The 55,765-nt window shown below is 69.8% G+C and carries 53 protein-coding genes (2 of these 53 only partly in view); 32 read left to right on the top strand and 21 right to left on the bottom strand.

All coding sequences use genetic code 11. The features are described 5' to 3' along the window. The 5 genes from ACZ5LB_RS01250 to ACZ5LB_RS01230 all read right to left on the bottom strand — a co-directional run. Positions 1–1,752: the 5' portion of an MASE1 domain-containing protein gene (locus ACZ5LB_RS01250; RefSeq protein ID WP_464604348.1), read on the bottom strand. The gene continues 1,230 nt to the left of window position 1, outside the view; only the first 1,752 of its 2,982 coding nucleotides appear in the window; it begins with the start codon at positions 1,750–1,752; the stop codon falls past the left edge of the window. 125 nt (positions 1,753–1,877) lie between these two features. Further along, positions 1,878–2,444 carry an HD domain-containing protein gene (locus ACZ5LB_RS01245; protein ID WP_464604347.1) on the bottom strand — a complete coding sequence of 189 codons (567 nt, stop codon included), beginning with the start codon at positions 2,442–2,444 and terminating at the stop codon, positions 1,878–1,880. 335 nt (positions 2,445–2,779) lie between these two features. Continuing rightward, positions 2,780–5,578 carry a hybrid sensor histidine kinase/response regulator gene (locus ACZ5LB_RS01240; RefSeq protein ID WP_464604346.1) on the bottom strand — a complete coding sequence of 933 codons (2,799 nt, stop codon included), beginning with the start codon at positions 5,576–5,578 and terminating at the stop codon, positions 2,780–2,782. Positions 5,579–6,206: 628 nt separating this feature from the next. Then, on the bottom strand, positions 6,207–6,725 hold the full coding sequence (locus ACZ5LB_RS01235) for a helix-turn-helix domain-containing protein (RefSeq protein WP_464604345.1): 519 nt from the start codon (positions 6,723–6,725) through the stop codon (positions 6,207–6,209). Beyond that, a complete protein-coding gene (locus ACZ5LB_RS01230) occupies positions 6,722–7,630 on the bottom strand; it encodes a nucleotide-binding protein (RefSeq protein ID WP_464604344.1) in 909 nt (302 codons plus the stop codon). The genes ACZ5LB_RS01235 and ACZ5LB_RS01230 overlap by 4 nt, the downstream gene beginning before the upstream one ends. Positions 7,631–7,787: 157 nt before the next feature. Between ACZ5LB_RS01230 and ACZ5LB_RS01225 the strand changes: the two genes are divergently transcribed. From ACZ5LB_RS01225 to ACZ5LB_RS01200, 6 genes are all read left to right on the top strand, one after another. Continuing rightward, positions 7,788–8,756, top strand: coding sequence for a sensor domain-containing protein (locus tag ACZ5LB_RS01225; RefSeq protein ID WP_464604343.1), 969 nt, complete (start codon positions 7,788–7,790; stop codon positions 8,754–8,756). 522 nt (positions 8,757–9,278) lie between these two features. Continuing rightward, positions 9,279–11,624 (top strand): ATP-dependent DNA helicase, encoded by a 2,346-nt coding sequence (locus tag ACZ5LB_RS01220; protein WP_464604342.1) that lies wholly within the window; start codon positions 9,279–9,281, stop codon positions 11,622–11,624. A 3-nt stretch (positions 11,625–11,627) separates the two neighbouring features. After that, the gene (locus ACZ5LB_RS01215; RefSeq protein WP_464604341.1) at positions 11,628–12,659 is read left to right on the top strand and encodes a metallophosphoesterase; all 1,032 of its coding nucleotides are present in this window, start codon (positions 11,628–11,630) and stop codon (positions 12,657–12,659) included. A gap of 64 nt (positions 12,660–12,723) precedes the next feature. Beyond that, the gene (locus ACZ5LB_RS01210; RefSeq protein WP_464604340.1) at positions 12,724–12,987 is read left to right on the top strand and encodes an AbrB/MazE/SpoVT family DNA-binding domain-containing protein; all 264 of its coding nucleotides are present in this window, start codon (positions 12,724–12,726) and stop codon (positions 12,985–12,987) included. Further along, a complete protein-coding gene (locus ACZ5LB_RS01205) occupies positions 12,984–13,271 on the top strand; it encodes a hypothetical protein (RefSeq protein WP_464604339.1) in 288 nt (95 codons plus the stop codon). The genes ACZ5LB_RS01210 and ACZ5LB_RS01205 overlap by 4 nt, the downstream gene beginning before the upstream one ends. A 79-nt stretch (positions 13,272–13,350) precedes the next feature. Continuing rightward, positions 13,351–13,821 (top strand): FKBP-type peptidyl-prolyl cis-trans isomerase, encoded by a 471-nt coding sequence (locus ACZ5LB_RS01200; RefSeq protein ID WP_464604338.1) that lies wholly within the window; start codon positions 13,351–13,353, stop codon positions 13,819–13,821. Here the strand turns inward: ACZ5LB_RS01200 and ACZ5LB_RS01195 are convergent. From ACZ5LB_RS01195 to ACZ5LB_RS01185, 3 genes are read right to left on the bottom strand one after another with little or no spacing between them, the layout of a single operon-like run. After that, a complete protein-coding gene (locus ACZ5LB_RS01195) occupies positions 13,818–15,473 on the bottom strand; it encodes a methyl-accepting chemotaxis protein (protein WP_464604337.1) in 1,656 nt (551 codons plus the stop codon). The genes ACZ5LB_RS01200 and ACZ5LB_RS01195 overlap by 4 nt on opposite strands. Positions 15,474–15,500: 27 nt before the next feature. Next, positions 15,501–18,557 carry a BamA/TamA family outer membrane protein gene (locus ACZ5LB_RS01190; protein WP_464604336.1) on the bottom strand — a complete coding sequence of 1,019 codons (3,057 nt, stop codon included), beginning with the start codon at positions 18,555–18,557 and terminating at the stop codon, positions 15,501–15,503. A 9-nt stretch (positions 18,558–18,566) separates the two neighbouring features. Beyond that, the gene (locus ACZ5LB_RS01185) at positions 18,567–18,902 is read right to left on the bottom strand and encodes an STAS domain-containing protein (RefSeq protein WP_464604335.1); all 336 of its coding nucleotides are present in this window, start codon (positions 18,900–18,902) and stop codon (positions 18,567–18,569) included. Positions 18,903–19,045: 143 nt separating this feature from the next. Between ACZ5LB_RS01185 and flgB the strand changes: the two genes are divergently transcribed. The 18 genes from flgB to ACZ5LB_RS01095 all read left to right on the top strand — a co-directional run bounded on the left by flgB (position 19,046) and on the right by ACZ5LB_RS01095 (position 34,208). Continuing rightward, a complete protein-coding gene (gene flgB, locus ACZ5LB_RS01180) occupies positions 19,046–19,456 on the top strand; it encodes a flagellar basal body rod protein FlgB (RefSeq protein ID WP_464604334.1) in 411 nt (136 codons plus the stop codon). Then, positions 19,456–19,881 (top strand): flagellar basal body rod protein FlgC, encoded by a 426-nt coding sequence (gene flgC, locus ACZ5LB_RS01175; protein WP_464604333.1) that lies wholly within the window; start codon positions 19,456–19,458, stop codon positions 19,879–19,881. The genes flgB and flgC overlap by 1 nt, the downstream gene beginning before the upstream one ends. 88 nt (positions 19,882–19,969) lie before the next feature. Further along, complete coding sequence (fliE, locus tag ACZ5LB_RS01170) at positions 19,970–20,284, top strand: flagellar hook-basal body complex protein FliE (RefSeq protein ID WP_464604332.1); 315 nt, start codon at positions 19,970–19,972, stop codon at positions 20,282–20,284. 31 nt (positions 20,285–20,315) lie between these two features. Further along, positions 20,316–21,998: a flagellar basal-body MS-ring/collar protein FliF gene (gene fliF / locus ACZ5LB_RS01165; protein WP_464604331.1), complete on the top strand. Its 1,683-nt coding sequence runs from the start codon at positions 20,316–20,318 to the stop codon at positions 21,996–21,998. Position 21,999: 1 nt separating this feature from the next. Further along, positions 22,000–23,004, top strand: coding sequence for a flagellar motor switch protein FliG (fliG, locus tag ACZ5LB_RS01160; protein WP_464604330.1), 1,005 nt, complete (start codon positions 22,000–22,002; stop codon positions 23,002–23,004). Next, positions 22,994–23,734: a FliH/SctL family protein gene (locus ACZ5LB_RS01155; protein ID WP_464604329.1), complete on the top strand. Its 741-nt coding sequence runs from the start codon at positions 22,994–22,996 to the stop codon at positions 23,732–23,734. Before fliG ends, ACZ5LB_RS01155 begins: the two co-directional genes overlap by 11 nt. Next, the gene (locus tag ACZ5LB_RS01150) at positions 23,734–25,071 is read left to right on the top strand and encodes a FliI/YscN family ATPase (RefSeq protein ID WP_464604328.1); all 1,338 of its coding nucleotides are present in this window, start codon (positions 23,734–23,736) and stop codon (positions 25,069–25,071) included. Before ACZ5LB_RS01155 ends, ACZ5LB_RS01150 begins: the two co-directional genes overlap by 1 nt. A gap of 1 nt (position 25,072) precedes the next feature. Further along, a complete protein-coding gene (gene fliJ / locus ACZ5LB_RS01145; RefSeq protein WP_464604327.1) occupies positions 25,073–25,537 on the top strand; it encodes a flagellar export protein FliJ in 465 nt (154 codons plus the stop codon). A gap of 7 nt (positions 25,538–25,544) precedes the next feature. Further along, the gene (locus ACZ5LB_RS01140) at positions 25,545–26,063 is read left to right on the top strand and encodes a MotE family protein (RefSeq protein ID WP_464604326.1); all 519 of its coding nucleotides are present in this window, start codon (positions 25,545–25,547) and stop codon (positions 26,061–26,063) included. Positions 26,064–26,223: 160 nt separating this feature from the next. Next, entirely contained in the window at positions 26,224–26,676 is a 453-nt protein-coding gene (locus tag ACZ5LB_RS01135; protein ID WP_464604325.1) for a con-10 family general stress protein, read from the top strand. A gap of 94 nt (positions 26,677–26,770) precedes the next feature. Beyond that, a complete protein-coding gene (locus ACZ5LB_RS01130) occupies positions 26,771–28,498 on the top strand; it encodes a flagellar hook-length control protein FliK (protein ID WP_464604324.1) in 1,728 nt (575 codons plus the stop codon). A 40-nt stretch (positions 28,499–28,538) separates the two neighbouring features. Then, a complete protein-coding gene (locus tag ACZ5LB_RS01125) occupies positions 28,539–29,198 on the top strand; it encodes a flagellar hook assembly protein FlgD (RefSeq protein WP_464604323.1) in 660 nt (219 codons plus the stop codon). A 15-nt stretch (positions 29,199–29,213) separates the two neighbouring features. Then, entirely contained in the window at positions 29,214–30,509 is a 1,296-nt protein-coding gene (locus ACZ5LB_RS01120; protein ID WP_464604322.1) for a flagellar hook protein FlgE, read from the top strand. A gap of 55 nt (positions 30,510–30,564) precedes the next feature. Continuing rightward, the gene (locus ACZ5LB_RS01115) at positions 30,565–31,275 is read left to right on the top strand and encodes a response regulator (RefSeq protein WP_464604321.1); all 711 of its coding nucleotides are present in this window, start codon (positions 30,565–30,567) and stop codon (positions 31,273–31,275) included. A 38-nt stretch (positions 31,276–31,313) separates the two neighbouring features. Beyond that, a complete protein-coding gene (ispG, locus tag ACZ5LB_RS01110; RefSeq protein WP_464604320.1) occupies positions 31,314–32,414 on the top strand; it encodes a flavodoxin-dependent (E)-4-hydroxy-3-methylbut-2-enyl-diphosphate synthase in 1,101 nt (366 codons plus the stop codon). Further along, a complete protein-coding gene (yidD, locus tag ACZ5LB_RS01105; protein ID WP_464604319.1) occupies positions 32,411–32,725 on the top strand; it encodes a membrane protein insertion efficiency factor YidD in 315 nt (104 codons plus the stop codon). The genes ispG and yidD overlap by 4 nt, the downstream gene beginning before the upstream one ends. 34 nt (positions 32,726–32,759) lie before the next feature. Continuing rightward, positions 32,760–33,443 (top strand): hemerythrin domain-containing protein, encoded by a 684-nt coding sequence (locus ACZ5LB_RS01100; protein WP_464604318.1) that lies wholly within the window; start codon positions 32,760–32,762, stop codon positions 33,441–33,443. A 57-nt stretch (positions 33,444–33,500) separates the two neighbouring features. Next, complete coding sequence (locus ACZ5LB_RS01095; protein WP_464604317.1) at positions 33,501–34,208, top strand: lysophospholipid acyltransferase family protein; 708 nt, start codon at positions 33,501–33,503, stop codon at positions 34,206–34,208. Here the strand turns inward: ACZ5LB_RS01095 and ACZ5LB_RS01090 are convergent, their stop codons facing one another. From ACZ5LB_RS01090 to ACZ5LB_RS01070, 5 genes are all read right to left on the bottom strand, one after another. After that, complete coding sequence (locus ACZ5LB_RS01090) at positions 34,209–36,113, bottom strand: HAMP domain-containing methyl-accepting chemotaxis protein (RefSeq protein WP_464604316.1); 1,905 nt, start codon at positions 36,111–36,113, stop codon at positions 34,209–34,211. A 114-nt stretch (positions 36,114–36,227) separates the two neighbouring features. Next, on the bottom strand, positions 36,228–37,103 hold the full coding sequence (miaA, locus tag ACZ5LB_RS01085) for a tRNA (adenosine(37)-N6)-dimethylallyltransferase MiaA (protein WP_464604315.1): 876 nt from the start codon (positions 37,101–37,103) through the stop codon (positions 36,228–36,230). Then, positions 37,096–37,443, bottom strand: a complete 348-nt coding sequence (locus ACZ5LB_RS01080; RefSeq protein WP_464604314.1) for a hypothetical protein — start codon at positions 37,441–37,443, stop codon at positions 37,096–37,098. Before ACZ5LB_RS01080 ends, miaA begins: the two co-directional genes overlap by 8 nt. After that, positions 37,440–38,810: an amidophosphoribosyltransferase gene (purF, locus tag ACZ5LB_RS01075; RefSeq protein WP_464604313.1), complete on the bottom strand. Its 1,371-nt coding sequence runs from the start codon at positions 38,808–38,810 to the stop codon at positions 37,440–37,442. The genes ACZ5LB_RS01080 and purF overlap by 4 nt, the downstream gene beginning before the upstream one ends. Positions 38,811–38,849: 39 nt before the next feature. Then, positions 38,850–39,425: a hypothetical protein gene (locus ACZ5LB_RS01070; RefSeq protein WP_464604312.1), complete on the bottom strand. Its 576-nt coding sequence runs from the start codon at positions 39,423–39,425 to the stop codon at positions 38,850–38,852. 95 nt (positions 39,426–39,520) lie between these two features. Here ACZ5LB_RS01070 and ACZ5LB_RS01065 point away from each other — a divergent pair, with 95 nt between their 5' ends. Further along, positions 39,521–40,165 (top strand): HAD family hydrolase, encoded by a 645-nt coding sequence (locus tag ACZ5LB_RS01065; protein WP_464604311.1) that lies wholly within the window; start codon positions 39,521–39,523, stop codon positions 40,163–40,165. Between the two features lie 2 nt (positions 40,166–40,167). Here the strand turns inward: ACZ5LB_RS01065 and ACZ5LB_RS01060 are convergent, their stop codons facing one another. From ACZ5LB_RS01060 to ACZ5LB_RS01045, 4 genes are read right to left on the bottom strand one after another with little or no spacing between them, the layout of a single operon-like run. Next, positions 40,168–40,458, bottom strand: a complete 291-nt coding sequence (locus tag ACZ5LB_RS01060; protein WP_464604310.1) for a GIY-YIG nuclease family protein — start codon at positions 40,456–40,458, stop codon at positions 40,168–40,170. Next, positions 40,455–41,900, bottom strand: a complete 1,446-nt coding sequence (locus tag ACZ5LB_RS01055) for a methyltransferase (RefSeq protein WP_464604309.1) — start codon at positions 41,898–41,900, stop codon at positions 40,455–40,457. Before ACZ5LB_RS01055 ends, ACZ5LB_RS01060 begins: the two co-directional genes overlap by 4 nt. A 21-nt stretch (positions 41,901–41,921) precedes the next feature. Then, positions 41,922–43,064 carry a hypothetical protein gene (locus ACZ5LB_RS01050; RefSeq protein ID WP_464604308.1) on the bottom strand — a complete coding sequence of 381 codons (1,143 nt, stop codon included), beginning with the start codon at positions 43,062–43,064 and terminating at the stop codon, positions 41,922–41,924. Between the two features lies 1 nt (position 43,065). Continuing rightward, the gene (locus tag ACZ5LB_RS01045; protein ID WP_464604307.1) at positions 43,066–44,823 is read right to left on the bottom strand and encodes a two-component system sensor histidine kinase NtrB; all 1,758 of its coding nucleotides are present in this window, start codon (positions 44,821–44,823) and stop codon (positions 43,066–43,068) included. A 120-nt stretch (positions 44,824–44,943) separates the two neighbouring features. On the opposite strand from ACZ5LB_RS01045, the gene ACZ5LB_RS01040 reads away from it, so the two are divergent. Then, positions 44,944–45,774, top strand: a complete 831-nt coding sequence (locus ACZ5LB_RS01040; protein WP_464604306.1) for a sulfurtransferase — start codon at positions 44,944–44,946, stop codon at positions 45,772–45,774. 88 nt (positions 45,775–45,862) lie between these two features. Further along, positions 45,863–47,032, top strand: a complete 1,170-nt coding sequence (locus ACZ5LB_RS01035) for a hypothetical protein (protein ID WP_464604305.1) — start codon at positions 45,863–45,865, stop codon at positions 47,030–47,032. A gap of 1 nt (position 47,033) precedes the next feature. Here ACZ5LB_RS01035 and ACZ5LB_RS01030 read toward each other — a convergent pair whose 3' ends face one another. Beyond that, positions 47,034–47,429 (bottom strand): nuclear transport factor 2 family protein, encoded by a 396-nt coding sequence (locus ACZ5LB_RS01030; RefSeq protein WP_464604304.1) that lies wholly within the window; start codon positions 47,427–47,429, stop codon positions 47,034–47,036. Between the two features lie 221 nt (positions 47,430–47,650). On the opposite strand from ACZ5LB_RS01030, the gene ACZ5LB_RS01025 reads away from it, so the two are divergent. Further along, on the top strand, positions 47,651–48,130 hold the full coding sequence (locus ACZ5LB_RS01025; protein ID WP_464604303.1) for an Rrf2 family transcriptional regulator: 480 nt from the start codon (positions 47,651–47,653) through the stop codon (positions 48,128–48,130). A 6-nt stretch (positions 48,131–48,136) separates the two neighbouring features. Beyond that, entirely contained in the window at positions 48,137–48,952 is an 816-nt protein-coding gene (gene ttcA / locus ACZ5LB_RS01020) for a tRNA 2-thiocytidine(32) synthetase TtcA (protein WP_464604302.1), read from the top strand. A 50-nt stretch (positions 48,953–49,002) separates the two neighbouring features. Here the strand turns inward: ttcA and ACZ5LB_RS01015 are convergent, their stop codons facing one another. Then, positions 49,003–50,181, bottom strand: coding sequence for a class I SAM-dependent rRNA methyltransferase (locus ACZ5LB_RS01015; protein ID WP_464604301.1), 1,179 nt, complete (start codon positions 50,179–50,181; stop codon positions 49,003–49,005). Between the two features lie 84 nt (positions 50,182–50,265). On the opposite strand from ACZ5LB_RS01015, the gene ACZ5LB_RS01010 reads away from it, so the two are divergent. Next, a complete protein-coding gene (locus ACZ5LB_RS01010; RefSeq protein ID WP_464604300.1) occupies positions 50,266–52,374 on the top strand; it encodes a hypothetical protein in 2,109 nt (702 codons plus the stop codon). A 15-nt stretch (positions 52,375–52,389) separates the two neighbouring features. On the opposite strand, the gene ACZ5LB_RS01005 is transcribed toward ACZ5LB_RS01010, so the two are convergent. Both ACZ5LB_RS01005 and ACZ5LB_RS01000 read right to left on the bottom strand, forming a co-directional pair. After that, positions 52,390–53,232, bottom strand: coding sequence for an ABC transporter substrate-binding protein (locus ACZ5LB_RS01005; RefSeq protein ID WP_464604299.1), 843 nt, complete (start codon positions 53,230–53,232; stop codon positions 52,390–52,392). Between the two features lie 27 nt (positions 53,233–53,259). Beyond that, positions 53,260–54,300, bottom strand: a complete 1,041-nt coding sequence (locus tag ACZ5LB_RS01000; RefSeq protein WP_464604298.1) for a cysteine desulfurase family protein — start codon at positions 54,298–54,300, stop codon at positions 53,260–53,262. 65 nt (positions 54,301–54,365) lie between these two features. Between ACZ5LB_RS01000 and ACZ5LB_RS00995 the strand changes: the two genes are divergently transcribed. Further along, complete coding sequence (locus tag ACZ5LB_RS00995; protein ID WP_464604297.1) at positions 54,366–55,355, top strand: HAD family hydrolase; 990 nt, start codon at positions 54,366–54,368, stop codon at positions 55,353–55,355. A gap of 1 nt (position 55,356) precedes the next feature. Further along, on the top strand, positions 55,357–55,765 hold the beginning of the coding sequence (locus tag ACZ5LB_RS00990) for a CCA tRNA nucleotidyltransferase (RefSeq protein ID WP_464604296.1). The gene runs 965 nt beyond the window's last position; the window shows 409 of its 1,374 coding nt (coding positions 1–409); its start codon is at positions 55,357–55,359; the stop codon falls past the right edge of the window.

Genomic DNA, 55,765 nt, shown 5'->3' with positions numbered 1-55,765 from the left:
CTCGTTCATGGCCGAAAGTTGGGCGGCCCGCCGGAGGAGCGCCGCCTCCGCCAGCTTCTGGTCGGTGATGTCCTCGCCCAGGCTGATGGTGCCGATGATGGTGCCGGCCCGGTCCCGGAGGATGGTGTTGTTCCACCGGATGAGCCTGCGCCCGCCGTCGCGGGTGAGGATCTCGTTCTCGTTGTGGATCTGGATCTCGCCCATGTGCAGGGAGGCGTCCAGGGCCGCCCCCACCCGGGCCCGGTCCTCCGGAGGCACGAACACGGCGAACCAGTTCTGGCCCAGCACCTCCTCCCGGGACCGGCCCGTGAGCCAGAGCAGGTGGTCGTTGCAGAAGGTGATGGTGGCCTGGGCGTCCAGGGACACGGCCACGAGCTTCACCGTCTCCAGGGTCGCCCGGAACCGGCGTTCGGATTCGGCCAGATCCATGCGGGTCTCCATGCCCGCCAGCGCGTACCCCAAGTCTCCGGCCAGTTCACCCAGCAACCGGCCCTCCTCGGCGCCCAGGGGGGCCGGTTCCCCGTAGGCGGCCATGAGAGCGCCCACGGCCCTTCCGCCCTGGAGGATCGGAAAGGCGCAGTGGGCCTGGTACCCCAGGGCCAGGGCCTCCTCCCGCCAGGGGGCGAAGGCGGGATCGTTCAGGCAGGGTGGAAAGACGGCGCCCTGGCCGGCGGGGGCGTCCGAATCGGGAATCGCCAGGCCGCCCAGGTGGCCGAAGGCGGTCCCCGGCACCACGCACCCCGTGGCCTCCTCCTTGAACCCCAGCCAGGCCAATTGGAACCCGCCCATTTCCACCAGGAGGCGACAGGTCTCCCGCAGGAGCGTGGGGCGGTCCTCGGAATGGACGATCGCCTGGTTCACCTCCGAGAGGGTCCGGTAGAGGCGGTTCTGGATGCGCAGGCGATCCTCCAGCCGCTGGCGTTCCTGCAGCGCGGAACCCAGCACGAGGGTGGTGATGGCCAGCGTGCAGATGAAGCCCTGCTGCAGGAGGAGCGACCCGTTCAGGGGACCGGGAAGCAGGAAGGGCCCCGCGCCCAGCACCGTGGACGTGGTGGCCAGGATGGACAGGAGGGCCACCAGGCTCGACGCGTAGAAGGGTCCGAGCCGAGAGGTGCTCAGGACCAGGAGCGGGAAGAAGAAGAAGGCGAGGGGGGGCAGGAAGGGACAGACCCCGTACCAGAAGGCCAGGATCAACCCGGCCGCCAGCAGGGCGTCCCGGTGCACCTTCCGGGGCAGGGCGGCCAGTTGCCGCCTGCGGAAGGTGAGGAGCATGGGGGTCAGGACCAGGGCGCCCGCGGCGTCGCCCAGCCACCACGACGCGCCGACGGCCTGGAACAGGGGCCAGCGGCCCGTGGCCGCGCAGTAGACCAGGGTCCCCACCAGGGCGCTGACCAGAGTCGCCAGAACCGCGCCCCCCAGGATGAACTGGAGGACATGGGCCACGCGGGAGAAGGGATGGCGGGTGCCCGTGAACCGCTCGATGAGGTAGCCGGCCAGGAGGGCCTCGGCGGCGTTGCCCAGGGCCGTGGCCAGGGAGGCGCCCACCGCGAGGGCGGGGGACAGGCCGAGGCGGCCGAGGATCAGGCCGTTGGCCAGGAAGGCCCCCAGGAGGACGGCGGGCCAGATGCCGGGGCCGTACCGCATGCGGGCGGCGATGGCCAGCCCCGTGGGGATCCACACGGCCGTGGCGTTGGAGCCCGGCAGGGCCAGGGCGTGTCCCAGGGCGGCCAGTACGAAATAGGCTGCGGCCAAGCCCGCCTGATGGACGGGTGGAAGACGTTTCCAGGGAACGTGCCAGTGGGGCTTCATGGGTGGCCGCCGGGGTCGAATGATTGCGATGTTCAATTATACCCTGGAACCCTGCCTGGACGGAGCCTTCACTGGGGCGCCAGCCCCAATTCCGCCGCGTTGGCGTGCAGGACGTCCACCACCCGCTGGAAATGCTCGTCCTCGGTGCCTCCGATGCGCTCGGAGAGCCGCCGGAAGCCTTCGAGCATCTCCTCCCGGTTCACGCCCGCGGCGAAGGCGGGGGTCTTCATCTTCTTGCGGATGCTCCGGGGCTCGAGGCCCTCGGTGCGCTGGGGCCGCACCAGGGCGCAGGCGGTGACGAAGCCCGTGACCTCGTCCGAGGCCACCAGGGCGCGCTCCAGGAGGTCCTCGGGGTGGATGCCGGTGCGCTCCCAGGCGTGGGCGGCCACGGCCCGGGCCAGGGCCGTCTCGCCTCGGGCCTCCAGCCACGCCACGATGCGCGCGGGATGCTCCTCGGGCCAGCGATCGTAGTCGGCGTCGTGGAGCAGGCCGGCCAGGGCGAAGGGCCGCGGGTCCTGGCCCAGGCGCCGGGCCAGGTCCTCCATCACCAGCTCCACGCCCCGCGCGTGGATGCGCAGGCGCTCGGAGGGTGTCCAGTCGCAAACCAGGGTCCAGGCCTCTTCACGCGTGAGCATCGGGTCCTCCGCAACCATTCTAGGAGGCTGTCCAAGTATTCCTCGGCCCCGCGATGATGGCACCGGCCATGGCAAGACAAGGCACGCGAGGAGAGCGATTCGGGTAATCGTTCGACGAGCGTAACGCGGGATTGCCGTGGCCGATGATCTTGTCATCACTTAGGTCCACTTGATGTGGACCTAAGTCGTGACAAGATCCCGTAGGGCGGCGCCTGGAAGCCCGCTTCTCGTGTGCAAGCCCCTTGAAAATATGACCCATATTTCCTGCGGGCCTTGCGCTCGATAATCGGGCTTCCAGGCGCCGTCGCGGGGCCGAGTAATACATGGACAGCCTCCTAGGCCAGTTCGCGGATCTTCCTGGCCAGCTCGCGCACGGAGAACGGCTTGTGGAGAAGCCCCACCGTGGGCCGGCCCTCCACCAGGGCGCGGGACGCGGCGTCCACGTATCCCGAGGACACCAGGATCTTCTGGGTGGGACGTTGCTCCAGGATCCGCACGAGCACTTCGTCGCCGGTCATGCCGGGCATGTTGAGGTCGAGGATCACCAGGTCGAAGGTGTCCGGGCCCGCCAGCACGTCCAGGGCCGCCGCGCCGCTCTCCACGCAGGTCACCAGGTGCCCCTGCCAGTGCAGGACATCGGTGACGGACTCGCGCAGCAGTTCGTCGTCGTCCACCACCAGGATCTGCAGGCCCCGCACCGCGGGCCCCTCGGGCGCCACCGGGGGTTCCGCAGGCCGGCCCTCGGAACCGGGGAAGGCCAGGCACACCCGGGTGCCCTCCCCGGGGCGGCTGGCGATGGCCAGGGTTCCCCGGTGGGCCTGCACGGTGCCGTACACCATGGCCAGGCCCAGGCCGGTGCCCTTGCCGGCGGGCTTGGTGGTGAAGAAGGGCTCCGTGGCGCGCTGGACGACCTCCTCGGGCATGCCCACCCCGGTGTCCTCCACCTCCAGCAGCACCTCCCCCCCGGGACCGTTGGCGGTGCGCAGGGTGATGGTCCCCCCCTGGGGCAGGGCGTCCACGCTGTTGACGCAGATGTTCATGACGGCGTGGTTGAGGGCGCCGGGATCCCCTTCCACCGTGCGCAGGCCCGGGTCGAGCTCGGTGACGAACCGCACCTTCTGGAGCGTGGTGCGGCCCAGGAGGCCCACCACTTCCTCCACCTGCCGGTTGAGGTCCACCGGAACGATCTCGCCCAGGTCCCTCCGGGCGAAGCACAGCAGCCCCTGCACCACCCCGCGCCCGCGCAGGCAGGCCTGGCGGATGGTCTCCATGGACCGGTTCCCGGGGTCGCGCTCCGTCTCCAGGGAGGCCAGGCCCAGGATGGCGCCCAGCACGTTGTTCAGGTCATGGGCCACGCCGCCGGCGAGGTTGCCCAGGCTCTCGAGCCGCCGGGACTGCTGCAGGCGCAGCTCGAGGTCGCGCTGCTGCTCCTCCTGCCGGCGCAGGCGGGTGATGTCCCGGGCGTAGCCCAGCACGCCCTCGATGCGCCCCTGGGCGTCCCGCAGGGGCGCGTGGAGGACGTCCAGGACCCGCGTCTCGCCGTCCTGGGGGGAGCGAAGGGTCGCTTCGCGGCTCACCACCTCGCCGGCCAGGGCGTCCTCCTCGCCCTTGCGGATCTCCAGGCGGGCCGCGGAGGGCGGCCCGGGCAGGAATTCCGAAGTGGTGCGGCCGATGATGCCCGTGGGCGCCTGCCCGATGAAGCCGGCCATGGCCCGGTTGACCAGGAGGTAGACGCCCGCGAGGTCCTTGGCGTAGATGAAGTCCGGCGTGGAGTCGATGATGGACCGCAGGAGCTCGCGCAACCGCTCCTGTTCGGCCTCGGCGCGCCTGCGGCGGTCCTCCTTGTCCAGGTCCTCCAGGGCGAAGGTGATGTCCTCGCACACCTCCTCCAGGAGGGCGATTTCCGGGGGGCCGAAGAACCCGGCCTCCTCGGCGTAGATGGCCAGGACGCCGAAGACCGTCCCGTCGCCCTTGCGCAGGGGGAAGGCCCCCGCGGCCCGGAAACCCAGCTCCAGGCCCTCTTGCCGCCAGGGCGCGGTGTGGGGGTCCTCGTTGAAGTCGTAGGCGAGGACGGGGCGTCCCTCCCGGTAGGCCCGCCCCAGGGTGCCCTGGCCCTCGGGACGGTCCCCGGTGGCGTAGACCTCCAGGGACGCCACCCACCTCTCGGGGGCGCCGTGGCTGGCCAGGGCCCGGAAGCGGCCCGTCTCCGGTTCGGGCACGGCGATCCACGCCCCCCAGAAGCCGCCGCCCTCCACCAGGTCCCGGCAGATGCGCTGGTAGAGCTCCGCCGGCGACTGCACGCGGACGATGGACTGGTTCACCTGGCTCAGGGCCGCGTAGAGCCGGTTGGCGCGGCCCAGCGCCTCCTCGCCGGCCTTGCGGGCGGTGATGTCCTCGATCACGGTGAGGATCCGCAGGCCGCCCTCCAGGTCCAGCAGGTCGGCCGAGACCCGGCCCACCATCTCCGCCCCGCCCCGGGTGCGGAAACGGGCCTCCATGCCCTCCACCCGGCCCTCGGTGCGCAGCTGCTCCAGGTAGGCGCCCCGGGCCTCCTGCGAAACCCAGAAGTCCGCCGCGGATCGACCGGCCAGTTCCTCCCGGGTGTAGCCCATCAGGGTGAGCAGGGTGTCGTTGACCTCCTCCACCTCGCCGCCGGGGAACCTCCCCAGGATGATGCTGGAGGGGTTGGACCGGAAGATCCGCTCGAACTTGTCCTCGGCCAGCCTCAGGGCCTCCTCGGCCTGGGCCGCCGCGGTCACGTCCCTCACCACGGCGATCACGCACCCGCCGGCCCGGGTGAGGCGCACCTCGCTCCAGAAAAGGGAACCGTCCGCCCGGCGTGAACGCCAGGGGACCTCCACGCTTTCGTTGACGCCCAGGCTCAGGATCCAGGCCCGGGCGTCGGCCAGGGTGTAGCCCTCCCCCCCGGCGCAGAGCAGTTCCAGATCCAATTCCGCCAGGGCCTCGGTGGAATGGCCGAACATCTCCAGGCAGGCCCGGTTCACTTCCAGGATCCGGCCGGACTCCGCGTCGTGGACGAGGACCGCGTCCGGCAGGGCATCAAGGATGAGTGAATAGTCGAGGAGCGTGCGCCCGGATCGGTTCTCCAGCAACTGTGCCCCAATGGGGAACATGACTCTCCTTGTCTCAGGTCCTGCGTGGTCGTCGTACGGGTTGGTGCCCCATTATGCATGATTGGGAATGACTGGCCACCCTAGAGCGGGTATGGCTTTTTCTTGATGTCTGAAACGGGTTGGCCACTACCCGGTCGTTTCGGAGCATGGCGCAACCCGGAATCGCTTTACGTCAGCCCACGAACCCGTCGCTCCTCGAACACGAAGCAAAAAGACTAAACGCTGGGGCGCAGAGATCTCGCTGGGGCGCTGGGAGTTGAAATTCGTGTGTCAACCGCTCAGGAATTTTCATCCTTTTCTTTTCCCAGCGCCCCAGCGAGCCCCCAGCGCCCCAGCGTTTCAGCTTTTCGATGGTCTCCCCGATCCGCTCCTTACCATCCCGAACTCCAGGGGCAAAATTCCAGGTTCATGGTCCGTGAGGCCAATACCATCTGCACAAGCGTTGTCATTTCGCCCGATCCGCCGAAAAGGGAGCTGCTGCGCCTTACGCCCAAGAACGTTGATATCAGTAAATAAATCCAGCTTTTGCAACAGCTATTTGAAGCCCGAAATTTTCGTACCGACCCCATTTGGCTAATGGCAAGCGTTCATTCTGAGGTTTCATGGCACCGATTGGTGCCGTTCCCCGCTAGCCCTTTCCCCGCCACCCCTGGAAGCGCTGCGCGTAGTCGGCCACCGTGGTTCCCGGGTCCAGGCCCAGGGCGGCGAGGTAGGCGGTGAGGTAGCCCCGCACGATCACCGCCGCCGAGGGCAGGTCCCGGAACCGCTCCTCCTCCAGGGCCTCCAGGTAGGCGCCGCGGACGTTGGTTTCGGCGGCCATGCGTTCCAGGGTGAACCCCGCGGCCTCCCGGGCCCGGCGCAGGGCGGGGCCGTCCAGGGCGCGGCCGGGTTCCCGCACCGCCTCCGGCACGGGCCGGGGCGCCGGCTGGGGCGCGTCCAGGATGCCGCAGAGCTCGGCGTAGGCGGCCTCCACCTCCGCCAGGATCCGGGCCTGGGCCTCCGGCTCGAACTCGTCCATGGCGGGCAGCCCGGAACCCGAATAGAGGCCCTTGAGGAAGGTGTAGGCGCGCCGGACGTCGTCCAGGCCGCACCCCGCGTCCACCTCCAGGATCTCGCGGCAGCGGGCCTCCCCCAGGGGCGCGGTCATGGCCGGGCCTCCCGGGCGGCGCGGGTCTTGAGGATGGCGTCCAGGACGGAATCCAGGTCGTTGCGCAGGGCGAAGGAGGCCCCCTTGAGCACCAGGGACGGCCCCTGGCCGAACAGGCTCCACAGGTCCTTGTCGTGATGGATGAACCCCGCCAGCTCCGTGGGCACCCGGAAGAACTTCACCACCGCGCTCCGGGCCCCGCGGCCCTGGTCCACCTGGCGGAACTCGCGCACGTCGTTGAGCACCAGGTGCAGGGCCAGCTTGGCGTTCTCCCGCGCGTAGGCCTCCCCGAAGACCGGGGAGAGGTCCGAGAGGTGCCGGGCCAGGTCCTGGACGGTGGCGATGCCGTGGGCGGCGCGATCCTTCCAGATGGCCCGGGCCCGGTCGCGCAGGTGCGCCTCGGCCAGGACCGAGCTGAGCTGGCGGAACTGGAGGTTCTTCACGAAGAGGTAGAAATTCTCGATGGAGAGCGGCTCGGGGGTGATGACGGCCACCTTCACGTCGGCCAGAAGGAAGGCGTCCAGGGTGTCGTACTGGGTGCCCGCCCCCAGGTCCAGGATCACGTGGTCGGCCTCCAGGCGCCTGAGGTGGCGGAACAGCTTGAGCTTCTGGGCCGAGTTCATGCCGTCGGTATTGGCTGAATTGAGGTTGCCGGGCACCAGGCGCAAACCGGGGATCCGGGTCTCCAGGGCGAGCTCCTCCAGGGTGGCCTTGCCGTCCAGGAAGCGGCCCAGGTTCGCCGGGGGGTTCCGCAGCCCGCAATAGGTGTGCTGGTTGGCGCCGCCGAAGTCCGCGTCCACCAGGATCACCCGCCCCGAGCGCTCCGCGAGCCGGATGGCGAGACCGTTGGACACCAGGCTCTTGCCCGTGCCTCCTTTGCCGCCCCCCACCGCCCAAATCAGCATGAAATCCCTATAGGAATATACGGATCCACCCTAACAGAATCGGACCAGTCAGGTTAGGCCCGAGGGCTCCCCGGCCTTGCCTGGAAGAAGATGTTGAAAATTTTATATAGCGGGGAGGGATTGTTGACATATTCTAGGAAATATTACAGGGAAGCTCATGGATCCAGCCAAAGACGTGACCGGACCCTCCCACTTCCACACTTGGAAGGAACCCCGAGAGGTCGCCAAGAGACTTAAAATCCTCATCAAGGCCATCGAGCAGAGCCCTGTTTCCGTCATCATCACGGACCCCCACGGCGTGATCGAGTATGTGAACCCCAAGTTCACCCAGGTGACGGGCTACGCCCTGGAGGAGGCGGTGGGCCAGACCCCGCGCATCCTCAACGGCGGCTTCCTCACCCGGGACTTCTACAAGAACATGTGGGACACGATCCTGGAAGGCCGCGAGTGGCACGGGCTCTTCCACAACCGCACCAAGGCCGGCGACCTGGTGTGGGAGCTGGCCTCCATCTCCCCCATCCGGGACGACGACGGCACGATCACCCACTTCGTGGGGGTCAAGGAGGACATCACCGAGCTCAAGCGGCTGCAGGACCAGATGGCCCACATGGCCCACCACGACCAGCTCACGGGCCTGCCCAACCGGTTCCTGTTCCTGGACCGCCTGGGCCAGATGCTCGCCCAGGCCCGGCGCCGGGAGACCTTCTTCGCGGTGCTCTACCTGGACCTGGACGACTTCAAGGCCGTCAACGACACCCTCGGCCACGCCGCCGGCGACAGCCTCCTGACCGCGGTGGCCCAGCGGCTCCTGGGCTGCGTGCGGGAAACCGACACCGTGAGCCGCATGGGCGGGGACGAGTTCACCATCCTCCTGGCCGACATCCAGGACCTGGCCGACGTGCAGCGCATCGTGGACACGATCCTCAAGGCCATCTCGGCCCCCTTCACCCTCGGGGACACGCCCTGCCGCGTGGGGGTGTCCATCGGCGTGGCCATCTACCCCCTGGACGGCCTGGACACGGACCCCCTGCTGTCGGCCGCCGACACCGCCCTCTACAAGGTCAAGGCCGGAGGCCGGGGCGGTTCCTGCTTCCCCGCGCTCCACCAGGAGCGTCCGCCGGTCTAGCAGCCCGTCTACGTGATGGCCCGGGTCCCTACATTTCGCCCCGTTCGTCGCGGGAGTTGCTGTCGCAACTCCCGCGACGGAGAGCATCGCAGAATGACCCTCGCCCGTGTCCCAATTCACTGGAATGCAGGTTTCGGCACATTTCGGGGCGGCTGCGGGTCTGAATGCTGAAACAGACCTGCCAGGGCGGTGAGGTGCCGCCGGCGGAGAACAGCACTATGGCCGGGTGGAATAGCGGGAAGCCCCTCAGGAATGAACTACGTGATTTCGGGTGGCAGGAGCCACTTCTGCTCAGGGTCCCAGGGCCGGAATCGTTTACTCATACCTACTTATCATACAAATCTGCCACGACTTTACCCATTCCCTGCACGGACCCGATTCATTGAAGCGCCGGTAGAACTCGGCCCTACCTTACCCGCGCTGCTTTACGTTTCTTGGGGTCGCGACAGCGAACCCAAGAAACGAACGGGGCGAAAGTCTGGGACACGGCTGACTACGTAGACGGGCTGCTAAAATCGCTGAATGACCCTGGGGCTTTCCGTTCGCGAGTTCGTGGCCCCCCTGGAGCCTTCGGGGAGCCTCGACGCGCGCCGCTCCCTGGCCGCCGAGGAGGACCCCATGGCCCTGGGGGCGAGGATCCACGCGCGGGTGCAGAAGCGCCTGGCCCAGGAGGACCCCGCCGTGCGGCCGGAGGTGGCCGTGCAGGCCCCCCTGGCCCACGGGGACTTCGAGGTGCTGGTGCGGGGCCGGGTGGACGTGCTGGTGGACGCCAGCCCCCCGGTGGTGGAGGAGATCAAGACCACCTTCCGCCCCGCCGCGCTCCTGGACGAACTGGACGACGGCCACCCCCACGTGCTGCAGGCGCGGATGTACGCCTGGATCCTCTGGCGGGACCTGGGGGTGGCCCCCCTGTGCCGCCTCCGGGTCATCAGCCTCCTGGACGAAAGCGAGACGCTGGTGGATCTGGCCTTCGACCCCGGGGCCTTCTCGGCGTGGGTGGAAGCCCGGCTCGGGGACCTGCACGCGGCCTGGGAACGGGCCCAGGCCCGGCGCGCCGAGCGCCGGGAGCTGGCCGCGAGCCTCACCTTCCCCTTTGCCGACCCCCGGCCCGGGCAGGCCCGGCTGGTGGAGCTCGTGGCCTCCACCCTGGCCTCGGGCGGGCGCATGCTCCTGCAGGCCCCCACGGGCCTGGGCAAGACCGCGGCGGTGCTCTTCCCCGCCCTGGCCCGGGCCCTGGAGGACGATCTGCGCGTCTTCTACTGCACGCCGCGCAACAGCCAGCACGAGGTGGCCGAGGACTGCGTGCGCCGGATCCGCGCCGGGGGCCACGGGGTGCGCTCGGTGACCATCCGGGCCAAGGAGAAGGTGTGCCCCCAGGCCGAGGTGGACTGCCGGCCGGAAGTCTGCCCCCGGGCCAACCTCTACTTCGACCGCCTCAAGGCCTCGGGCGCCGTGGAGACCCTCATGGCCGGGGGCTGCGCGGACGCCGCGGCCGTCAAGGCCGCCGCGGACGAGCACCTCCTCTGCCCCTTCGAACTCTCCCTGGACGCCGCGCGCCAGGCCGACGTGGTCATCGGGGACTACAACTACGCCTTCGCCCCCAACGCGACCCTGGTGCGCTTTTTCGGCACCCCCGAGGAAAGCGCGCGCACCATCGTGCTGGTGGACGAGGCCCACAACCTGCCCGTGCGCGCCGCGGACTGGTTCAGCCCCGCCCTGGAGATCCCCTGGCTGGAGGAGCTGCGCAAGCGCCGCCTGGTGCCCCGGGACCGGGGCCTGCGTTCCCGGCTCACCGCCCAGATCCGGCGCTGCGTGGCCCTCCTCCAGGCCTTGGAGGGCCCCCACCGGGTCGTGGAACTGGATCCCCAGCCCTTCCTGGGCGAGGAGTTCCGCATCACCCGGCTGGTGGCCGAAACGGCCACGCGCGGGGTGGAGCTGCGGCCGACCCACCCCCTGGTGGAGCTGCAGCGGGCCTGGGGGGCCTTCTGCGCCGTGCTGCGCGTGCTGGCCGCCCCCCACATCGTCACCTGGGTCCCCCCCGGGCGCCTTCGCATCACCTGCGCCGACGCCTCGGCCCACCTGCGCGAGCGCATGGCCGGGCTCCATTCCGCCGTGCTCTTCTCGGCCACGCTCAAGCCCTTCCTGTACCACCGTCGCCTGGCGGGCCTGGCGGACGTGGACGTGGTGGAGGCCGAGGTGCCCTCCCCCTTCCCGCCCGGCAACCGCAAGATCCTCGTGGTGCCCCAGGTGTCGACGCTCTACCGGCTCCGGGACCGGGAAATGCCCCGCATCGCCCACTTCCTGGGCCGCGTCCTGCCCCTGCGCCCGGGCAACTACTTCGTCTTCTTCCCCAGCTTCGAGATGCTGGAGAAGACCCTGCCCCACCTGGACCTGCCCGGGTTCCAGGTGCTGGCCCAGCCCCGGAACGCCGGCGCCGCGCGCATCGCCGAGCTGGTCCAGGCCCTGCGCGCCGGCACCGGCACCGTGGTGCTGGCCGTGCAGGGCGGCTCCCTCTCCGAAGGCATCGACCTGCCCGGCGAGGCCCTCATCGGCTGCGTGGTGGCGGGCCCCCCCCTGCCCCCCTTCGACCTGGAGCGGGACCGGGTGCGGGCCTATTTCCAGGCCGCCTACGGCTGCGGCCAGGCCTACGCCTACACATACCCCGCCGCGGCCAAGGCCGTGCAGGCCGCGGGCCGGGTCATCCGCACCCCGGAGGACCGGGGCCTCCTGGTGTTCCTGGACGGCCGGTTCCTGGAGGCGGATTACGCCGCCTGCTTTCCCGAGGGCTGGTTCCGGGATTCCCCCGCCGAACTGGTGTCCGGTTCCATCCTGGGGGACATCGCCGCCTTCTGGGATATGCGATCCTGAGGCATGCGCCTTCTCGCCCCCTTCCTCGCCCTCCTCCTCCTGGCCCCGGTCCAGGCCCAGGTCCCGCCCCTCCTGCCCGCCGCGGCGCCGGTGGACGAAGGTCCCCACGTGGTGTGGGAGGGCCGCAAGGCCCGGGTGCTCCGGTGGCGCCAGGGCAAGCCCGAGGAGAAGGCCCTTCCCGAAAGCGGCCTCCTGGCGCTGGACGGCCTCCCGCCCCTTCAGTTGGACCCCGGGCCCGCCCCCCGGCACCCCGCCGTCTTCCCCCTGCCCGCCAGGATCGCCGCCATCAGCGACATCCACGGCAACTACGCCGCCATGACCGCCCTGCTGGTGAAGCAGGGCATCCTGACCAAGGACCTGGCCTGGGCCTTCGGCACGGGGCACCTGCTGGTGATCGGCGACACGGTGGACCGGGGTGCCCAGGTGACGGAGAGCGTCTGGCTCCTGCGCTCCCTGGAGGCGCAGGCCCAGGCCGCCGGCGGCAGGGTCCACGTGCTCCTGGGCAACCACGAGATCATGAACATGAAGGGCGACGTGCGCTACCTCAACGCCAAGTACCTCGCCCTGCCCTACCGGACGCCCTACCTCATGGGACCCGACACCGAAATGGGCCGCTGGCTGCGCTCCCTGCCCGTCATGGTGCGCCTGGGCGACATCCTGTTCGTGCACGGCGGCGTCTCGCCCCGCCTGGGCGAAAGCTACCCCACCCTGGAGTCCGTGAACGCCGCCGCCTGGGACAGCCTGCCCTCCGTCAAGAAGCTCCTCCTGGGCAGCTCCGGCCCCCTGTGGTACCGGGGCATGGTCCAGGCGCCCGTGGACACGGCCGCCATGGTGGAGGCCAGCCTTCGCCCCTACCAGGCCCGCACAGTGGTGGTGGGCCACACGACGGTGAAGGAGGTGACGGCCATCCGCCCCGGGCAGGTGTACCTCATCGATGCGGGCCTGAGCGAGGGCCGGCCCGGGGAGCTGTGGATCCAGACGGATGGCAAGCGGTGGCGGGGGCTGGCCGACGGGACGCGGGTTCCGCTGGGGTAAGTGTCCGCAATGGCATCCTTGCCAAATTTCCCAATTTGGGTAAATTGGACTCGGAGGCACGCCCATGCCCACCCCCGAAAACGTGTTCCAGACGGACGCCCGCCGGCGCACGACGATGCCGGCCGTCATCCCGCCCAACGAGACCTTCACGATCGAAGCCTTGGGGGACGGGACGTTCCGCCTGGTGCCCATGACCTTGATCCCGAGCCATCAGCTCTGGGCCTGGCGGCCGGAAATCCAGGAGGCGGTCGAAGGCGCACTTCGTGAGCCCGGCTTCACGCTGGACAGCGAGGAGGGGCAGGATTTCCTCCGGAAACTCAGCAAATGAAATTGGAAATCCGCCCCTCCTTCCTGGTGTCCGCACTCCGCCAGTCCGCCCAGGTCCAGAAGGGGATCCGGAAAATGGTGGAACTTGCGGCGCTGCTGAGCTTGCAGGAGCTTTTGAACCATGAGGGCGTCCACCTTGAAAAGATCAAGGGGCTGCTGACCCGGGATGGAAAGCCGCAGTACACCTTGCGGGTCACCCGCGCGGCCCGGGCCATCGCCACCGTGGAGGGGGACCGGCTCGTGCTGCTCCTGGTGGAGCCGGACCACGACAAGGCGTACCACTGAACCGGGCGATCCAGGACTCCAGGCGCCCGGGGGTTCCACCCGGCGCCGGGGACGCTACACTCTTCCCTTTGGAGGCCACTTGAACCGCGCTTTTCTTTTATGCCTCCCCCTCGCCCTGCTGGCCACCCCGGCAGCCACGAAAACCCCCACCCGCGCCAAGAAGAAGACCCCGGCGCCCGTCACGAAAAAAGGACCCGCCATGATCACCACCGAATCCGGCCTCGGCTACGTCGACACCCACGAAGGCGCGGGCGAATCCCCCAAGAAGGGCCAGACCTGCGTCATGCACTACACCGGCTGGCTTTCCGACGGCGGCAAGCCGGGGCGGAAGTTCGACAGCTCCGTGGACCGCGGCCAGCCGTTCTCCTTCACCGTGGGCGTCGGCCAGGTCATCAAGGGCTGGGACGAGGGCGTGATCACCATGAAGAAGGGGGGCAAGCGCACCCTGCACATCCCTGCGGCCCTGGGCTACGGCTCCCGCGGCGCCGGCGGCGTGATCCCCCCGGGCGCGGACCTGATCTTCGACGTGGAGCTGATCGACTTCCGTTAGGACCTGAACTGGGACACCGACTCCGCGAGTTTCTCGGCAACCCGGGCGAGGTCGTTGGCCGTATGGGCGACCTCGCTCACGGTGCTGGCCAGTTGGGTGGTGGCTGTCGCGTTCTGAGTCGCTTGGTTGGCGCTTCGGTCCACAGCCCTGGCCACCTCGTCGCTGGTGCGGGCCTGCTCCTCGGAGGCGCTGCCGATTTCGAGTACAAGGGAAGACAGGCCGGTCACGTTCGAACGAATGGTCTCCAGCGCGGCGACCGTGGCGTTGACCGTTTCCTTTCCGCTGTCCACGGCCTCGTTCGAGCCCTTGACCAATTCCGCGATCTCTTTGGCCGCATGGCCGGATCGTTCCGCCAGTTTCCGAACCTCCTCCGCAACCACGGCGAATCCTTTCCCGTGGGCCCCGGCCTTGGCCGCTTCGATAGCGGCGTTCAGGCTCAGGAGGTTCGTCTGCCTGGCAATTTCCTGGATCACCTGGATGGCCCGCACGATTTGCGCCGTGGTGCTCCGGATGGCCTCCATGGATTCCGTGGTATTGGCTCCCGCCTGATGGCCCTGGGCGGTGGCCTGGACGGCAGCCTCGGCCTGTTCCCTGGCCTCCTTGGCGTTTCCGGCAACCTGCTGGATGGAGGCTGAGAATTCGGTTACCGCGGCAGCCAGGTGCTCGGCGTCCTGACGCTGCAACTCGGTGCTCCTGGCGATCTGGTCCGTGGTGGCGGACATCTCCTCCGCGCCGGAGGACAGCTCCATGGAACCGCTGGCGGTCTGGGCAGACGCATCCGCCAGATCCTTCCAGATACGCCTCAGTTTCTGAAGGAAGTCGTTGAACGCCTTCCCCACCCGGCCGAGTTCGTCGTCGCAAAGGACCGGGAGCGCCACCCGGAGGTCCCCCCGGGCGATGCCGTCCTCGATGGCCTTGCACATGGCTTCCGCAGGCCCAGCGACACTCCGGGAGATGGCCAGGGAAAGCCCGATTCCGGCCGCCAGGGCCCCGGCCCCGAGGGCCAACAGCGTCCAGCCGGCGCGCTCGGAACTCCGGATCGCGGCGAGGCTCTTCTGGTTCGCCTGCGTTTCCTGGAGGGCCACAACCTTCCCCAGCCCCTCCTCCCAGGCCGAGATGACCTTGCGGCCTTCACCGAATATCAGTCGGACCGCTTCGTCCTTCCGGCCCTGGTCCACGAGGTTCACGAAGCTGGCATGGATGGCCTCGGCCTTCACCCTGGCGGATTCCACGCTCTTCAGGAGGGCAGCCGTTTCGGTATCCTCCGTTCCGCACAATCCGAGGAGTTTCTTTTCAGCTTCGTCATAGACAGCCTTGGATTTTGCCAGTTTGTCCTTCTGCGTGGACCGCGCCGCCTCGGACGCCTCAAGGGCATAGGCCCGGATGAACCTGCCGGTGAGGAGCATCTGCCGGTCCATGGTCACCGCCTGTTCCATGGACTTCTGCTCGATCTCGACGATGTCCCTGAGGGTGGCCTCGGCCCTTCGCGACTGGTAGTGCGCCACCGCCACGGCGAGGAGCATGAGGCCAAGGACGGTGCCGAAGCCGAGGGCAAGGCGTTTCCCGATTCTGAGTCCTGCCAGCATACGTCCTCCTTCAGAAGAAGAGACATTGATGGACTTCGCACTCTTGCCGGAGCGTGAGTATCCCACCAATTCCGGATATGCAATGGAAAAGCTTCAGAACTGGAAGCCCGCGGAAATCGTCACGTTCCTCAGCTGCGTGCTCCGGTCCGCCTCGGACCGGGGCCGGCCAAGGATCCGGTTCACGTCGGCGGCGTACTCCAGCTTCAGGGGGATGCCCAGCTTCACGATGATGCCCAGGCCCAGCGCGGTGCGCAGGGGCAGGCTGGTGCGGTTGCCCTGGGCATCCTCGGACCAGGCGCGGCCGGGCTTCTGGTACACCTGGCCGGTGTCCACGAAGACTTCGCCCCACAGCGTCGGGGCCAGCAAGGGGAAGCGGTACTCCAGGTTCGCGATGAAGAGGGCCTGGCCGCCCAGGGGGATCTGCTCCGTGGCGCGCACCGGGAGGCCGTCGGGGCCGGTGGTCATCTTGTCGCTGCTGTCGGAGTTGAACAGGGGGATGCGGTCCAGGGGGCCCAGGAAGTCGGGCTCCACGCCGCGCATGGTGCCTGAGCCGCCCGCGAAGAAGCGCTCGGACAGCGGCAGGTCCTCGGCGGTCTTGGCCGTGGGCACGGCCAGGCCGATGCGGACGCCGAAGGCCACCACGCCGGCCGAGGCCTTGTAGCCCACGGGCCAGGTCCACTGGTTGCGCAAGTCCAGCTTGAGGAAGCTGCTGTTCTTGCTGGTGAGGAAGAACTGGCTGGCGGCCTCGAAACGGGCCAGGGAGTAAGTTCCGCTGGTGGGGTCGAAGGCGTTGTCCCGGGTGTCGCGCACCACCTGCAGGTAGGGGGAGGAGATGATGGCCCGCTTGGGGTACTTGGCGATCTTGGTGAGATCGTCGCTGGAGACGTTGTTGATGCTGGCGGCGACCTCCACCCGCTCGAACCGGTACCCGGCCTCCACGCTCACCCGGGAGGGCAGCGCCCACCGCAGGGAGGACAGGAGCCGGCGCCGGCGCACCTGGTAGATGTAGCGCTGCTCCTGGATGTAGGCCCCCTCCATGCGGAAGGCGGTGCGCTGGGGCAGCGCCTCGCCCACCACGCCGGGTTCGAACCAGGGGTCGGTGTAGCCCAGGGAGATGGAGTTCAGGGACCGGGTGTACTGGCCCGTGGGGAACGTCTCGCGCAGGGTGCGGTTGTCGAGGAAGCCGTCGCCGGCGCGGGCGTTGAAGTCCAGGGTGCGGCCCATGCCGCCGACGTTCAGGCGCTGCACGCCCGTGCCCAGGTAGTAGCCCTGGGTGCGGTCGTAGCCGAAGGAATTGGTGATCACCCAGGGCGAGCGCTCCTCGGCGCGGAACAGCAGGTCGCCGGCGCTCCACGGGGAGGGCGGGCCCACCTCGGCGCCCTCGGCGAGGCTGGACACCTCCACCCGCTGGAAGGCCCCGAGGCCGCCCAGGCGCCCCTGGGCCCGGCCCAGCTTGTCCTGGTCCAGGGGATCGCCCGGGTTCAGGTTGATCTCCCGGAGCACGGCCTTGGCGCGGGTCCGCCCCGCGCCCCGCACCACGACCCGGTCCACCTTCTCCAGGGGCTGGTCGGGCACCTCGAAGAGGATGCCGCAGACGCCGCCGTCCTCCACCACCACCTGGGAGCGCACGGTGGGGCGCAGCACGCCCAGGGCCACCAGGTGCTGCTGGCGCACCGCGGTGTAGGCCCGGAAGAGGTCGGCCTTGAGGAGCGGAATGGGTCTGGAGAAGGTGAGCGTGACCTGCAGCCTTCCCTCCACGGGCTGCATGGCCAGGGAGGCTTCGCAGCCCTCCATCTCCCGGCGGTCGCTGCGGAAGATCCGCGCGCCGTTCCGTTCGGCCACGAGGACCGGGTTCTCGGCGAAGAGCAGGACAAGGCCGGAGCCCAGGCCCCAGGGGTCGCCGAAGCCCTCGGGGGGCAGGTCCAGGCGGATCCAGGAAACGAGCCGCTGGCGCCCCTCGCGGATGCGGAACACCAGGTCGGCCTTGCCGTTGCGAAGCACGACGGAGCGCCGGACCTTGGCATCGGTGAAGCCGCGGCTTTCGTACAGGGCCAGGATGTGGTTCTCCGCGGCATCCAGGAGCTCGGGCCGGGCCTTGGCGCCCAGGAAGCCGCCCACGTCCGCGGCCTTGCGCAGGTCCTTCTCCCCCACGGCCTGGTTGCCCTCGAAGGTGAAGGTGCCCAGCTTCGACACCGGGCCCGGCGCGAGGTGGTAGGTCACGACCACCTCCTCGGGGCCCGTGGGGCCGGTTTTCGTCACCTTGCGGGTGTAGCTCACCTGGGGGTCCAGGTGGCCCCGGGACCGGAACAGGCGCACGATGCGCCGCTCCCCTTCGTCCAGGAGCTCGGGGGTGTAGCGGTCCGCCCGGGCCAGGGGCACCAGGTCCTTCAGGGACGTGGTCCAGCCCAGCCCGGCCCCGTCGGAGGCGAGAATGACCTTGGGACCCACCTCCACGGTGAGGCGCAGGGTGCCCCCGGCGTCCCAGTCCAGGTCCACGCGGCTCTCGAAGCGCTTGGCTCCCACCAGCTTCTTGCGCAGGCGGCGCAGGCACTCCAGCTCCACTTCCCGGTTCCAGAGGGTGACGCCCGGCACCACCTTGGTCTCCCGGATGAGGGCCTCCGCCGAGAATGGGCGGACATTGCCCACCACTTCCACGCTCCGGATGAGGTTGGGCTTGCCCACCGCCACGTCCAGGACGAGGCGGGCATCCCCCTCGGCCCGGGACGCCGCCACGCGCGCGGCGAGGTAGCCCGCGGCCACCAGGTGCTCCTGGGCATGGCGGCGCTGGGTCTCCAGGCGCAGGGCGCCTACCCGCTCGCCCTTCCGAAGGCCCGGAAAGAGATTCCTGCGCAGGGCGGAAGGGGCATCCCCCCGCACCTGGATGGCGGTGACCCGGGGCCAGGGATCCAGGCGCACCACGCCCGGGCTGCCCTCCACGGAGCGGAAGCGGTCCGTGGCCCGGATGGCCTCCAGGGCGCGCTGGAACTCGGGTTCGGACAGGGCTTTGCCCGGGCGGTAGCCGGCAGCCGCCCGGGCAAACACCTGGTCGTCCAGGCTCCCGCCCACGAACTCCAACCGGTCCGCCGGCGCCTGCCCCAGGCCCAGGGCAGGGATGGCCAGGAGGAGCAGGGGCGGGCCGAAGCGCTTCATCGGCTTGGGTTAGAAGCCGGCGAGGGACTCTTCCTCGGTTTCCTTCACGTCGAAGACGGAGTGGAGGCTGGTCATGGTGATCAGGTTGAAGATGCGGGAGTTCATGGCGCAGATGCGCAGGTCGCCGCCCTTGTTCTTGATGGAGGTGTAGCAGCCCACCAGTTCGCCCACGCCCGAGGAATCGAGGTAGCTGACCTTGCTCAGGTTAAGAACGATGCGGCGGCTGCCGGCCTCCAGGACGGTGCGAACGGCCTCGCCCAGTTCCTGGTCGCCGTCTCCAAGGGTGATCTTGCCCTCGGGATAAAGGATGGTGATGCCCTGGTGGTCGCGCTGGGTGATTTTCATGTGCTTTCCTCACGGTGTTCCAGGAGTCTACCAAGGCGGGTGGCCAAACCCAACCCACTATCGCGCGGGGGGCGTTGCGGCACGAACCCTGCAAAGGGTGGGGGTCCGGATGGCTTTCCGGACACCTTTCCCAGGGTGCCCCCATGTTCGACCTGGTTTCCAACAACCGCATGATCGCGCTCGCCGACAAGGGCATGTCCCTGGCCACCCAGCGCATTTCCCTCGTGGCGTCCAACCTGGCCAACATCGACACGCCCGGCTACCGCACCCGGGACTTCGACTTCGAGGCGGCCTTCCGCACGGAGATGGAAAAGCTGGATAGGCAGTTCTCGCCCACCCCCGGGGCGCCGTCGGCCTTCGACGCGGGAATCACGCCCCCGGCCATCATCCACCCGGACGACATCACCTCCGAGCGCAACGACGGCAACGACGTGCGCCTGGACCGGGAGAACATGCTCCTCAGCAAGGCGCAGACCGTCTACACCCTGAGTTCCAACCTGGCCCAGGGCGAGCTCAAGCTCGTGCTGGGCGCCATCCGGGATGCGGCCAAATAATGAGCACCTTCGACGCCATCAACAACATCGCCGCCTCCGGGCTGGCCGCCCAGCGCCTCCGGGCCCAGCTGGTGGCCTCCAACATCGCCAACTCCGAGACCACCCGGACCCCCCAGGGCGGCCCCTTCCGCCGCAAGGACGCAGTCTTCACGGTGGACACCCTGGGCATGGGGCCCAACGGCGTGCCCATCACCGGCGTGAAGGTCGCCGAGATCCGCGCCTCCCAGGACCCCTTCCTCACCAAGTACGATCCGGGCCACCCCGACGCCGACGCCTCGGGCATCGTGCAGTACCCCAACGTCAACCCCGTGGAGGAGATGGTGAACCTCACGGAGGCCAGCCGGGGCTTCGACGCCAACGCCTCGGTGGTGCGGGCGGTGCGCACCATGACGCTTTCGGCCCAGGATTTGCTCAGGGTTACCTGATGGGCGGTTTTCGCCCGGTGACGGAAATCTGACTGGCCCCCCGGCCAGGAACAATCCATCCTGAATCAGTTCCATCTCAAGGTTCGCCATGAACCCCATCATCCCCAGCCAGCTCCCTTCCCTCGACGCCCTCGCCCAGGCCGCCCAGAAGCCTGCTGCCGGCGCCCAGGACGGGCCGGAAGGCGCGCCCTTCGCCGACATCCTGAAGCAGGCCCTGGCCGAAGTGAACGCGTCCCACGCCAGCGCCGAGCAAGAGGCACGGAACTTGATAAGTGGAAACTCCACTGACATGCACACGGCGATCCTGGCGGTCCAGAAAGCCGATGTCAGCTTCCAGATGATGATGGCCGTCCGTTCCAAGCTGGTGGACGCATACCGCGAAGTGATGCGAATGCAGATGTGACGCATAGCTTTCCGGCCATCGAAAGGATCCAATGGCCGACGAGAGCAACGTCATCAAGCAGTTCACCGAAGCGCTGGACAACATGACGGCCACCCAGAAGGGGATGGTCGCCGCCATGTGCTTGACGGTGCTCCTGGTCCTCGTGGGCTTCGGCCTGTGGGCCGGGCAGGAGAACATGGGGGTGCTCTTCAGCAACCTGCCCCCCCTGGACGCCAACCGCATCGTCGAGGAGCTGAAGAAGCAGAACATCAAGTATGAGTTGAGTTCCGACCAGCGCACCGTGTCCGTGCCCGAGAAGCGGGTCGGCGACCTGCGCCTGAAGTTCGCCGGGGACGGCCTGCCCCAGGGCGAGGGCATCGGCTTCGACAAGCTGGAGAACCCCGGCCTCACCACCACCGACTTCACCCAGAAGATCATGTACCGCAGGGCCCTGGAGGCCAACCTGGCCAAGACCATCATGGCCCTCCAGCAGGTGGCGGGCGCCACGGTGCACATCACCCCCCAGAACGACAGCCCCTTCGCCACCGAGAAGGAGGAGGCCAAGGCCTCCGTGCTCCTCAAGCTCAAGGGCGGTCGGGCCCTGCCCGACGAGAACACCCAGGCCATCGTGAACCTGGTGGCCGCCAGCGTGGAGGGCCTCAAGCCCGAGCAGGTGGTCGTGATCGACCAGCACAGCCGCATCCTCAGCCGCACCGGGCGCGATCCCGCGGTGGGGGCCTCGGACGTGCAGAAGAAGGCCCAGCGCGAGGAGGAGGACCACCTGGTGAAGATGGTCACCGAGCTGCTGGAGCCGGTGGTGGGCATCGGCAAGGTGCGGGCCACCGCGCGCGTGGACCTGGACTTCGACAAGGTGAAGGTCAATTCCGAGACCTTCGACCCCGCCGGCCAGGTGGAGCGGGACCTGAAGGTCCTCAAGGAGGAGGGCCAGAAGCGCGACGGCGTGGCCGGGGTCCCCGGCACCCCCTCCAACGTCCCCCCCATCAACCAGCCCACCCCCGGCACGCCGGGCACCGACAGCCACAAGAAGGAAGAGACCACCACCCACTACGAGATCTCCAAGACCCTCAAGTCGGTGGAGCAGGCCCCCGGGAACGTGCGGCGCCTGTCCCTGGCGGTCATCGTGGACGACGCCAGCAAGTGGGACAAGGACGCCAAGGGCAACCCCGTGGAGAAGCTCTCGCCCCGCACTGCCGACGAGCTGAAGAAGATCCGGGACCAGGTGGCCTCCGCCATCGGCTTCCAGCAGAAGCGCGGTGATGAATTGACAGTGGAAAACATGGCCTTCGCCCCCACCAGCAACCCCAAGGAGGAGCAGGAGGCCAGGCAGCAGAGGTGGATCAACCTCGGCTGGGAACTGGCGCCCAAGGTCCTGTGGATCATCCTTGGGTTGGTTGTCTTCTTCCTGATCATCCTGCCCATGCTCAAGCGCCTGTCCTCCGCCCTCAACCGCCCCGCCCCCCTCCGGGTGCGCGTGGGCGCCGAAGGGGCCGCCCCCGGCGAGCCCGGCGCGGCCCCCCGGAAGTTCACGCCCCTCAAGTCCATGGCCGAGATGGAATCCGAGATCGAGGCCGAGCTGAACGCCGAGGGGGCCTCCTCGGCGCCCGAAGCCCAGCGGCGCTCCCTGATCAAGAAGCGCATCCAGGAAAGCACCATGAGCGACGCGGAGACCGTGGCCTCCCTGGTGAGATCCTGGATGATCGAGGACGGGAGATAGCATGGCCAAGCTTTCCGGCGCGCAGAAAGCCGCGGTCCTCATGGTCGCCCTGGGCGACGAGACCGCCTCCAGCATTTTCAAGTTCCTGGAAGAGGACGAGATCCAGAACATCTCCAAGGAGATCGCCCTCACCCGGCACGTGCAGCCCGAAACGGCCGACGAGGTGCTGGAGGAATTCCACACCATGACCCTGGCCAAGACCTACATCGCCCAGGGCGGCATCGAATATGCCAAGAAGCTGCTCATCAAATCCGTGGGCCCCGAGGCCGCCCGCAAGATCATCGACCGCCTCACCAAGGCCCTGGAGTCCTCGGCGGGCTTTTCCAGCATCGAAAGGGCCAACCCCCAGCAGCTGTCGAAATTCATCCAGAACGAGCACCCCCAGACCATCGCCCTGATCCTCGCCCACCTCAACGCCTCCCAGGCCGGGGACCTCATCGCCAGCCTCCCCGAGACCCTGCGGGCCGACGTGGCCATGCGCATGGCCAACCTGCAGGAGATCAGCCCCGAGGTGGTGCGCCGCATCTCGCTCATCCTCGAGCAGAAGCTGGAGGCCCTGGGATCCTTCGCCACCGAGGCCTACGGCGGCGTCCGGGCCGTGGCCGAGCTGTTCAACCGCATGGACCGCACCACGGGCCGCGTGGTGCTCGAGAAGATCGAGAACGAGAACCCGCAGCTGGCCGCCAGCATCCGCGACCTCATGTTCGTCTTCGACGACATCCTGCTCATCGACGACCTGGGCATCGCCGAGATCCTCAAGCGCGTGGACAAGAAGTCCCTCACCACCGCCCTCAAGGGCACCTCCGAGGAGCTGCGCAACCAGTTCTTCCGCAACATGTCCTCCCGCGCCGTGGAGCTCATGAAGGAGGAGATGGAGTTCATGGGCCCGGTCAAGCTCAAGGACGTGGAAAAGGCCCAGCACGAGATCGTGGAGATCGTGCGCCAGCTGGAGGAGGAAGGCGTCATCAGCATCGGCGGCGGCGGCGGGGACGACTATGTCAGCTGAACGGGTCATTCCCGCCCGGCGCGTGGACCTGGACACCATCGAGGCGTTCCCCTACTTCGCCGCCGACTTCTCCGGCGCCATGGACCCCGGGGAGGCCCTGGACGACGAGCCCCTTTCCGCCGAGCTCACCACCCCGGAGGAGGACGCCCGGCGCCTGGCCTCGGTGGACCAGATCATCTTCGAGAAGCTCCAGCAGGCCGAGCGGGACGCCCACGACGTGGCCCGCAAGGCCTACGAGGAGGGGTTCCAGGCCGGCGAGGCCGAGGGCCGCACCTTCGGCGAAAGCCAGTACAAGGCCCAGATCCAGCGCCTGGACGCGGCCCTGGAGGACCTTTCGGCCTCCCTGGACCTCAACGCCAAGGTCACCCAGGAGGAGCTCCTGGGCCTGGCCCTGGCCATGGCGGAGTACCTCGCCGCCCGCGAAGTGCAGGACGGCGCCTCCACCCTCGCGCCGCTCCTGACCCGGGTGCTGGAATCCCACCCCTTCCCCGAGGGGGACGCGGACCTCCAGGGCCGCCCCGGGCTCACCGTGCTCATGAACCCCCGCGACCTGGAACTGCTGGGGCCCTCCGCCCGGAGCCACCCTGGCGTGGCCGTGCGGGAGGACGACGCCCTCAGCCGCGGCAGCCTGCGGGTGGAGAGCGTCGCGGGCGTGCTGGACGCCACCCTGGAGCGCCGGCGGACCCGCCTCCTGGAGCTGCTCCAGAGGTCGCGGGAGCAGGAGGCCTGATGGACTTCCGCGCCCTGGCCCGCGAGGTCAAGCTGCTGCCCCCCGGCGACGTGCTGGGCCGCGTGAGCAAGGTCGTGGGCCTGGTGGTGGAATCCCGGGGCCCCGAGGGGTCCGTGGGCGAGCAGATGATCATCCACATGCAGGACGGGCGCCAGGTCACCGCCGAGGTGGTGGGTTTCCAGGACCAGCAGGTGCTCCTCATGCCCGTGGAGAACATCGAGGGCATCCGCCCCGGCCTCATGGTGGAGGCCCGCGGGCACCAGCCCGAACTGCCCGTGTCCAGCGCCCTGCTGGGCCGGGTCATCGACCCCCTGGGCCGGCCCCTGGACGGGGGGCCTCCCCTGGACGCCGAGGACCGGGTGCCCATCCACGGACGCCCCCCCAACCCCATGCAGCGCCGCATGATCAAGGAGGTGCTGGCCACGGGCGTGCGCGCCATCGACGGCCTCCTGACCCTGGGCAAGGGCCAGCGCATCGGCATCTTCTCCGGCTCGGGCGTGGGCAAGTCCACCCTCATGGGCATGATCGCCCGGAACACCTCGGCCCAGGTGAACGTCATCGCCCTGGTGGGGGAGCGGGGCCGCGAGCTGAAGGAGTTCATCGAGAACGACCTGGGCCCCGAGGGCCTGGCCCGCAGCGTGGTGGTGGTGGCCACCAGCGACCAGACCCCCCTCCTGCGCCTGCGCTGCGCCCTGGCGGGCATGGCGGTCTCGGAGTACTTCATGCGCCAGGGCAAGGACGTCCTCATGATGATGGACAGCGTCACCCGCTTCGCCATGGCCCAGCGGGAAGTGGGGCTGTCCGCGGGGGAGCCGCCCTCCTCCCGGGGCTACACGCCCTCGGTCTTCGCCCTGCTGCCCCGGCTCATGGAGCGGGCCGGCACCTTCGAGGGCCAGGGGTCCATCACCGGCATCTTCACGGTGCTGGTGGAGGGCGACGACATGAACGAGCCGATCGCGGACGCCGTGCGCGGCATCCTGGACGGCCACGTGATCCTTTCCCGCAAGCTGGCCTCCAAGAACCACTTCCCCGCCATCGACGTGCTGCCCAGCATCTCGCGTCTGTTCTCGGCCCTGGCCGTGCCCGAGCAGAAGCAGCTCTGCGCCAAGATGCGCGACCTCATGGCCACCTACGCCGACGCCGAGGACCTCATCCAGATCGGCGCCTACACCAAGGGCGCCAGTCCCACCATCGACCAGGCCATCCAGTTCCAGCCCGTCATCCAGGCCTTCCTGCGCCAGGCGGTGGCGGAGGGATCCGACCACCGGACCACCCTGCTGGCCATGGGGCAGATCTTCGGCATCGACCTGGCGCCCTTCCTGAAGCCGGCGGTGTGACGTGGCGGCCCGGTTCCGGTTCCGCCTGGCGTCCCTCCTGCGGGTGCGGGTGGCCCTGGAGGAGGAGGCCAAGCGCCGCCTGGCCCTGGCCGTCCTGGCCCGGGACCGCGCCGCGGCCCGGGTCGCCGAGCTCCGGGAGACCCAGCGGCAGGCCGTGGAAAGCCGCCGCACCGGCCTGAACGAAGCCGTGGACCTGGACCGGTGGCGGGCCACGGAGCGCTTCCTGCTCGTGATCGAACGCCGCATCGCCCAGGCCCAGCAAGCCGTGCGCGAGGCCGAGGCCCGGGTGGCCGAGGCCCGCCAGGCCCTGGTCAAGGCCCACCAGGACCAGCTGGTCCTCCAGCGCCTCAAGGAACGGCGCCAGGAACAGCACGCCCTGGAGGTCCTGCGCGAGGAAACCCGGGAAATGGATGAAATCGCCGTTCTCCGGTACCACTTTACCCATTCCGGTGCATCCAATCGGTGAGGCAGCCATGAACGTCAAGAACCTTGCATGGGTCGTCGCCCCCCTCGCGCTCTCCGCCGGGGTCATCTGGCTTTCCGCCCAGGCCCCCCAGACCACCGAGGGCGTGAAGATGGGCGAGCTGGCCGAAAAGGTCCAGGCCCGGGAAAAGGCCGTGAACCAGAAGGAGGCCGAGCTGCGCCAGATGGAGGAGCGCCTGGCCACCCTCCAGGGGTCCCTGGAAAAGGACCGGGCCGACCTGCAGAACCGCGAGAAGGCCCTCCAGGAAGCCAACCAGAAGCTCACGGCCCTGAAGACCCGGCCCCCCATCGACCTGCAGATCATCCGCACCTACGAGAACATGGACCCCGTGGCCGCCGCGCCCGCGGTCAAGGAGCTGGCCGGCCTGAACCAGGAGGTGTGCGTGAGCCTGCTGGGCGGCATGCAGGCCAAGAAGGCCGCGCACATCCTGGACCAGCTGGCCCCCCGGGACGCCAAGCTGGCTGCGCTGCTGTCTGAAAAAGTGGGGTTGACGCGCCCCAAGGAGTGATAAGGTACCTCTTAGAACCTTTGGATAGGAGTTTATGAACAGGTAAAAACAATTAATCACACCATTAATCATTTTAATAAACCTTTTTTAAATCTTATTGAAGCCGCCGAGGAAACTTTTTCCCGCCCGGCCCCAGATCAATGGAGAAGTGGAGGACACCATGGCAGCCAACAACGATGAAAATGTCCAAATGAACGCGCAGGAGGCCGCACCTGCCGCCCGGGACCACATGGCCGAGATCGGCCGCAAGGGCGGGCAGTCGGTGAGCCAGAACCGCGCCCACATGGCCGAGATCGGCCGCAAGGGTGGCCAGTCCGTGAGCCAGAACCGGGCCCACATGGCCGAGATCGGCCGCAAGGGCGGCGAGGCCGTGAGCCAGGACCGGACCCACATGTCCCAGATCGGCCGCAAGGGCGGCGAGGCCGTGAGCCAGGACCGGGCCCACATGGAGCAGATCGGGCGCAAGGGCGGCACCACCGTGAGCCAGGACCGCGGCCACATGGCCCAGATCGGCCGCAAGGGCGGCGAGGCCGTGAGCCAGGACCGGGCCCACATGGAAGAGATCGGCCGCAAGGGCGGGGAAGCCTCCCGCACCCGCAAGCCCCAGGAGTGACCCCCGGGAACCACCCGGCGAATTCCGCCGGGTGGTTCCGGCACGGCCTGTGCCTTGGAAGACCACCCGATCCAGTCTCCCGGGTGGAGGTCCGATGCTTCAAGCCGTCCAGAGCCACGGGGATCCCGCCCCGGGGGTCCAGGGGAAGGAACCCGCCCAGGGTGCCGGTACCCGATTCTCGGGAATCATCAATGACCTGGTGTCCGACACCCGGAACGTGGCCCCCCGCACGGACCCGGCGCCGGTGAAAGCGGAACCCGAGCCGGAACCCGCCCCGGCGCCCGGCGCCCGGCGCCGGAACCCGGTGGGGGCCTCCCGCCCGGACGCTCCTTCCCGGCCCGCGGACGCCCCCTCGCCGGCAGAGACGCCGGACGCGCCCCCCGCCGACCCCCCAGCCGCCCCCTCGGCGTCCAGGACGCCCGCACCGGCCCCCGAGGCTTCCGCCCCGGCGACTCCCGACGGCCCGGCAACGGATGCCGTGACGAAGCCCGTTGAGGCGCCCGCCGCTCCGGCCGATTCGGCGGCCATGGCCGCCCTCCTGGCGGCGTTCGTCCCAGTGGTGTCCCCGGATCCCGCCCCCCCCGCCCCGCCGGAGTTCACCCCCCTCACCGTGGATACCCTGGAAGCCGCCTCGGCCGCGGGTCCCGTTGCGGCCCCGGCCGTGACCCCGGCGGCTTCCTCCGTGGTACCTGTGGCATCGCCGGCCCTGCCGGTGGCCCCCACCCTGGATCCGGAGGTACCCGCGGAGGCCCCGGCGGCCGCGCCTGCGGCAGCGCCGAAGACGCCCGAAGGTCCCGTGGCGGGGGTTCCCGCGCCGGACGCCTCCGGGATGACGGCTGCGCCCGCCGAATCCACGGCTTCCCCCACCGCCCCGGCGGTTTCCGACGCCGTGGCGGGCGACCCGATCCGCGGCCGCAAGCCCGTATCCCCTGAGGAAGCGGGGGTTGACCCCCGCCCGGTCCCGCCGCAGGCCCCCACGGTCACCCTGGACCCCTTCAACCGTCCCGGCGCGGACGCCCCCGATCCCGTCGACGCGCCGGCTCCGGCGCGCACCGCAGGGGCCGCCCTGTCCCTGCCCCAGGCCAAGGCGTCCCTGGACCAGGCGGTCCCCGGAGTGAAGCTCCAGGTGAAGACCGCGGCCCCCGCCGACGCGCCCGCCACCAAGCCCGCCCTCACGGAACTCCTCCACCAGCCCAAGCCGGCGGTGGAAACGCCCGCCATCCTGGCCCAGGGTACCCTGGACCCCACGGCCCCCCCGGCGCTCCAGGCCCAGTTGGCCCAGCCGGCGCCGGCGGTGCCCCACACCGCGGCGACGCCCGGACCCGAGGCGGCCCTGGCGGCCCTCGCCCCCGGCGCCATGGCCGCGGTGCGGGTGCCGGCGGCCACGGCCGCCTTCGAGGCCCCGCCGGCCGTGCCCCATGCCAGCCTCGTGTCGCAGGTGGACGGCAGCATCCGCTGGCTCCTGAAGAACCACGAGCAGGGCGCCGAACTCCAGCTCCACCCCGAATCCCTGGGCACGGTGCAGATCCGGCTCCGGGTGGAGGGCACCGAGGTGCACGCCCGCGTGTGGGCGTCGGACCCCTCCGCCCTGCCGGTGCTCCAGGAGCACCGCGGGTCCCTGGAGGCCTCCCTGCGCGAGCAGGGCCTCAACCTGGGCAGCTTCGACCTCCACCAGGGCCGGCAGGGCGGTGAGACGCCTTTGCCCACCGCGCCGTCCCAGGCCGCCGCCGCCTTCCGGGGCACCCCGGAGAATGGGCAGGAAACACCCATTCCCGCAGGCCCCGCCCCCTTGAACCCGCACCGCATCGAGATTGTCGCCTGACGGCACGACTCCTGCCTGTAGCGACCCGGAGGAATCCAGCATGCAATCCCCGACCGTCTCCACCACCAGTTCCACCACCGCCAATTCCGCCGCCACCCCCAAGGCCTCCAACACCCTTTCCAAGGATGCGTTCCTGAAGCTCCTGGTCGCCCAGCTCCAGCACCAGGACCCCACCAACACCCAGGACCCCAACCAGATGGTGGCCCAGATGGCCACGTTCTCCTCGCTGGAGGCCCAGCAGAACACCAACACGCTGCTGGCCAGCATCCAGACCCAGAACGCGGCGCTGTACCAGGCCCAGAGCTCCGACCTCATCGGCAAACGCATCCAGATCACGTCCAACAAGGTGGACCTCGCGGGCGGCACGGCCGCCATCGGCGTGAACATGGCCACCGACGGCAACGCCACGCTCGTCATCAAGAACGCCAACGGCGCCGTCGTGCGCACCCTGGGCCCCGGGGCCCTGGGGGCGGGGGACAGCACCCTGAACTGGAACGGCAGGGACGACGCCGGCAACCCGCTGCCCGACGGCAACTACACGGTCTCCATTTCCGCACGGAACGTCTACGGCGCCCCCATCACCGCCTTCACGACCACCAGCGCCGTGGTGACGGCGGTCTCCTTCGTGGACAACGAGGTGAAGGTCACCGCCGGCGGCAACCAGTATTCCCTGTCCAACATCACCCGGATTTCCAGCTAACCCCAGGAGCGCACCATGGGCCTTTATTCTTCCTTCTACGCCAGCCTCTCCGGGCTCTCCACCAATGCCTCCGCCCTCAGCGTGATCGGCAACAACCTGGCCAACCTGAACACGGCCGGGTTCAAGGGGTCCAGCTCCCAGTTCCAGGACCTCTTCAACGCCGCCATCGCCAACCAGGGCACCCAGGGCAACGGCAACCCCATGCAGGTGGGCCTGGGCGCCTCCCTGGGCTCGGTGGCCCAGGACTTCGCCCAGGGCTCCTTCCAGCAGACGGGGAGCGTCACGGACATGGCCATGCAGGGCAACGGCTTCTTCACCCTGCAGAACAAGAACGGCAGCCAGGTCTACACCCGCAACGGCAACTTCACCATCGACAAGTCCGGCTACCTGGTGGATTCCCAGGGCGACAAGGTCATGGGCTGGAACGCCAACGGCGGCATCGTCAATCCGGGCGGCCTGCCCGCGCCCATCCTGCTGAACATGGCCGGAACCTCGGGGGGCGTGCCCACCGCCAACCTGGAGATCATCGCCAACCTGGATTCCACGACGGCCGTGGGCTCCACGCCCTTCACGTCCACCGTCCAGGTGTACGACAGCCTGGGCGCCACCCACAGCGTGACCTTCACCTTCACGCCCACCGCCACCACCGGGCAGTGGGACGTGGCCGCCACCGCCACCGACGGCGGCACCGTGGCCGGCATGCCCACCTCGGTGCAGTTCAACAGCAGCGGCGTGCTCACCAGCTACACCCTGGGCGGCGTGACCCACACCCCCACCGCCGCCGCCCCCGACAACCCGGTGCTCACCATCAGCGGCTGGACCAACGGCGCCGCGGCCAACACCACCAACTGGCTGCTGAGCACCCCCACCAGTTCGGGCGGCCTCACCAAGTTCCTCACCAGCTACGCCGCCGCGTCCACCACGTCGGGCAGCAGCCAGGACGGGTTCGGCGCCGGCACGGTGGCGAGCCTCACCGTCGACCAGGACGGCATGATCATCGGCAACTATACGAACGGACAAACGATCACCATGGCCCAGGTGGCCATCAGCACGTTCCTCAACGAGAACGGCCTCTCCAAGCAGGGCGGCAACAACTACATCGCCACGGTGGCCAGCGGCTCGGCCGCGGTGGGCGCGGCGAACCAGGGCGGCCGGGGCGGCGTGCTGGGGTCCAACCTCGAGCTCTCCAACGTGGACGTGGCCACCGAACTGACCCGGATGATCATCAACCAGAACGGATATCAAGCGAACAGCCGAGTCGTGACCACCGCCAACAACCTGCTCCAGGAAGTGCTCAACCTCGTGCGCTGACACAAACTCCTGACAACATGGGGCTCCCGGGGTTAAGCTGCTACCCGGGAGCCCCATGATCGATTCCTACATTCCGACGCCTGCCAACCCCGGACGCATCCTCATCGTCGACGACCTGGTCGGGAACCTCAAGATCCACGAGCGGGAGCTCCGCAGCCATCCCTTCAACCTGACCCTGGCGCAGAGCGGCGCCGAGGCCCTGGAGGTGTGCTCCCGGCTGGTCTTCGAAGGCATCCTCATGGACGTGAGCCTGCCGGGCATGGACGGCATCGAGGCCTGCCGGCAGATCCGCGAATCGCCGCTCAACGCCGCGACCCCCCTCATCTTCATCAGCGCGGTGCGCATCGGCGAGGACTGGGTGAAGGAGGGCATCGATTCCGGGGGCATCGACTACCTGGCCAAGCCCTACGTGTTCTCCGAGCTCCTGGTGAAGCTGCGCATGATGGTCCGCCTTTCCCGCCAGCGGGAAGCAGCCCTGGCCGGGGAGCGGAACCGGGCCCTGCTGGAGGTGGCCGGCGGCACCGCCCACGAGCTGGCCCAGCCCCTGGCCGCGGCCCAGATCCTGCTGGACCGCCTCCTGAAATCCGACGTGCCCCCCACCCCCGCCGAGCTGCGGGATCTCCGGGACTGCCTGGCGGCCACCGCCAAGGTGCTCCACCAGGTGCAGAACCTTCACACGTACATCACCAAGCCGTACGCCTCGGGCCGGATCCTGGACCTGGCCCTGAGCAGCCGTCCGCCGTACCAGTCTCCCGACGCCGATTAAACTGGAAGTTCCAGCCCTGAGCTGGCCGAGGTCCCCAAATGTCCGAACTTGATTACCAGCCCCTCGCACCCCGGCGCAAGACCCGCCAGATCCTGGTGGGCGGCGTGCCCGTGGGAGGGGACGCCCCCATCACCGTGCAGAGCATGACCAAGACCGACACCCGGGACGTGGAGGCCACCGTCAAGCAGATCTACGAATACGCCGCCGCCGGCTGCGAGATCGTGCGGGTCAGCGTGCCCACCAAGAAGGCCGGGGAGGTCTTCCACGAGATCACCGCCCGCAGCCCCATCCCCGTGGTGGCCGACATCCACTTCGACTACCGTCTGGCCCTGGTGGCCGCCGACGGGGGCGCGGCGTGCCTTCGCATCAACCCGGGCAACATCGGCGGCCAGGACCGGGTGCGGGCCGTGGTGGAAAAGGCCGGCGAGAAGGGCATCCCCATCCGCATCGGCGTCAACGCCGGCAGCCTGGAGAAGGACCTGGTGGAGAAGTTCGGCGGCACCGCCACCCCCGCGGCCATGGTGGAGAGCGCCCTCCGCCACCTGGAGATGCTGGAGAAGGAGCAGTTCTTCAACACCAAGATCAGCCTCAAGGCCTCGGACGTGGTGCGCACGGTGCAGGCCTACCGCCTCCTGGCCAAGCAGGTGGACTATCCCTTCCACCTGGGCATCACCGAGGCGGGCACGCCCTGGGGCGCCACCATCCGCAGCAGCGTGGGCATGGGCATCCTGCTGGCCGAGGGGCTGGGGGACACCATCCGGGTCTCCCTCACCGGCGACGGCGTCGAGGAGTGCAAGATCGGCCACGAGATGCTCCGGGCGCTGGACCTGCGCACGGGCGGCTTCCACATGGTCAGCTGCCCCTCCTGCGGCCGCGTGCAGATCGACCTGAACCGCGTCGCCCACGAGATCGAGGAGGGCCTGCGGGAGATCAACCACGAGGACGTGACCTACGCCGTCATGGGCTGCGTGGTCAACGGCCCCGGCGAGGCCCGGGACGCGGACCTGGGCGTGGCCGGCGGCGCGGGCGAAGGGCTCATCTACCGCAAGGGCATCCTCATCCGCAAGGTCAAGGAGGCCGACCTGGTGCCGGCCTTCCTGGAGGAGGCACGCCGGTTCAAGGCCGAGAAGGGCGCGTGACGGGAGGCCGGCGGGTGATCGACGCGCTGTTCGCCCATCCCCTGCTGGCCTGCGGGATCTACCTGGTCCTGGAAGCCTTCCTCCCCGTGCCCTTCCAGCCCACGGCCTGGGTGGCCCGGGGGGCCATCCGGGCCTACCAGGCCACCCTGGGCCCCGCCCTGCCCTCCCAGTGCAAGTTCACCCCCACCTGCAGCCACTACGGCCTGGGCTGCGTGCGCAAGTACGGGACGCTGCGCGGCGGCGCCCTCACGGCCTGGCGGATCCTCCGGTGCAACCCCTTCGGCCGGGGCGGCGATGACCCGGTGCCGTGATAAGGTAGTAGCTCGCGTCAATCCAGGACCCCGCATGCCCATCGACCCATCCAGCACCATCGAACAGCTGGCCGCCACCAGCCAGTCCGCGATCCGCCATTTCTGCCGCATCGGCATCGATGTGCACGGTCAGCGCACCCTCACCCTCGCCGAAGCCTGCGGGCTCCAGGGCCTCGACCCGCTCAAGGTCGCCGCCGACCTGGCCGCCCTCAAGCCCACGGAGCACCGGGACTGGATGGCGGCCACCCTCCCGGAGCTGGTGCACCACATCGTGCACCACCACCACGCCTTCACCCGCGAGGAGCTCGCGCGCATCCAGAAGATCATGGACGCCGGCCTGGCCACCCCCGGCCCCGCCCAGGCCATGCTGATCCGCCTGAAGGTCCACTTCGCCAGCCTCTCCCGGGACCTGGTGGCCCACTTCCAGATGGAGGAGCGCAACCTCTTCCCGGCCATCTGCGCCGCGGAGCACGGGGGCGTCACGCCCATCTCCCTCAGCACCCCCTCGGAGCAGGCCCGCACCATCTCGGCGGAGCACCAGGCCGCGGAGGAGCTCCTCCACAACATCCGCCTGATCACCTCAGACTACGAGATCACCCCGGACACTCCGGCGCACCTGCGGGCCATCTACCTGGGCCTGCGGAACCTGGAGGACGACCTCCACCTCCACCTCTTCCTCGAGAACCACGTCCTCTTCCCCAGGGCCCTGCCGGCCTGATCATTCAAGGAGCCGGTCTTGGGAGGTTGGAAAAGCACCTGGGCATGGAGGGCGACGGTGACCGCCTGGGGGCTGGTGAGCCTTCCGCTCACGGCCGTCACCATCATCCTCGGGGCGCCCTTCCTGGGGCCCAAGCGGTCCTTCTGGACCTTCGGGCCCCTGTGGAGCCGGTCCATCTTCCGGTTCTTCGGCATGCACAACGAGCTCATCGGCTGGGAGAACCTGCCCGAGGACATCCGGGAGCGCCGTCAGCCGGTGATCTTCATGGCCAACCACGAGAGCCTCCTGGACCCGCCCGTGCTCATGGGCACCCTTCCCATCCCGGCGGTGTACCTGGCCAAGAAGGAGCTGAAGTGGATGGTCCCGGTGGGCTGGGCGGCCATGATGGCCGGCACCATCTTCATCGACCGCAGCAACCGCGAGAAGGCCGTGGCCAGCATCGCCCAGGCCGCGCGCCAGATCCACGGCGGCAAGAGCGTCGTCCTCTTCCCCGAGGGCACCCGCACCCGCACCGGGAACCTGCTCCCCTTCAAGAAGGGCGGCTTCGCCCTGGCGGTGGAGGCCGACACCCCCATCCTCCCCCTGGGCATCGGCGGCGCCTACCAGATGCTCCCCCCCGGAAGCCTCCTGGTGCGGCCGTGGACCTACGTCATCGCCGTGGGCCAGCCCGTGCACCCCAGGGACTTCGGGTCGAAGGAGGAACTCATGGCCGAAGTGAGGGCCCGCATCGTGGAACTGAGGGAACGGGCCCGGGTGAAGGCCTGATCAGAAGCGGGTGAAGTTCTGCTCCGGCGGCACCCCTGCGGGGGCCGCACGGGGTGAGGCGGGGGCCTTGCGGGGCGCGGGCCGGACCGGGCGGGCCTGCCGGGAGATCCGGTTCTCCGTGCCCAGGCTGAAGAATTCCATGGCCGTCTGGAGCTCCTGGGCCTGGGCGTTCACCTCCTCCGAGGTGGAGGCCAATTCCTCGGAGGCGGCGGCGTTCTGGGCTACAGCCTGGCTGATCTGGCCGATGGCGGCGTTGATCTGGCCCACGCCGGACGTCTGCTCCGTGGACGCGGCGGCGATCTCCTGGACCAGGTCCGCGGTCTTCTGGATGGAGGGCACGATGGTCTCCAGAAGGGCCCCGGCCTTGCCGGCCAGCTCAACGCTGCCGGTGGCCAGGGCGCTGATCTCCTCGGCCGCCACCTGGCTGCGCTCCGCCAGCTTGCGCACCTCGGCGGCCACGACCGCGAAGCCCTTGCCGTGCTCACCGGCGCGGCCGGCCTCGATGGCGGCGTTCAGGGCGAGCAGGTTCGTCTGGTAGGCGATGTCGTCGATGATGGCGATCTTCTTTGCGATCTGCTTCATGGCGTCCACCGTCTCCTTGACGGCCGCACCGCCTTCCACGGTGTCCCGGGCCGTGCGGATGGCCAGGTCGCCGGTCACCTTGGCGTTCTCGTTGTTCTGGGCGATGGACGCGCTCATCTCCTCCATGGATGCGCTGGTCTCCTCCACGCTGGCGGCCTGTTCCGAGGCGCCCTGGCTGAGGGCCTGCGCCGTGGAGGTGAGCTGGTCCGAGGCCTGGACGAGGCTGACGCAGGCTTCCAGCACGCCGCCGATGGTCTCGGAGAGCTTTTCCACCGTGGAATTGGAGGCGTCCTTGAGCCGCAGGAACTCCCCCTCGTAGGTCACGGTGATGCGCTCCGACAGGTCGCCCCGGGCCGCGGCCTCCAGCACCCGCCGCACGTCGCTCAGGCCTTTCTGGCAGGTTTCGGAGAGGGTGTTGAGGGACGTGCCCAGGGCCAGGATGTAGCCCTGGCTGCCCTCGACGGCGATGCGCTGGTGGAAGTCCCCGCGCCCCGAGGCCTCCACGACCTTCTGGGTTTCGGCCAGCACCCGGGAGAGGGTGGCGACCATGGTCTTCATGGCGGCCATCATGCTGGTGGCGTCCCCTTCGGCCACGGGAACCTCCATGCTGATGTCCCCCTGGGCCACGCGCTGGGCGATGGAGGCGGCCACGGTGGGCTCGCCGCCCACCTGGCCCTTGATGATCCGCGTGACCAGGACCCCCAGCAGGATGGAAAGCACGAAGCAGGCGGCGATGAGGGTCCCGGTCTGCCACACGACCCGCTCGAACACCGCCTCGCCGGCCGTGTTGGCGTCCGCGGCGTTCTTCCGGTTGATCTCCACCACCTCGTTCAGGATCTTTTCCGCCGCGCCGTACTTGGGCCTCACTTCGCCGATCAGCCACTTCTCGGCCTCCGCGCGCTTGCCGGCCTCCGCCAGGGCCACCACCCTGCGCGTGGAAGCCACGTAGGGTTCCCAGAGCTGGTCGAAGAGCCTCCATTGGGCCGATTCGGCTTCGCCCAGGCGGTTCTGCTTCTCCCGGGCGACCCATTCGGCGACGTTCCCCCGGTACTTGCCCATGTGGTCGATCTGGGTGGTGCGGTAGTCGTTGTCCGGCGCCAGCAGGATGTTGCCCAGGGCCCGCTGGCAGTTGGAAAGGGCCAGGGTGGCGTTGTTGGTGTTGATGATGGCCAGGGTGCAGTTCTTGTACGAATCCTCCATCATCCGGTGGATCTCGCGGGAGCCGCGGACGCCGAACAGACCCACGACGACGGTGATGAGGGCCACGGCCACGAACGCCGTGACCAGCTGCGTGGCAAGCCGGAGGGACTTGAACCAGGTCATGGGGGCTCCCAGGGGGGCTGAAGGGCACAGTACGGAAGGAACTATAGCCCTGGATTTCCCCGGCGCCAGGAAAGGCGACAAAAAAGGTCACATTCATGACCGCCCGGTCCGGTGTCAGATCCCCAGCTTGGCGAAGGCCGCCTCCACCGGTTCGGCGTCCGGATCCCACGTCGGGATCTCCGGCCACTGGTTGCGGAAGTATGTCCCCTGGCGCTTGGCGTAGGCGCGGGTGTCCAGGATGATGCGGGCGCCGGCGCCCCGGGGTTCGTCCATCCAGGTCTCGTACCCCAGGGGCCGCAGGCGGCGCAGGTCGGCTTCGGCGGGGGTGCCCTGGAGGACGGCCACCTCCTTCTGCCAGCCGGCGCGGATCATCTGGCGCACCCGGGCGGCCACCCGGTCCCGCTGGTGCTCCCGGGAGGGCATCACCAGGATGGCCCGCCAGCCTTCGGGCACGCCCCGTTCCACGCCGTCCAGGAAGCGGGAGGCGCGGCCCCCGGTGGCCAGGTGGAGGCCCAGGGCCCGCTGCACCCGGGAGCGGTCGTTGGGGTGGAGCTGGGCCGCGCGGACGGGGTCCACCGCGCTCAGGTAGCGGTGGAGGGCCGGCGACCCCAGCAGGTCAACCCACCGGCGCAGGCGGGCCGTGATCTCGGCGGGGACGTCGGGAAGCTGGGTGAGCTGGTCCCAGATGCCCCGCAGGTAGAGCCCGGACCCGGTCACCAGGACCGGGTTGGCGCAGGCGGCGATCCAGCCCCGGGCCAGCTCCCCGAAGGAGGCTGGGTTCAGGGCGGTCTCCAGGGGCAGGAGGCCGTAGCCGTGGTGGGGGATCCCCCCCTGCTCGGCCGGGGTGGGCTGGCCCGTGCCCACGGGCAGGTCCCGGTAGGCCTGGAAGGGGTCGCCGTTGACCACCTCGCCGCCCATGCGCCGGGCGACCTCGATGGCCAGGGCCGACTTGCCCGAGGCCGTGGGGCCGAGCACCGCCAACCTAGTCATGGTCCACCGCCAGGAGCGCGATGACCCGGGCGGCCTCGTCCCGGGCCAGCCGCGCGGCCTCCAGGGTGTGGTCCAGGGCCTGGCCGGGGTCCTGGGCCAGGTTCAGCAGCGCGCCGCACTGGGCCCGGAGCCGGTCGACGTTGCCCCCGGGGTCGGGAAGGTGGCGCAGGGCGGCGGCCTCGAGGATCTTCAGGAAGCACCCCATGGCCGAGCACGCCGCGGTGGTGGCCGCGGGCACGCTGCGGCTGTCGCCCTTGAGGGCCAGGGCCGCGGCCAGCAGGCGCAGGCCGTCCTCGAACTGCGCCGGAAGGGGCCCGCCCGGCCCGGCTAGACCCGTCATCCGCGGGCGCCCGCGGGGAGCACGGGGTAGTCGCCCGTGAAGCACGCGTAGCAGAAGTGCCCGCCGTCGGGGTCCTGGACGGTGGACTGGAGGTCCTCCAGGGTCAGGTAGCCGATGGTGTCGGCGCCGATGAAGGTCCGGATCGCCTCCAGGTCCCGGGTGGCCGCGAGGAGATGCTCCCGGTCCGGGGTGTCGATGCCGTAGAAGCAGGGGTGGGTGGTGGGCGGGCTCGAGATGCGCATGTGCACCTCGGCGGCCCCGGCGGCCCGGACCATGGAGACGATCTTGCGGCTTGTGGTGCCCCGCACCACGCTGTCGTCCACCAGCACCACGCGCTTGCCCCGCAGGAGCTCGCGCACGGGGTTTAGCTTGACCTTCACCCCGAAGGACCGGATGCTCTGCCTGGGCTCGATGAAGGTGCGGCCCACGTAGTGGTTGCGGATGAGGCCGAAGTCGAACGGGATCCCGGATTCCTCGGAGTAGCCCAGGGCCGCCGAGACGCCGGAGTCGGGCACGGGCACCACCAGGTCGGCCGCGACGCCGTGGCGCCGGGCCAGAAGGCGCCCCATCTCCCGGCGGGTGGCCATGACCGAAAGGCCGTAGACGAAGGAATCGGGCCGGGCGAAGTACACGTGCTCGAACACGCAGGGCCGGGCCTGGATGCGCGGCTTGGGGAACGTCGAGGTGAGCCCTTCCCGGGTCAGCACCACCAGCTCGCCGGCCTCCACCTCCCGCACGTACTCCGCCCCCAGCAGGTCGAAGGCGCAGGTCTCGCTGGAGAAGGCGGTGGCCGCCCCCAGGCGCCCGATGGAGAGGGGCCGGAAGCCCCGGGGGTCCCGGGCGGCCATGAAGGTGTCCTTGGTGATGATCAGCACCGAGAAGGCCCCCTCCACCTGGCGGAGCGCCTCCACCACCGCGTCCACGACGGTGGCGGCCCGGGCGCGGTTGATGAGGGCCAGGATCACCTCCGAATCGGAGGGGCTGGAAAAGACCTGGCCCTCCTGGATGAGGCGGCTCCGCAGTTCCTCGGTGTTGGTCAGGTTGCCGTTGTGGCACAGGGCGATCTGCCCGAACCGGCCCTCCACCAGGAAGGGGTGGGCCGCCGAGGCGACGTTGCCGCCGGTGGTGGAGTACCGGGTGTGGCCGATGGCGCCGTCCCCGGGCAGGCGGTCCAGGGTCGCCTCGCTGAAGACGTCGGCCACGTAGCCCTGGCCCTTGTGCAGGTGCAGGCGGCCCTGGTCGCGCGAGCAGATTCCGGCGGCCTCCTGGCCCCGGTGCTGCAGGGCGTACAGCCCCAGGTAGGCCTGCCGGGAAGCTTCCGGCTCAGGCCAGATCCCGAATACGCCGCACTCGTCCTTGAAAGCCATGATCCCCCCGGTCCATCAGGATAACCGACCCCGTCAGGGTCACTGTATCTGTTCTGTAACCATCACTTGCTGATCGTCGTCCACCAGGGCGCCCCACCTTCGCAGGGTGCGCAGGAGCACCGTCCCGTCCTCGGCCGGGGCCGGGGCGGGCCCCAGGCTCACCCCTTCGAGGTGGATCTCGATGGAGGCCAGGTCCCCCTCCGGGAGGCTGGCGCTCAGGTAGGAGAGGGCCAGGAGGTTCGGGGAGATCTCGGCCAGGTAAACGAACGCCCCCACGGCGGAGGGCGTAAGGGCCTGCCACAGCCGGCAGAAGCGTTTCCCCAGGCGCATCCCTCCTTCCCGGGGCACCACCCCGGATTCGGGGCCCTCCAGGTACAGGAGGCTCTCCACCCGGGCGAGCACCGAGGCGGGGGGCAGCCCGCCCTTGCCGGGGAAGGCCCGGATCCTCCAGCCCACGAACCGCGGGCGCTTGGTCCTGTTGCGGGTGGCCACGGGCGCGGTGGTCACCACCTGCAGGCGGCTCTCCGCGGGCGCGCCCCCGTCCCGCATGCGCACGACGACCTTGTAGTCCAGGACGGTACCCCCGGCTCCGGCCGCCTCGAGGGAAAGGGCCACGAGGGACGACGCCAGTAGGACTGAAAAATACCGCATGAACCAGGGTAGCCTCCAGATCCCCGCCCGGTCACGGCTTTTTGCCCCAGAATGGGGGCATGCCACTCTGCTTCGACCTCGACGGCACCCTGGGACAGTTCGGCGGCGGCTACGTGCTGCTCAGGGAGGCCCTGGGCGACCTCTGGGGCGCCCAGCCCACGGTGGAGCAGCTGCGCCGCTGCACCGGGTCCACGGACTGGGAGATCATGGGCGAGCTCCACGCCATGCGCTTCGGCGCCCCCATGTCCGAGGCCCATTACGCCGCCTACGAGGCCGCGTGCCTGGCGCGCTTCGAGGGGGCCTTCCATCCCCAGGGCCCCGCCCCCACGGCCTTCCGGGGCCTCATCGACGGCATGGCCCGCCTGGTGGACGCGGGCCGTTCCGTGTGGCTGGTCTCGGGAAACGTCCCGAAGGTGCTGGACTTCAAGGCCCGCCTCCTGGGCGTGGACCCGCGCATCCCCCGGCTGGGCAGCCTCCCCAGGCTGGACCGCGCCGGGCTCATCCGCATGGCCATGGCCGGCTGCAAGGGCCCCCACCTCTACGTGGGCGACCGGCCCCACGACCGTCATGCCGCGGAGCGGGCGGGCATCCCCTTCCTGGGGGTGGGGGATCAGGTGCCGGGGGACCACCCCGTGCTGCCCCCGGAGGCCGAGGCCGAACACCTGCTGCGCGCCGTGGGGAACCTCCTGGCGACGGCGGACTGAGGTCACTCCAGCCGGGGCCCCAGTTTGGGCCCCAGTTTAGGCAATGGCTCCCGGCCTTCGGCCAGGTCCAGCTTCCGCCGGTGGGAGAGGCGCTTGACGGCCAGCTCCATGCGGGTGGCCTGGCTGCGGGTGCCGATGGGCGCCTGGAAGAGGAGCTTCTGGCCCGCCCGACCCCGGGTGTACTTGGCGCCCTTGCCCGTGGCGTGGGCCGCCATGCGGGCCTCCACGTCGGTGGTGATGCCGGTGTAGATGGCGTTGCCGCACTGCAGGAGGTAGAGGTGCCAGGTGGTCATGCGGGGCGGGCCAGGCCCTTGCGCACCAGGGCCGCCAGGGCGTCCAGCACGGCCGTTTCGGGGATGCCGGCGGCGGCCGCCGCGGCCAGCAGGTCCGCCCCGGGGGCGCCGGGGTCCATGCGCTGCAGCAGATCCCGCTCCAGGGGCGTGAGCAGGTGCTCCACGGGCATGGCCTGGGCGGCGAGGCGGGCCTGGATGGTGGGGGGGACGCGGCTGCCCAGGGCCCGGGCTTCCAGGAGGGCGACGGGGCCGGTCAGGGCGACGCCGCCCCGCCGCAGGCGGTCCCGCAGGGCCGGGTCCCGGCCCAGGTCCTCGGCGGCGAACAGGGCCTCCACCTCGGGGCCCGCGTCCCGGGCGGGGGCCACGGCCTCGTCCACCCGCGTCCACGGGTCCTCGCTCCACCGGAAGGCCAGCAGCACCGAGACCACCCGGTCGAAACCCTGGGCCCGCAGGTTCGCGTGCCAGCGGCCCACGGAGGCCAGGAAGGCGGCGTCGTCCCCGCCCCCGGCATGGCCGATGGCGTAGGCCTGGGCGGGGTGGATGCGCAGGCGGAGGATGTGGACGTCCATGGGCGCGCCGCCCAGCCAGAGCCGCAGCCGGTCCTCCAGGGGCTCCCCGTCCCGCTCCCCCAGTTCCGTGACGATCTGGGCCAGGCCTCCCGGGGCCAGGTGCCGGGGCAGGCCTTCCACGATGCGCCGCTGGACGTCCTCGCCGGAGGGTCCGCCGTCCCGGTAGTCCACCTCCTGGGCCGGGGCGGGCACGAAGGGCGGGTTGGCGGTGATCAGGCCGAAGCGCCGGTCCCCCACCGGGGCGTACAGGTCGCCCCGGAGGGCCTCCAGGTTGGCCAGGCCCCAGGCCCGGGCGTTGAAGGCGGTGCAGGCCACGGCCCGGGCGTTGATGTCCACGGCGGTGGCCGTCCCCGCGTGGGAAGCCGCCAAGAGGGCGTGGATCCCCGAGCCGCAGCACAGGTCCAGGGCGGCCGCCACGGGCCGCCTCACGGTGGCGCGCGCCAGCCACCGGCTGTCGGTGCCCACGTACATGACCTGGTCCCGGGGGACGGCGCCCGGTTCGGGCCAGGCGTGGTCCGAAATCACGAGGCGGGACCCCACGGGGTACACCGAGGCCCGGGCCCGCACCAGGGCGCCGGCGCGTTCCAGCAGCCCCGCGCGCACCAGGGCGCCCTGGGCCTCGGGGTCCAGGAGCCGGCCCAGTTCCCGCGCGTCCAGGGCGCCCTGGAGCACGAAGAGGTCGATGGCCGAGGCCAGGGGATCCCGCCCGGCCAGGCACGTCTGGCGGTAGATGGGCGCCGCCTTCCCCTGGATGTCGTTCAGGTCCTCCAGGCCGAGCCTCGCCGCCACGGCGGCTTCCGTGAACCCGATCGAGGCCAGCCGCGCCAGGGCGCCCGTGCAGTCCGCGGAATCAGGGTCGAAGGTGAAGGTCATGGGAAGACGCTACCTTGCCTTTCATTTTTCGGCCAGGGCCCCCTTGATGGCCTCTTCCGTGATGGCCTCGCTGAAGCCCGTCCAGCGCTGGCGGATCCGGCCCTTCCGGTCGATGACGAAATTGGCGGGGAAGACCGTCACGGCGCCCAGGGGCCGCACCGCCTTGGCGCTGGTGGCCACGGCGGGGGCGATCTCCAGGGCCCACTGGATGCCGAAGTGGACGTCCTTCACCTTCTCCATGAAGGGGACGTAGAGGATGAAGGACTCGAAATCGGAACTGCGGCGCCCGTCCAGTTCCCGCAGGTAGGACACGGCCTCGTGCACCGTGGGGTGGTGGCCGTCCACCACGTGGAGGTACACGACCTTGCCCCTGAAGTCCGCCAGCCGGAAGGATCCGCCCCGCCCGTGGATGACGTCCTCCACGGCGAAGGTCACGCTCCCCGCGTCCGGGCGGAGCCAACCGGGCAGCACGGGGCCCACGCCGGTGCCCCGGGGCGGGTGGATCTTGCCGAAGACGCCCCACACCACGCGGCCGGGATCCGGCCGCCAGGCGCCCATGCCGAAGAAGTAGATGTCCAGGGCGAGGTAGCCGAAGACGGCCAGGGCGAGGCCCAGCAGGATCATCGCGCCGCGGTGCCCCACGCCTTCCCGGCGCAGCTCCCGGGCGGTTTCGGCCAGGTCCCTGGCCCGGCGGTGGCCCTGGTCCGGGGCGTAGGTGGCCTTCAGGAGCGCGGCCCGGCCGGAGGCCTCGAAGGACGCGTCGTCCACCGCCTCCCCGTCCTGCACCTGCCGGAGCCGCAGTTCCGCTTCCGGATGGCCCAGGTCCAGGGCCACCTGGTAGTGCTCGATGGCCTTCCAGTGGTTCCGGGGCCGGCCGAAACCGATGCGGTGCGCCTCGGCCACCCGGAAGGCGGCGTCCGCGTCGCCCTTGGCGGCCAGGACGGCGAAGCGGTCCAGGGCCGCCACGGCGGCCTCGGCGGCCTCTGCCCCGCCCGTGAGGCGCTCCACGTGGGCCCGCTCCAGGAGCCGCTCCGCGTTCTCCCGCACCAGGGGATCGTAGCCGCGACGTTCGGCGTGGCGGTAGAGGGGGTCCAGAAATCGGTGCAGCAGCCAGTGGCGGGAGCAGAGCCGGGTCAGCCTGCGTGTGGGGCCGGAGGTGTCCAAATCAGGACCCGGACCGGGCCGCCGCCAGGGCCCGGCTCACCGCGCCCAGGGCCTCCTTGATGCTGCAGGGCTTGGACAGGAAACCCGCGAGGCCGCGGCCCGCCAGGGCGTTGGTGGCCTCCTCCTGGCTGTAGCCGCTCATGAGCACCACCGGGACCTCCGGGGCCACCTTGTGGATCTCCTCGAACACCTCGTCGCCGCCCATGCGCGGCATGGTGAGGTCCAGGAGCACGGCGTCGATGGAGGAGCGGTGGCGCACGAAGGAGGCGAAGCCGTCCACCCCGTCCACGGCCTCGATGACCTTGAAGCCGGCGTTCTCGAAGCCCTGCCGGAGGATAGCGCGGATGGTGGGCTCGTCGTCCACCAGGAGCAGGACGCCGGAGGCCCCGGCCAGGGGCGTGCCCTCGTCGCCCGCGTCGATCTCGGGGTTCTTCTCGGCCAGGTGGAAGTAGAGCACGGTGGCGTCGCCCAGACCGGGCTCGCCCTTGGCGTGCACGGCGCCCTGGTGCTCCTTGAGGATGTCCTCCACCGTGGACAGGCCCAGGCCGTGCCCGGGATGCAGGGTGCTGAAGAGGGGGTCGAAGACCTTGGCCAGGACCTCGGGCGGGGTGCCCGGACCGGTGTCGGCCACCTCCAGGCAGACGAAGTCGCCGCGCAGGCCCTGGCCCCCGGGCTCGTTGCCGGCGAAGCTGCGCATGAAGGTGCGGATCGTGATCTCGCCGCCCCGGATGCCCAGGGACTCGCTGGCGTTGAAGACCAGGTTGAGCAGGGCGTGGCGGGCCTGGGTCAGGTCCACGCTGGCCAGGGGAAGGTCGTTCTGCAGCTCCAGCACCAGGTGGGCGCCGTCGGGCACGAGCGTCTCGATGGTGGAGAGGCTCTCGCGCACCGCGTCGTTGAGCTGGTGCGGGGAGATCTGGATGCGGCCCTGGCCGGTGTAGGCCAGGATCTGCCGGCACAGGGCCGTGGCGCGGTCGATGTTGGCCTGGACACTTTCGAGCCCCTTGCGCATGAGGGCCGGGTCCGGGTGGCCGTCCAGGGCGATCTCCGCGTAGCCCTGGATGCCCATGAGGGTGTTGTTGAGGTCGTGGACCGTGCCCCGCACCAGCGCGCCCAGGCTCTCCACCTTGTGGGCCTGCACCAGGGCGGCCTCGAAGGACCGCTGCTGGGTGACGTCCTGGATCACCTCCAGGGTCTCGGCGGGGCGGCCGTCGCCGTAGCGCACGAAGACTGTCCTGCGGCCCTTGAACCAGCGCCAGGCCCCGTGGTGGTTGCGGATCCGGTAGACCTCCTCCTGGATGGGCTCCTCCCCGCCCTCGGGGGGAGGCGGCGCGGGGGCCTCCCGGTGCTGGCGCAGCACGGGCAGGTCGTCCGGGTGGACCAGGGTGTACAGGAAATCCCGGCCGCCCTTCAGGAAGGCCTCGGCGGGGTAGCCCAGCAGGTCCTCCACCGCGGGGTTCAGGTAGAGGAAGGCGCCGGTTTCTGCGTCCATGATGGCGTGGATGTCCTGGCTGAGCTCGGCGATCTTCTCGATGTAGCGCTCCCCTTCGGTCAGGGCCAGCTCCGCCTCCCGGGCGCGGATGGCCGTGCCCCGGATGCCCAGGACCCCGACGATGGCCATGCCCGTGAGGGACAGGGCCAGGACCGGGGAGTGGGGGCCCGGCGAAAGGACCAGGCTCACGGCCGCGGCCGCGAAAAGCACGAAGAACAGCCCCAGCATGGCGGGCGGCGTCACAAGCTTGCGCATCGCAGGTGCGGTCATGGATCGTCTCGCGGGAATGGGGCGGAAAGAAGGGCGGCGGTTATTATATTCCCCCAGGTGCCCGCCCCGCGGGAACCCTATTTCAGCAAAGGTGAAATTTAAAACTTCCAGGAGATTCCCATGCCCGCAGCTCCGGTCCTGGCCCCCGCCGATCTCGTTCCCCCCTACCTGCTGCTGGACGCCCGGCCCGGGGCCGAAGCCTTCGCCCGGGAGCACCTGCCCGGCGCCCTCCACGCGGACCTGGACGCATTCCTTTCCGCCCGGGGCACGCCGGGGTTCGATCCCGCCCGCGGCGGCCGGCATCCCCTCCCCGACCCCGGGGACTGGGCGCGCCAGCTGGGCCAATGGGGCGTCACCCCCGACACCTACGTGGTGGCCTACGACGACGCCTGCGGCGGCTCCGGCGCGGCCCGGCTCTGGTGGATGCTCCGCGCCTTCGGCCACGAGCGGGTCTCCGTGCTGGACGGGGGGATCCAGGCCGCCCTCGCCGAAGGCCTCCCCGCCCCCGGCGCCGCGCCGGGCCCGGCCCGGCCCTACCCCGAGGACCGGTGGCTGCTGCCCATGGCGGACCTGGCCATGGTGGACCGGCTCCGCGCCGACCCCGCGTGGAAGGTGCTGGACGTGCGCGCGGCCCCGCGGTACCGGGGCGAGACCGAGCCCTTCGACCCCGTCGCCGGCCACATCCCCGGCGCGGTGAACCTGCCCTGGCAGGAGAATCTCGACGCCCGGGGTCGCATGAAGCCCGCGCAGGAGCTCCGGCGCATGTACGCGGACCTGCTGGGGGAGACCCCCCGGGGCCGCCTGGTGGTCCACTGCGGCAGCGGCGTCACCGCCTGCCACACCCTGCTCGCCATGGAAGTCGCCGGACTGGGCGGCGCGGCCCTCTACGTGGGGTCCTGGAGCGAGTGGTGCAGGAACCCCCTGCCTGTGGCCACGGGCGGAGAACGGTAAAAAAACGACAGGCGGCCGACATTCTTCCCTTGCCGGGGTTCGGAGCCCCTTGTTATCCTCTTGGGCGAACCCACCAGAGGAAAACCGGATGCGACTCCCAACGCTTTGCCTTTGCCTCGCCTCGTCCATGCTCTGCCTCGGCCTCGCCGGCGCGGAGCCCCTCACCCTCAAGGTGCTGCCCCTGGATGTCCGGGGCATCGTTGAAGGCCTGAAGCCCACCGACTGGAAGGTCCAGGTCGCGGGCAAGGGCGCGGAGGTCATCGGCATGCGCACCCCTGCGGAACTGGGCAAGGAAGGCCAGAAATGGACCTTCGTGCTGATGCCCGTGCGCGACCCGGACTTCCGCCAGGTGGCGCTCCGGTCCGTCGCCACCTTCCTGGCGACCCTGCCCCCCTCCGATTCCGTCCTGGTGGTCATGCGCACCGCCAAGGGCCTCGAGTGCCTCACGCCCGGCTTCACCACGCGTCCCTCCCTGTGGAGCGCGGCGCTGACCCAGGCCGCCGGGAAGTGGTCCGCCAAGCTGGAGGGGAACCCGAACCCCGTCTTCACCCTCCCGCCCACGCCGGCCGGCGAGCCCCAGGAGGGCATGGAGCCCGTCAACGCGTTCCTCGCCGGCGGCCTGGGCAAGGCCATGGCCCGGGAGGCCCAGGACAACACCTCCCGCCGCAAGAGCCTGATCGGCGAATACGGCCCCGAGGAGATGGGCAGCATGACCAAGGTCGTGACCTCCGCCATGGAGGAGCTCGAGACGATGGCCCGGACCCTGGCCAAGGCCGCCCCCGGATCCCAGGTGGTGGTCTACAGCCGCAACGAGATCGACGACCTGGCCAGCCCCGTGTGGGCCCAGAAGGTGGCCCAAATGAGCGCCGGCGGGATGATGGCCGCCGGACGCAATGAGATCATGGGCGGACGCGATGTCATGAACCGCCGCCTCCAGGCCGAGATGATGATCCGGGACGTCACCCTGGCGCGCTCCGCCGTGAAGAACACGTTCGCGGGCCTCGGCCTGACGCTCCACAGCGTGGGCGGCGTCGGCGAATCCTACACCGGCCCCTTCGGGGAGGCCGCCACCGCCACGGGCGGCAACACGTTCCGCATGGAGAACGAGCTTCCCGCCCGCCTCTCCCAGGCCCTGAATCTCTGGGCCACCCGGTACGAGCTCAAGGTCAACGTCCCCGCCGGCGCCCCGCGGCCCGCACCCATCAAGGTGGAGACGGGCCGCAAGGACCTGAAGCTGTTCTCGCCCACCCTCCAGTAGGTCAGGCGGTCCGGGACTCCCACATCGCGTTCACGATCTTCCAGGAACCGGCGGAGCGGGCGAGGTGCAGGTGGATCACCCACCCGCACAGTTCGGCCACCGCGCTGGCCGAGGCCTTGCGCACCTCCAGGATGCGCACCTCCACCGTGCGCCGGTCGGGTGGGGTCTGGGCGCCCAGGCTGCCCTGCACCCCCAGGGGACGGGACTGGGTGCCCAGCGTCACAAGGCGGTTCACGTAGTCGGGGTGCAGGGTGCGCAGCATGTCATCGGCGTCGCCCCAGTACCAGGCCTGGGCGAACTCCTGCACGGCGCGGCGGATGGCCGGGGACGGATCCTCGGATGCGTTCACGCCTACGGGCGGGAAGGAGATGCCCAGCGAACGCTGCAGGATTCCCATGTGTCGTGAATCGCCTCTGGGCATATTCGCCCCCTTTTCAAAGGTGTCCTGAACCATGAGTGCGTCCAGGGCCCCAAGGGTTTACACCTCCCGAGGAATTTCCTTCTTCGTGACATTCGGCCAGTTGCGGATGAACTTGACCAAATCAATCAGGAACAGTATATTAAGCGGGTCTGGACAGGATGGTCCCTTTGAAGATCTCAGCCCGCGGCAGGTACTCCATGCAAGCGCTGTTCGACCTGGCCCACCACAGCCACGGTCAGCCGGTGCCCCTCCATCTCATCGCCCAGAGGCAGGAGCTCAGCCTGCCCTTCCTGGAACAGATCTTCAACCGCCTGAAGAAGGCGGGAATCGTCGCCAGCGTGCGCGGCCCCAAGGGCGGCTACATCATCACCCGCCCCTGCAACATGGTGACCGTGGGCGACGTGCTGCGCCTCACGGACACGAGCTTCTACGCTTCCGCCAAGGAGGATCCCGTCACCGCGAAATCCGCCCTGCGCGCCGACGTGAAGATGAACGAGCTGCTGTGGAAGCAGCTCTCCAGCCAGATCACCAATTTCATGGACACCATCTCCCTCGCCGACCTGTGCGTGGAGAGCCACAGCAACACCTGTCCCGACTGCACCTGCCCCGCCTACACCAAGGGCGTCCAGGAACAGCTGGACAGCGGGGCCCGGCCCCGGTGCGCCGCCCTGGGCTGATCCGCGTTGAGCAATCCCTGCGCCCTCCCCAGCATCGCCCTGCCCCCCACCGAAGCGGACCTCAAGACCCTCCCCAAGCTGGAGGAGCGGATCCGTCGGCGCGTGGGCATGGCCGTCCACGAATTCGGCCTCATCCAGGAGGGTGATCGCATCCTCGTGGGCCTCAGTGGCGGCAAGGACTCCTGGGCCCTGCTGGACGTGCTGGAGTCCCTGCGCAGGCGCGCCCCCATCCGCTTCGAGGTGCACGGCGCCACCATCGACCCGGGCTTTCCCGGCTACAACCCCGACCGCATCGCCGAGGTGTGCGAGGCCAAGGGCATCCCCCACGTGATCCTGGGCGCGCCCATCGACACCCTGGTGCGGCGCAAGCCCGACATCACCCCCTGCGCCATCTGCTCCCGTCTGCGCCGGGGCGTGCTCTACTCCCACGCCAAGGCGAACGGATTCAACAAGCTCGCCCTGGGACACCACCTGGACGACCTCATCGAGACCCTGCTCATCAACCAGTTCTTCGAGGGGCGCCTGTCCACCATGCCCCTGAAGCTGGTGAGCGACGACGGCGGCAACACCGTCATCCGCCCCCTGGGCACCTGCGAGGAGGAGGACCTGCGCCGCTTCGCGTGGCTCAAGGGCTACCCCTTCGTGCCCTGCGGCTGCCCTCTGTGCGGCGCGTCGGTGCTGGAATCCAGGCGGGCCCAGGTGAAGGAGCTCGTGGCGACCCTCAAGGGAAGCATCCCGGACCTGAAGTTCTCCATGCTCAAGGCCATGAAGAACGTGAAGCCCTCCCACCTCCTGGACGCGCGCCTGCCTCCGGAGGCATAGGAGGCTGTCCACGTATTCCTCGGCCCCGCGAGGAATACGTGGACAGCCTCCTAGAAGACCCGCAGCCAGAGCCCCTTCAGGTAGAACCCCTCGGGATGATTCAGGGCGTAGGGATGGTCCATGGGCTGTCCCAGGTGGGCCAGAACCTGGGCCTCCCGGCCCGCCTCCAGCAGCGCGGTCCACGCCGCCTCCTGGAACCGGCCCCGCTCCAGGTGCTGGGAGCAGGAGAAGAGCCCCAGCACGCCCCCCGGCGCCGTGGCGCGGGCCCCGAGGCGGAAGACGTCCTTGTAGGCCTTGAAGGCCTTTTCCACGTCCTTGCGCTGCTTGGCAAAGGCGGGGGGATCCACCACCACCCGGTCGAAGCTCGCGGGCTCCAGGGTGCGCATGAGCTCGAAGGCGTCCCCTTCCATCCGCTCGTGCAGGTCGGGGTCCAGGCCGTTGGCTTCCCAGTCCCGCGCGGCCTGGTCCAGGGCCTGGCCCGAGATGTCCAGGGTTGCCACGCGGGAAGCTCCGCCCAGCCCCGCGTGGATGGAGAAGCCGCCGGTATAGCCGAAGGCGTTGAGCACCGACGCGCCCCGGGAGATCCTCCCGAGGAAGAGGCGATGCTCCCGCTGGTCCAGGAAGAAGCCGGTCTTCTGGCCCCGGAGCAGGTCCACCGCCAAGCGCGCATCGCCCTCCCGGACCGTGACCGGACCCGCCAGGGAACCCTTGAGGAGGCGGTTCACGGGGGCCAGGCCCTCCTCCTTGCGTCCGCCCTGGCTGCGCTCCACGAACACCGTGATGCCTTCGGCCTTGGCAAGCTCCACCAGCACGGGCCACCAGATGTCGCGCAGGGCCTCCAGGCCGGCGGTGCCCACCTGGATGACCAGGGCGTGGGCATAGCGGTCCACCACGAGCCCGGGCAGCAGGTCGCCCTCCCCGAACACCCAACGGCACCCGGATTCCGGGCCGTCCAGCCCCAGCATCCGCCGGCCCTCCAGGGCCCGCCCCAGGCGCTCCCGGAAGAAGGCCGCGTCCAGGGGGCCGTCGTCGAAGCGGAAGATCCGCACGGCCAAAGGGTTCGTGGCGGAGGCGGTGCCCACGGCCAGCACGTTGCCCGAGGCGTCGGCCAGGCGCACCAGGGGCGAGGCGGGCGGCTCGGCCAGGGCGCCTGAATACACCCAGGGATGCAGCTTGGAGAGGAGGGCTTCCTTGCCGGGCTTCAGACGGAGAAGGGAATATTTTTCCATGCCTCCAGCTTACTTCGCCCGGGGGGTTTTGCAGGCGGCCCCAACCATGAGAACCTTGATCCAACCGATCCAAGGGGAAAATCCATGCGCAAGACGGCCCTCCTGCTGTTTATTCCCGCCCTCGTTTCGCCTCTCCAGGGCGCGAAGTGGCCTTCCATTCCCAAGGAGGTGTGGGCAATGAGCAAGAACCCCGCCCTCGTGGCCAAGGGCGCCGTGATCCTGGAACGCAAGCTGGACTTCCAGCCGGACTGGTTCGAGCAGACGCTGCGCGTGCGCATCCTGGGCGAGGCGGGGCTCGCCGCCGCCGAACTCGCGGACCTGCCCGAGACCCTCGTCTCCCTGGAGGGCCAGGTGACCTTCCCGGATGGCCGGGTCGTGCCCATCGGCAAGCGGGAGACCTTCACCGCCCGCAAGGCGGCCTCGCCCGATGACGGCGCGATGGTCGAAACGGGCCTGCTCCCGCCCGGGCTCACCTCCGACTGCGTCGTGGAGCTGCGCTGGCGCGAGCTCACCGACGTGGGCGCGGCGCAGTTCCGGCGCATGCCCATCACCGGAAAGGGGCACCTTCCCGAGCGGTTCGGCCCTTTCAAGGTCTGGACGCTGGGTTCGGCGTTCCCCACACAGTCGGTGGTGGTGCAGCGGGCCAAGGAGATGTACTGGCCCCTCATCTTCTCCTCCACGGCCGGCTTCAACGTGGTGGAAGGATCCACCTCCATGGGCACCACCTTCACGATCCGCGACATCCCCGGCCACCCCCGCGCCCCCTTCGCCAACGACCTGGTGCGGCCCGTTCCCAAGGTGGTGGTCTTCAAGCCCATCGCTTCGGTGGGCAACCTCCTCTCCAAGGTCCCGGCCATGGACTACTGGCAGAAGGTGGTCGACCTCTTCTACAAGGACTGGTACACGAAGTTCGTGTCCAAGGGCGAGGCCTACCGCACCTTCTCCGCCGCCATCCGGAAGGACCTGACCGGCGGGCCCCGGGACAAGGCCCGGACCATCGCGGAACGCCTGGCGGCGAAGACCGTGAACATCGACCACCTGGTGTTCGGCGAGAAGCTGGATCCCCTGGCCCGCTGGGCCGTGGACGAGGGCGCCGTGAAGGAGGGCTCGGCTCATTTCATGGAGACGGGAGGCGATTTCAGCACCCAGACCGGCACGGGAAACCTGAGCTCCACCGCATGGACCGACGCCCGCGCCTACAGCGTGGACGCCGCCAAGGTATCCTCCCTCAATTACATGGCCCGGTCCGGGTTCGTGGACAACAAGGGCGCCGTGAGGCTCCTGTTCAACCTCCTCGCCGACGAGGGGATCCCGGCGAAGATCGGGCTCGTCGCCGACCGCAGGCTCTGGATGGTGAATCCCGAGGTGCGCTCGCCCTTCCAGTTCACGCACAACCTGCTGGGCGTGGACGAACCGGGCCAGCCCACCCTGTGGCTGGACCCCACCGACCGGCTCCTGCCCGTCGGCCAGATGCCCACGGCCTATCAGTCGACCAAGGCCGTGACCATCGACAGCGCCACCTGGAAGGCCGGGGTCCAGGACATCCGGGTGGAGCCCGCCGCCGGGAACACCCGCATCTTCACCTTCGAGGTGGACGCCTCCAGCGGCCCGGGCAAGGCCACCCTGCAGGCCAGCTTCCTGGGCGCGCCGGCCCTGGCGGCCCGAAGCGTCCTGGCCGCGAAGTCCCCCGCGGACCGGGAGGCCTGGTTCCGGGAGACCCTGGGCAAGGGCGGCCTCACGGGCTCCAAGGTGGAGGTGGCCAATGCCACGGACCCCTCGCAGCCGCTGGCCTTCAACGCCTCGGGCACCCTGGCGCTGGTCCCCGGCGCCACCCTGAAGATCAATCCCTTCCCCGGCATGGACGCGCCGCTGTATGTTCCCGCCGCAATGCCCGCGGAACGCGAGGAACCCATCCTGCTGCCTTGCACGGGCGTCCAGGAGGCCACGAGCACCGTGAAGGTGCCCGCGGGCTACGTCCTTCCCAAGCCGGTGGTCTCCACCCGCTCCACCCAGTGGGGCACGGTGATCCTCGACGTACGCCAGGACCCCGGCAACGGGGAGCTGACCGCGCACATGAAGGTGAGCACCCTGGGCGTCTACAACCACCCGGCCGCGTACCCGTCCCTGAAGGACTACCTGAACCTGATGAAGCTGGCCGTGGCTCCCGAGGTCACCCTGGAAAAGGCGCCCTGAGGGATCCGTTTCCAGCTACCGGACCCTTGCCTTCCATTCCTTCGACTCGGGGATGAACAGGGCCTGGCCGTACGTGTCCTTCCCGAAGTCCGCGATGATCCGCTGGCCCTTGTCCGCCGCCGTGAGCCAGGCCTGGAAGGCGGTGGCGCCGGCCAGGTCCGCCTTGGGGCACCGGGCGGGGTTCACCAGGATGAGGGAGATGTGGTTGAGCAGGACCTCGTCGCCTTCCACCAGGATGTCCAGCTTGATGCGCTTGCGGGCGCCCAGGTAGCTGGCGCGGTCCATGAGGGTGTAGGCGTTCTGGGCGTCGGTGAAGACCAGGGTGGCGATGTTGCCCTCGGAGCCGTTGGGGAACACCTGGTACCAGGAGCCGGAGGGCGCCAGGCCGGCCTTGGTCCACAGGCCCCGCTCGGCCACGTGGGTGCCGGAATTGTCGCCGCGGGTGACGAAGGGCGCACCCTTGGCGGCCAGGGTGCGGAGGGCGTCCAGGGCGCTCTTGGTGCCGCGGATGCCGGCGGGGTCCGCGGCGGGGCCCACGATCACGAAATCGTTGTACATGAGGGGGACCCGGCCGAGGCCGAACCCCTCGGCCACGAACGCCTCCTCCAGGGCCCGGGCGTGGGCCAGGACGATGTCCACCCCGCCCTGCCGGGCGATTCCCAGGGCGGCGCCGGTGCCGGCGCCCACGTGGCGCACGCGGATCCCGGTCTCCTTCTCGAAGGCGTCCTCCAGGGTGCCCACGATGCCCGAGTCGATGGGGCCGATGGTGCTGGCCAGGAGGATGACCTTCGCGGGCTGCTGGGCGCCCAGGAAGGTGGAAAGCAGCAGCAAACCGAGAGCCAGGGTCCGGCGATGCATGGGGCCTCCGAAGGTGGATGACCTAGTCTAACGCTTCAGGATCCGCTTCAGGGCCGCGGCGAGGGCCTCCACGGCGGCGCGGGGGGTTCCGGGAAGCATCGAGATGCGGATGACGCTGCGCGCCTCCGCTTCCGTATGGCCCAGGGAGGTGATGGCGTGGCTGGGCCGGGTCGCGCCGCTGTGGCAGGCCGAACCGGTGCTCACCGCGAATCCGGCCAGGTCCAGGGCGATCTGCACCGACTCCCCGTTGTGGCCCCGGAGCATGAGGGCGCTGGTGTTGGGCAGGCGGGGCAGGCCCCGGCCCACGGCCTCGTAGTGCGGGGACCACCCCAGCACCTCGTCCTCCAGGGCGTCGCGCAGGGCCGCCAGGGCGGCGTTGGCCTCCACCCGGGCGGGAACGGCCCGGGCGGCCTCGGCCAGGCCCGCGATGGCCCCCAGGTCCTCGGTGCCTCCCCGCCGGCGGCGCTCCTGCGGGCCTTCCATGACCGCGGTCCAGGGCAGGTCCGGACGCATCCAGAGCACCGCGGCGCCCCTGGGGCCCCCGGCCTTGTGCCCGGAGAAGACGGCGGCGTCGCAGGACCCCAGGTCCACGGGCACCTTGCCCCAGGCCTGGGCGGCGTCCATGACCCGCACCGCCCCCGCCTCTTTGGGCATCGCGTAGAGAATACCCGTCTCGTTGCTGGCGGCCATCTGCACCAGCGTGGCGGCGCCCGCGGTGTCGCAGGGCAGCCAGCGCACCTGCGTCCAGTCCTTGAGGGGGTTCAGGCAGGCGCTGTGCTCCCCCGGGAAGACGCAGGCGGGGCGGTCCCCCAGCCGGGGCCGAAGGCCCCGCAGGAGCAGGTGGAGGGCCTCGGTGGCGCTGGAACAGAACACCAGCTCCCCCGGCGCGGCGCCCAGCACCTCGGCCACCCGGCGCCGGGCCTCCTCCAGGAGGTGTCTGGCCCGCTGGCCCTCCCGGTGCGTGCTGGTGGGGTTGGCCCAGGCCCCGGCCACCGCCCGCGCCTGGGCGGCGAGGGCTTCGGGCAGCGGGGGCGCGGAGGCGTTGGCGTCGAAGTAGAACCGTTCCATCCCGTCATTGTCGCCGGGTTGCGGGCATCGAAGGTAGTATCGAAGAGACAGCCCCCGGGAGCACCGTGTCCACACCCCTCCATCCCCAGAACGTCATCGCCATGGTCTGGGATTTCGACAAGACCCTGATTCCCGGCTATATGCAGGAACCGATCTTCCGCGCCTTCGGGGTGGATGAAGCGTCCTTCTGGCGGGAGGTGAACGCCCTGCCGGCCTTTTTCGCGCGCCTGAACGTGACGCTCCACCCGGACACGGCCTACCTGAACCACCTGCTGACGTACGTGCACCACGGCCGCATGCCCGGGCTCACCAACGCGCGCCTGCGCGAGCTGGGCGGCGAGATCGTCTTCCACCCGGGACTGCCCGACTTCTTCGAACGGATCCAGAGGCGCCTGGAGGAGGACCCCGAGGCCCGGCGGTTCGAGCTGCGCCTGGAGCACTACGTGGTCTCCACGGGCCTGAAGGCCATGATCGAAGGTTCGGCCATCCGGCCTTACGTGAAGGGCATCTGGGCCTCGGAGTTCCTGGAGTCCCCGGCCCCCCCGGGCTTCGACCCCGACGCCACCGTGGACCTGGACCTGCCCACCTACGAGGCCCTCCTGCCCGAGACCCAGGGCATCTCCCAGATCGCGGCGGCCTACGACAACACCAGCAAGACCCGCGCCCTCTTCGAGATCAACAAGGGCAGCAACGTGAACGCCACCATCGAGGTGAACGCCACCATGCGCCCCGAGGACCGCCGGGTTCCCTTCCACCACATGATCTACATCGCCGACGGCCCCTCGGACGTTCCGGCGTTCTCCGTGATGCGCCAGAACCGCGGCACCGGCTACGCGGTGTACGACCCCGCCAACCCCCTGAGCCTCAGGCAGGTGGACCGCCTGCGCCGGGACGGGCGCATCGACCACTACGGCCCCGCCGACTACCGCGAGGGCAGCCCCACCTCGGACTGGCTGATGATGCAGGTGGAACGCATCGCCGCCCAGATCGTCGAGGAGCGCAAGTCCGCCCTGAAGGCGCGGGTGGGCGAGGCGCCCCACCACCTGCCGCACTAGTATGGAAACCCTCCTGCGCACGCTGCACCAGGCCCTGGGGCCCGATTCCGGGCTCGTGCTGGTGGGCGGCGCCGTGCGGGACCTGCTCCTGGACCGCCCCAGCCCCGACTGGGACCTGGCCACCGCGCTCCTGCCCGGAGAGGTCACCTCCCGGGCCCAGGCCGCGGGCCTGCGCGTGATCCCCACCGGGCTCCAGCACGGCACCGTCACGGTCATGGTCGGCGCGCGGGGGTTCGAGGTCACCACCTTCCGGGGCGACGAGGTCTACGTGGACGGGCGGCGCCCCGAATCCGTGAAGCTCGGGGTGGGCCTGGAGGAGGACCTGGCCCGCCGGGACTTCACCATCAACGCCATGGCGCTGCCCGCCGAAGCCCTGGGGGGCGGCCACTGGGAAGCCGCCCTGGTGGACC

The organism is Mesoterricola sp. MK458, assembly GCF_055384935.1.
Note: the sequence above shows the minus strand (reverse complement) of the source record. Positions and strands in the feature narration are given on the sequence as shown.

Bases quoted from the DNA above. Each gene is read 5' to 3' on its own strand.
- ACZ5LB_RS01150 (WP_464604328.1), top strand. From the start codon at position 23,734: ATGGACTTCCGCGCCCTGGCCCGCGAGGTCAAGCTGCTGCCCCCCGGC.
- ACZ5LB_RS01135 (WP_464604325.1), top strand. From the start codon at position 26,224: ATGGCAGCCAACAACGATGAAAATGTCCAAATGAACGCGCAGGAGGCC.
- ACZ5LB_RS01235 (WP_464604345.1), bottom strand. From the start codon at position 6,725: ATGACCGCGCCCCTGGGGGAGGCCCGCTGCCGCGAGATCCTGGAGGTG.
- ACZ5LB_RS01140 (WP_464604326.1), top strand. From the start codon at position 25,545: ATGAACGTCAAGAACCTTGCATGGGTCGTCGCCCCCCTCGCGCTCTCC.
- ACZ5LB_RS01225 (WP_464604343.1), top strand. From the start codon at position 7,788: ATGGATCCAGCCAAAGACGTGACCGGACCCTCCCACTTCCACACTTGG.
- ACZ5LB_RS01035 (WP_464604305.1), top strand. From the start codon at position 45,863: ATGCGACTCCCAACGCTTTGCCTTTGCCTCGCCTCGTCCATGCTCTGC.
- ACZ5LB_RS01030 (WP_464604304.1), bottom strand. From the start codon at position 47,429: ATGGGAATCCTGCAGCGTTCGCTGGGCATCTCCTTCCCGCCCGTAGGC.
- ACZ5LB_RS01100 (WP_464604318.1), top strand. From the start codon at position 32,760: ATGCCCATCGACCCATCCAGCACCATCGAACAGCTGGCCGCCACCAGC.
- ACZ5LB_RS01065 (WP_464604311.1), top strand. From the start codon at position 39,521: ATGCCACTCTGCTTCGACCTCGACGGCACCCTGGGACAGTTCGGCGGC.
- ACZ5LB_RS01015 (WP_464604301.1), bottom strand. From the start codon at position 50,181: ATGGAAAAATATTCCCTTCTCCGTCTGAAGCCCGGCAAGGAAGCCCTC.
- ACZ5LB_RS01115 (WP_464604321.1), top strand. From the start codon at position 30,565: ATGATCGATTCCTACATTCCGACGCCTGCCAACCCCGGACGCATCCTC.
- ACZ5LB_RS01090 (WP_464604316.1), bottom strand. From the start codon at position 36,113: ATGACCTGGTTCAAGTCCCTCCGGCTTGCCACGCAGCTGGTCACGGCG.
- ACZ5LB_RS01120 (WP_464604322.1), top strand. From the start codon at position 29,214: ATGGGCCTTTATTCTTCCTTCTACGCCAGCCTCTCCGGGCTCTCCACC.
- ACZ5LB_RS01040 (WP_464604306.1), top strand. From the start codon at position 44,944: ATGCCCGCAGCTCCGGTCCTGGCCCCCGCCGATCTCGTTCCCCCCTAC.
- ACZ5LB_RS01155 (WP_464604329.1), top strand. From the start codon at position 22,994: ATGTCAGCTGAACGGGTCATTCCCGCCCGGCGCGTGGACCTGGACACC.
- ACZ5LB_RS01025 (WP_464604303.1), top strand. From the start codon at position 47,651: ATGCAAGCGCTGTTCGACCTGGCCCACCACAGCCACGGTCAGCCGGTG.
- fliE (WP_464604332.1), top strand. From the start codon at position 19,970: ATGAACCCCATCATCCCCAGCCAGCTCCCTTCCCTCGACGCCCTCGCC.
- ACZ5LB_RS01185 (WP_464604335.1), bottom strand. From the start codon at position 18,902: ATGAAAATCACCCAGCGCGACCACCAGGGCATCACCATCCTTTATCCC.
- ACZ5LB_RS01210 (WP_464604340.1), top strand. From the start codon at position 12,724: ATGCCCACCCCCGAAAACGTGTTCCAGACGGACGCCCGCCGGCGCACG.
- ACZ5LB_RS01240 (WP_464604346.1), bottom strand. From the start codon at position 5,578: ATGTTCCCCATTGGGGCACAGTTGCTGGAGAACCGATCCGGGCGCACG.
- ACZ5LB_RS01205 (WP_464604339.1), top strand. From the start codon at position 12,984: ATGAAATTGGAAATCCGCCCCTCCTTCCTGGTGTCCGCACTCCGCCAG.
- miaA (WP_464604315.1), bottom strand. From the start codon at position 37,103: ATGACTAGGTTGGCGGTGCTCGGCCCCACGGCCTCGGGCAAGTCGGCC.
- flgB (WP_464604334.1), top strand. From the start codon at position 19,046: ATGTTCGACCTGGTTTCCAACAACCGCATGATCGCGCTCGCCGACAAG.
- ACZ5LB_RS01055 (WP_464604309.1), bottom strand. From the start codon at position 41,900: ATGACCTTCACCTTCGACCCTGATTCCGCGGACTGCACGGGCGCCCTG.
- ACZ5LB_RS01010 (WP_464604300.1), top strand. From the start codon at position 50,266: ATGCGCAAGACGGCCCTCCTGCTGTTTATTCCCGCCCTCGTTTCGCCT.
- ACZ5LB_RS01060 (WP_464604310.1), bottom strand. From the start codon at position 40,458: ATGACCACCTGGCACCTCTACCTCCTGCAGTGCGGCAACGCCATCTAC.
- ACZ5LB_RS01245 (WP_464604347.1), bottom strand. From the start codon at position 2,444: ATGCTCACGCGTGAAGAGGCCTGGACCCTGGTTTGCGACTGGACACCC.
- ACZ5LB_RS01045 (WP_464604307.1), bottom strand. From the start codon at position 44,823: ATGACCGCACCTGCGATGCGCAAGCTTGTGACGCCGCCCGCCATGCTG.
- ACZ5LB_RS01130 (WP_464604324.1), top strand. From the start codon at position 26,771: ATGCTTCAAGCCGTCCAGAGCCACGGGGATCCCGCCCCGGGGGTCCAG.
- ACZ5LB_RS01215 (WP_464604341.1), top strand. From the start codon at position 11,628: ATGCGCCTTCTCGCCCCCTTCCTCGCCCTCCTCCTCCTGGCCCCGGTC.
- ACZ5LB_RS01000 (WP_464604298.1), bottom strand. From the start codon at position 54,300: ATGGAACGGTTCTACTTCGACGCCAACGCCTCCGCGCCCCCGCTGCCC.
- ACZ5LB_RS01220 (WP_464604342.1), top strand. From the start codon at position 9,279: ATGACCCTGGGGCTTTCCGTTCGCGAGTTCGTGGCCCCCCTGGAGCCT.
- ACZ5LB_RS01125 (WP_464604323.1), top strand. From the start codon at position 28,539: ATGCAATCCCCGACCGTCTCCACCACCAGTTCCACCACCGCCAATTCC.
- purF (WP_464604313.1), bottom strand. From the start codon at position 38,810: ATGGCTTTCAAGGACGAGTGCGGCGTATTCGGGATCTGGCCTGAGCCG.
- fliF (WP_464604331.1), top strand. From the start codon at position 20,316: ATGGCCGACGAGAGCAACGTCATCAAGCAGTTCACCGAAGCGCTGGAC.
- ACZ5LB_RS01230 (WP_464604344.1), bottom strand. From the start codon at position 7,630: ATGCTGATTTGGGCGGTGGGGGGCGGCAAAGGAGGCACGGGCAAGAGC.
- fliG (WP_464604330.1), top strand. From the start codon at position 22,000: ATGGCCAAGCTTTCCGGCGCGCAGAAAGCCGCGGTCCTCATGGTCGCC.
- ACZ5LB_RS01080 (WP_464604314.1), bottom strand. From the start codon at position 37,443: ATGACGGGTCTAGCCGGGCCGGGCGGGCCCCTTCCGGCGCAGTTCGAG.
- ACZ5LB_RS01005 (WP_464604299.1), bottom strand. From the start codon at position 53,232: ATGCATCGCCGGACCCTGGCTCTCGGTTTGCTGCTGCTTTCCACCTTC.
- flgC (WP_464604333.1), top strand. From the start codon at position 19,456: ATGAGCACCTTCGACGCCATCAACAACATCGCCGCCTCCGGGCTGGCC.
- ACZ5LB_RS01190 (WP_464604336.1), bottom strand. From the start codon at position 18,557: ATGAAGCGCTTCGGCCCGCCCCTGCTCCTCCTGGCCATCCCTGCCCTG.
- ispG (WP_464604320.1), top strand. From the start codon at position 31,314: ATGTCCGAACTTGATTACCAGCCCCTCGCACCCCGGCGCAAGACCCGC.